Source organism: Bifidobacterium sp. UTCIF-39, from assembly GCF_006408715.1.
In the GTDB taxonomy this organism is placed as follows: domain Bacteria; phylum Actinomycetota; class Actinomycetes; order Actinomycetales; family Bifidobacteriaceae; genus Galliscardovia; species Galliscardovia tissieri.
Genome location: NZ_JEOG01000007.1, coordinates 115,343 through 162,687, shown reverse-complemented (window position 1 = coordinate 162,687; position 47,345 = coordinate 115,343). Strand labels below are relative to the sequence as shown.

General features: G+C 61.1%; 35 protein-coding genes, 1 tRNA gene and 2 pseudogenes (1 of these 38 cut by a window edge). 24 read left to right on the top strand and 14 right to left on the bottom strand.

Going from position 1 to position 47,345, the window contains the following annotated elements; translation table 11 throughout:
- Positions 1-283: 283 nt before the first annotated feature.
- Positions 284-360 (bottom strand) — tRNA-Pro (locus EP30_RS04925).
- A 241-nt stretch (positions 361-601) separates the two neighbouring features.
- Here EP30_RS04925 and EP30_RS04920 point away from each other — a divergent pair.
- Positions 602-1,765, top strand: a complete 1,164-nt coding sequence (locus EP30_RS04920) for an ABC transporter permease (RefSeq protein WP_140556644.1) — start codon at positions 602-604, stop codon at positions 1,763-1,765.
- A 136-nt stretch (positions 1,766-1,901) separates the two neighbouring features.
- Here the strand turns inward: EP30_RS04920 and glgX are convergent, their stop codons facing one another.
- The gene (gene glgX / locus EP30_RS04915) at positions 1,902-4,040 is read right to left on the bottom strand and encodes a glycogen debranching protein GlgX (RefSeq protein ID WP_140556642.1); all 2,139 of its coding nucleotides are present in this window, start codon (positions 4,038-4,040) and stop codon (positions 1,902-1,904) included.
- A 180-nt stretch (positions 4,041-4,220) separates the two neighbouring features.
- Here glgX and EP30_RS04910 point away from each other — a divergent pair, with 180 nt between their 5' ends.
- Together EP30_RS04910 and aroA are read left to right on the top strand one after the other, a co-directional pair.
- On the top strand, positions 4,221-5,960 hold the full coding sequence (locus tag EP30_RS04910) for a hypothetical protein (RefSeq protein WP_140556639.1): 1,740 nt from the start codon (positions 4,221-4,223) through the stop codon (positions 5,958-5,960).
- Positions 5,961-6,115: 155 nt separating this feature from the next.
- Complete coding sequence (aroA, locus tag EP30_RS04905) at positions 6,116-7,456, top strand: 3-phosphoshikimate 1-carboxyvinyltransferase (protein WP_375137737.1); 1,341 nt, start codon at positions 6,116-6,118, stop codon at positions 7,454-7,456.
- A gap of 137 nt (positions 7,457-7,593) precedes the next feature.
- Here the strand turns inward: aroA and EP30_RS11325 are convergent, their stop codons facing one another.
- The 5 genes and pseudogenes from EP30_RS11325 to guaA all read right to left on the bottom strand — a co-directional run bounded on the left by EP30_RS11325 (position 7,594) and on the right by guaA (position 12,648).
- Entirely contained in the window at positions 7,594-8,244 is a 651-nt protein-coding gene (locus tag EP30_RS11325) for a transposase (protein ID WP_258185370.1), read from the bottom strand.
- 508 nt (positions 8,245-8,752) lie between these two features.
- A pseudogene (locus tag EP30_RS11320) lies at positions 8,753-8,818 on the bottom strand (hypothetical protein); the annotation flags it as partial.
- Positions 8,811-9,392, bottom strand: coding sequence for an IS607 family transposase (locus tag EP30_RS04895; RefSeq protein ID WP_140556634.1), 582 nt, complete (start codon positions 9,390-9,392; stop codon positions 8,811-8,813). The pseudogene EP30_RS11320 and the gene EP30_RS04895, both read right to left, overlap by 8 nt.
- Before the next feature lie 169 nt (positions 9,393-9,561).
- Complete coding sequence (locus tag EP30_RS04890; protein WP_094665220.1) at positions 9,562-10,791, bottom strand: acetate/propionate family kinase; 1,230 nt, start codon at positions 10,789-10,791, stop codon at positions 9,562-9,564.
- Positions 10,792-11,085: 294 nt separating this feature from the next.
- Positions 11,086-12,648, bottom strand: a complete 1,563-nt coding sequence (guaA, locus tag EP30_RS04885; RefSeq protein ID WP_140556632.1) for a glutamine-hydrolyzing GMP synthase — start codon at positions 12,646-12,648, stop codon at positions 11,086-11,088.
- Between the two features lie 461 nt (positions 12,649-13,109).
- Here guaA and EP30_RS04880 point away from each other — a divergent pair, with 461 nt between their 5' ends.
- The 3 genes from EP30_RS04880 (at position 13,110) to EP30_RS04870 (ending at position 19,203) form a co-directional block, all read left to right on the top strand.
- Positions 13,110-15,587: a phosphoketolase gene (locus EP30_RS04880; RefSeq protein WP_094665224.1), complete on the top strand. Its 2,478-nt coding sequence runs from the start codon at positions 13,110-13,112 to the stop codon at positions 15,585-15,587.
- Between the two features lie 246 nt (positions 15,588-15,833).
- Positions 15,834-17,510, top strand: coding sequence for a phosphate acetyltransferase (gene pta, locus EP30_RS04875; RefSeq protein WP_181160794.1), 1,677 nt, complete (start codon positions 15,834-15,836; stop codon positions 17,508-17,510).
- Positions 17,511-17,721: 211 nt separating this feature from the next.
- Complete coding sequence (locus tag EP30_RS04870; RefSeq protein WP_140556630.1) at positions 17,722-19,203, top strand: DUF1846 domain-containing protein; 1,482 nt, start codon at positions 17,722-17,724, stop codon at positions 19,201-19,203.
- Positions 19,204-19,326: 123 nt separating this feature from the next.
- Here EP30_RS04870 and EP30_RS04865 read toward each other — a convergent pair whose 3' ends face one another.
- The 3 genes and pseudogenes from EP30_RS04865 to EP30_RS04855 all read right to left on the bottom strand — a co-directional run bounded on the left by EP30_RS04865 (position 19,327) and on the right by EP30_RS04855 (position 22,410).
- Positions 19,327-20,265, bottom strand: coding sequence for a 3-hydroxyacyl-CoA dehydrogenase (locus EP30_RS04865; protein WP_094665228.1), 939 nt, complete (start codon positions 20,263-20,265; stop codon positions 19,327-19,329).
- Positions 20,266-20,431: 166 nt separating this feature from the next.
- Positions 20,432-21,115 carry a response regulator transcription factor gene (locus EP30_RS04860; protein WP_094665377.1) on the bottom strand — a complete coding sequence of 228 codons (684 nt, stop codon included), beginning with the start codon at positions 21,113-21,115 and terminating at the stop codon, positions 20,432-20,434.
- A 48-nt stretch (positions 21,116-21,163) separates the two neighbouring features.
- A pseudogene (locus tag EP30_RS04855) lies at positions 21,164-22,410 on the bottom strand (sensor histidine kinase).
- 184 nt (positions 22,411-22,594) lie between these two features.
- Here EP30_RS04855 and EP30_RS04850 point away from each other — a divergent pair.
- From EP30_RS04850 to EP30_RS04840, 3 genes are read left to right on the top strand one after another with little or no spacing between them, the layout of a single operon-like run.
- On the top strand, positions 22,595-23,566 hold the full coding sequence (locus EP30_RS04850; protein ID WP_140556628.1) for an ABC transporter ATP-binding protein: 972 nt from the start codon (positions 22,595-22,597) through the stop codon (positions 23,564-23,566).
- A gap of 33 nt (positions 23,567-23,599) precedes the next feature.
- The gene (locus EP30_RS04845) at positions 23,600-24,823 is read left to right on the top strand and encodes an ABC transporter permease (RefSeq protein ID WP_140556626.1); all 1,224 of its coding nucleotides are present in this window, start codon (positions 23,600-23,602) and stop codon (positions 24,821-24,823) included.
- A complete protein-coding gene (locus tag EP30_RS04840; protein ID WP_140556624.1) occupies positions 24,810-26,144 on the top strand; it encodes an ABC transporter permease in 1,335 nt (444 codons plus the stop codon). The genes EP30_RS04845 and EP30_RS04840 overlap by 14 nt, the downstream gene beginning before the upstream one ends.
- A gap of 68 nt (positions 26,145-26,212) precedes the next feature.
- On the opposite strand, the gene EP30_RS04835 is transcribed toward EP30_RS04840, so the two are convergent.
- The 3 genes from EP30_RS04835 to EP30_RS04825 form a co-directional block, all read right to left on the bottom strand.
- Positions 26,213-27,694, bottom strand: a complete 1,482-nt coding sequence (locus tag EP30_RS04835) for an ATP-binding protein (RefSeq protein ID WP_140556622.1) — start codon at positions 27,692-27,694, stop codon at positions 26,213-26,215.
- Positions 27,695-27,957: 263 nt separating this feature from the next.
- Entirely contained in the window at positions 27,958-29,358 is a 1,401-nt protein-coding gene (locus tag EP30_RS04830) for a nucleobase:cation symporter-2 family protein (RefSeq protein WP_258185369.1), read from the bottom strand.
- Between the two features lie 125 nt (positions 29,359-29,483).
- Positions 29,484-30,062 (bottom strand): xanthine phosphoribosyltransferase, encoded by a 579-nt coding sequence (locus EP30_RS04825; protein ID WP_094665240.1) that lies wholly within the window; start codon positions 30,060-30,062, stop codon positions 29,484-29,486.
- Between the two features lie 177 nt (positions 30,063-30,239).
- Here EP30_RS04825 and EP30_RS04820 point away from each other — a divergent pair, with 177 nt between their 5' ends.
- The 8 genes from EP30_RS04820 (at position 30,240) to EP30_RS04785 (ending at position 40,319) form a co-directional block, all read left to right on the top strand.
- Entirely contained in the window at positions 30,240-31,607 is a 1,368-nt protein-coding gene (locus tag EP30_RS04820) for an MFS transporter (RefSeq protein ID WP_219846791.1), read from the top strand.
- Between the two features lie 202 nt (positions 31,608-31,809).
- Positions 31,810-33,414: a sodium/proline symporter PutP gene (putP, locus tag EP30_RS04815; protein ID WP_140556620.1), complete on the top strand. Its 1,605-nt coding sequence runs from the start codon at positions 31,810-31,812 to the stop codon at positions 33,412-33,414.
- Between the two features lie 115 nt (positions 33,415-33,529).
- On the top strand, positions 33,530-36,217 hold the full coding sequence (locus EP30_RS04810) for a UvrD-helicase domain-containing protein (RefSeq protein ID WP_140556666.1): 2,688 nt from the start codon (positions 33,530-33,532) through the stop codon (positions 36,215-36,217).
- 155 nt (positions 36,218-36,372) lie between these two features.
- Positions 36,373-36,771, top strand: coding sequence for a DUF4418 family protein (locus EP30_RS04805; RefSeq protein WP_140556618.1), 399 nt, complete (start codon positions 36,373-36,375; stop codon positions 36,769-36,771).
- Between the two features lie 37 nt (positions 36,772-36,808).
- On the top strand, positions 36,809-38,026 hold the full coding sequence (locus EP30_RS04800) for an ABC transporter permease (RefSeq protein WP_140556616.1): 1,218 nt from the start codon (positions 36,809-36,811) through the stop codon (positions 38,024-38,026).
- A gap of 1 nt (position 38,027) precedes the next feature.
- Positions 38,028-38,861 (top strand): ABC transporter ATP-binding protein, encoded by an 834-nt coding sequence (locus EP30_RS04795; protein WP_140556613.1) that lies wholly within the window; start codon positions 38,028-38,030, stop codon positions 38,859-38,861.
- A 216-nt stretch (positions 38,862-39,077) separates the two neighbouring features.
- Positions 39,078-39,704, top strand: coding sequence for a 30S ribosomal protein S4 (gene rpsD, locus EP30_RS04790; RefSeq protein ID WP_094665250.1), 627 nt, complete (start codon positions 39,078-39,080; stop codon positions 39,702-39,704).
- Between the two features lie 255 nt (positions 39,705-39,959).
- Positions 39,960-40,319, top strand: a complete 360-nt coding sequence (locus EP30_RS04785; protein WP_094665252.1) for a YccF domain-containing protein — start codon at positions 39,960-39,962, stop codon at positions 40,317-40,319.
- Between the two features lie 66 nt (positions 40,320-40,385).
- Here the strand turns inward: EP30_RS04785 and EP30_RS04780 are convergent, their stop codons facing one another.
- Positions 40,386-41,093: a response regulator transcription factor gene (locus EP30_RS04780; RefSeq protein ID WP_181160793.1), complete on the bottom strand. Its 708-nt coding sequence runs from the start codon at positions 41,091-41,093 to the stop codon at positions 40,386-40,388.
- Between the two features lie 193 nt (positions 41,094-41,286).
- On the opposite strand from EP30_RS04780, the gene EP30_RS04775 reads away from it, so the two are divergent.
- The 7 genes from EP30_RS04775 to mltG form a co-directional block, all read left to right on the top strand.
- The gene (locus EP30_RS04775; RefSeq protein WP_140556608.1) at positions 41,287-42,117 is read left to right on the top strand and encodes a histidine phosphatase family protein; all 831 of its coding nucleotides are present in this window, start codon (positions 41,287-41,289) and stop codon (positions 42,115-42,117) included.
- Positions 42,118-42,136: 19 nt separating this feature from the next.
- On the top strand, positions 42,137-42,814 hold the full coding sequence (locus EP30_RS04770) for a histidine phosphatase family protein (protein WP_140556606.1): 678 nt from the start codon (positions 42,137-42,139) through the stop codon (positions 42,812-42,814).
- A gap of 129 nt (positions 42,815-42,943) precedes the next feature.
- A complete protein-coding gene (locus EP30_RS04765; RefSeq protein ID WP_094665258.1) occupies positions 42,944-43,354 on the top strand; it encodes a DUF948 domain-containing protein in 411 nt (136 codons plus the stop codon).
- A gap of 4 nt (positions 43,355-43,358) precedes the next feature.
- Positions 43,359-43,604, top strand: coding sequence for a hypothetical protein (locus tag EP30_RS04760; RefSeq protein ID WP_094665260.1), 246 nt, complete (start codon positions 43,359-43,361; stop codon positions 43,602-43,604).
- 115 nt (positions 43,605-43,719) lie between these two features.
- Positions 43,720-46,401, top strand: a complete 2,682-nt coding sequence (gene alaS, locus EP30_RS04755; protein ID WP_094665262.1) for an alanine--tRNA ligase — start codon at positions 43,720-43,722, stop codon at positions 46,399-46,401.
- 17 nt (positions 46,402-46,418) lie between these two features.
- Positions 46,419-46,886, top strand: a complete 468-nt coding sequence (gene ruvX, locus EP30_RS04750; RefSeq protein ID WP_094665264.1) for a Holliday junction resolvase RuvX — start codon at positions 46,419-46,421, stop codon at positions 46,884-46,886.
- Positions 46,886-47,345: the 5' end (the start) of an endolytic transglycosylase MltG gene (mltG, locus tag EP30_RS04745; protein WP_140556604.1), read on the top strand. The gene runs 731 nt beyond the window's last position; 460 of the gene's 1,191 nt are visible here — the first part of the coding sequence; the start codon lies at positions 46,886-46,888; the stop codon falls past the right edge of the window. Before ruvX ends, mltG begins: the two co-directional genes overlap by 1 nt.

Sequence of the window (47,345 nt, the reverse complement as noted above, 5' to 3'; positions counted from 1 at the left end):
CATGGGATCCATCGGCCAATACCGACTCTACTTTGTCGCCGGCGCCATGTTCAACATCCTCATCAAGTGGCTCGAGGGAGGTGCCGTCGAATCTCCGCGCGCCATCGCCCAAGCCTGCGCCGACTGGCTAGCGCTCGGTGTCTCCGACAAACCGTTCTGACTGCATTCCGTAAGCCGAACGTCATAACCGGCGATGGTCTGTGGTCATTGTTATCCAGTGTTACCATCAGCCTGTTCGAGGAAATATGACAAAGCCCTACATCCCAAGCGGGAGTAGGGCTTTTGGTCGGGCTGACAGGATTTGAACCTGCGACATCCTGCTCCCAAAGCAGGCGCGCTACCAAACTGCGCTACAGCCCGATGCGTCCGTACAAGATCGAGACAATGCCGACCGTGCATGAACACGAATCACCAGTATAACCCATATAGACCCGCGTGTCGTCCTTGTGTCACCTCGAAGTTTTTACGACGGGCTGTTTTCCTTAGTGTCGAAAAACAGAAATCACCGAATGATCTTCCCGCCGAATGCTCTCCGCAACCGACACGACCTATAATCAACGGGAAGAAGCAATGGCGGAGAGAAACCAAGAAACGGGGGCCCATGGGCAGGCATCAGCAGGCGGAGACGCTTGGACTCATCGCATCCTTGGTCTGTACGCTCGCATCCGGTCTGATCATGGAGCTCTATCGCACGTTCGCGTCGGCCATCTGGATGATTTCAGGCCGACTCTTCGCCGTATGCGCAGGTGTGGTCGCCGCATGCGCCGTCATCGCATTCATCGTAGGATACACACGTCAGTCACGGTCGTGGAGTCTCAAGCGAGGATGGATCGTGCCGATTCGCCGCGCGTTCGAGACTTTATCCCTATCCGTGGTCTACGCGGCAACCGTGTTTCTCAGTGTCTACGCGATGATGGAGATCATCAACGGCACAATGGGCATCGCCATATTCTCCACGTACATTTCCACCGTCACCGCCATATTCTCAGGCATTGTCGGATACGTGGTATTCGTACAGGCCGATACGTTGAATTCGCGGACCATCGCATCATTGCTACCGCTGTTTGTCGTATCCGGCGTCAGCACCGCCGGACTGACCACCGATGACCCCAACTGGTGGAAGAACAACTTCTCCCAACTCGGCGACCGCACCACATTCGCCGCGCGCATGTTCAATTCGACGCTGATCCTGGCCGGCATCTGCGTGATCATCCTCAGCTACTTCGCCATCTCCGAACTCATCACCACGCAACGCATGCGACTTAAATGGCGGGCGGCGAACAACACCGAAGCCCCCAAGGTCGGTGACGAACCGGGGGCTGAATTCGACATTCCGCATTTCTGGGCACGAATCCTCTGCATGTCCATCCTGCTTACTCTGGCCGGCATCTGTTTCGCCGGAGTCGGATTCTTCCGATACACCCCGCATCCCATCCTGCACAACGTATTCGCGCGCGGACTGAGCCTGCCGATGAGCCTGCTCATGATCTTCCTGCCATGGCTTGCGCCGCAATTGTCCCGGGCCATATACGTGGTATCGGATCTCATCATTGTCGCCGTTGTGGTGGCAGGACTCAACTGGTTACAGGGCGGCACAACACTTACCAATGTGGAGGCGCTTGCCTGCATTCTGTTCATGGGCTGGTTCATCGTGTTCTCAAGACAGATCGCGGCAATTGAGGCGGACCGTGTGTATGCCCAGTTGACGGCGGATCGTCCGGTGAGTGTCGTGCCGCCCGAGTCGCGCATCTCCCCGCAGAACTGAGCGGAACTGAGAAATAACCAACCGGCGGTCCACACACCGTGTCGGTTGATCGACCGGTATGCAGACCGCCGGTTATATCAGGGAGGCGGTTCCGCTAGCGAACCATTGAACCTTGGCCTAATCCGGGCCAAGCATCTTAGTCCATGAGCTTGTGCGAGCGCTTGGCGCTCATCAGTACCAGGAAGCTACGCGGCTGAGCGGTGATCACAAAACCCGCCTCGTAGGTGAGCTCCGGTCCCTTCGGATTGAACGTGTCGGCAACCAGCGTCCACGTGGATCCGTACTTCTCCTCGGGCAGCTTGAACACGATCGGCTCATAGTGCGCGTTGAAGATCAGCAGGAAGCTGTTGTCGGTCATGGGGGAGCCGTACCAGTCGGTTTCGGGAATGTCCTTGCCGTTGAGGAACACCATCACCGACAGGGCGTGGGTGTTGCCCCAATCCTCGCGGTCCATGACCTCACCGGTATGATCGAACCATTCGGCCTGCGGGATACGATCCGAGGTATCGCCGGCGGCGCGTCCGGTGAAGAAACGCCTGCGGTGCAAAACCGGATGGTCAAGACGCAGATGGATGAACTTCTTGGTGAACTCGAGCAGGTCGCGACGGTCCTGATCAAGCTCCCAGTCGGTCCATGAGATCTCGTTGTCCTGGCAGTAGGCGTTGTTGTTGCCCTGCTGGGTGCGTCCCACCTCGTCGCCGCCGCAGATCATCGGAATGCCCTGACTGACCAGCAGCGTGGCGAGGAAGTTGCGACGCTGGCGATGACGCAGGCAGTTCACATCCTGAATGTCGGTGGGGCCTTCCACGCCGCAGTTCCAGGAACGGTTGTGGGATTCGCCGTCTCGGTTTCCCTCGCCGTTGGCCTCGTTGTGCTTGTCGTTGTACGTGACCATATCGTTGAGGGTGAAACCGTCATGCGCGGTGATGAAGTTCACCGAGGCGACGGGTCGACGTCCGTTGGCCTGATACAGGTCGGAGCTTCCCATGAGTCGGCTGGCGAATTCAGGAAGCGTGGACGGCTGCGAGCGCCAGAAGTCGCGCACGCAATCGCGGTAGCGGCCGTTCCATTCGGACCAGCTGGACGGGAAGCCGCCGACCTGGTAACCGCCGGATCCCAGATCCCACGGTTCGGCGATCAGCTTGATGTGGGAGAGCACCGGATCCTGTTCCACGATATCGAAGAACGCGGAGAGCTTGTCGACCTCCTGGAACTGACGGGCGAGTGTGGCGGCAAGATCGAATCGGAAGCCGTCCACGTGCATCTCTGTCACCCAGTACCGCAGGGAGTCGGTGATGAGCTGCAGCGCGTGCGGCGAGCGCATGAGCAGGGAGTTGCCGGTTCCGGTGGTGTCGAAGTAGTGGGCGTAATCGCCGTCCACCAGACGATAGTAGTTGCGGTTGTCGATACCGCGAAGGCTGAGTGTCGGGCCGCGGTGGTTGCCTTCGGCGGTGTGGTTGTACACCACGTCGAGGATGATCTCGATGCCGGCTTCGTGGTAGGCCTTCACCATGGATTTGAATTCGTTGACCTGCTCGCCGAATTCTCCGGAGCTGGAGTAGGCGTTGTGCGGAGCGAAGAATCCGATGGTGTTGTATCCCCAGTAGTTGCTCAGTCCCTTTTCGGTGAGGAAGGAGTCGTTGACGAACTGGTGGATCGGCATGAGCTCGAGCGCGGTGATGCCGAGTTCCTTGAGGTAGTTCACCACGGTGGGGTAGGCGAGACCGGCGTAGGTGCCGCGGATCTCGGCCGGGACGTCCTTGCGCAGGTTGGTCATGCCGCGAACGTGGGCCTCGTAGATCACCGAATCGTGGTAGGGGATGTTGGGGTGTTTGTCGTTGCCCCAGTCGAAGAACGGATTGACGACCACGGACTTCATGGTGTGGTGCGCCGAATCCATGGTGTTCATGTTGTATTCATTGTCAGGATCGCTGAAGTGGTAGGAGTACAGGCTTTCATCGTCGTCGATGTGTCCCTGGATGGCTCGGGCGTAGGGGTCGAGCAGGAGCTTGGAGGGGTTGCAACGATGGCCGTTGTTGGGGTCGTACGGACCGTAGACGCGGTAGCCATACCGTTGTCCCGGTTGGATGCCCGGCAGATAGTTGTGCCATACGTAGGAATTCTGTTCCGTCATTTCAATGCGGGTCTCGTTGTCGTCCGCGTCGAACAGACAGAGTTCCACTTTTTCGGCCGCTTCCGAGAACAGGGCAAAATTGACTCCTGCGCCATCGTAGCGAGCTCCCAATGGATACATTGAACCAGGTCTGATCTGCATACTTACAGTATCGCATTACCGTGTCACAAAGTCTCGTTCGCGAGTGAACCGGAGATGAATCGTATGTGATGTGTACTGGTTCTGTGAGATTCCCGGCGTTCCAATCCCCGAGTGTGAACGGTCACGTTGTTAAAATAGGGGTGCACCACTCAATAGCGAAGAGACGAAGGAGTTTTCGCCATGACAGATGGATACAAGCCGGTTGGGGACGGCGACTCGCAGTATGTGCCGCCGGACAGTGCGGCGACCGATGAAGGAGCTGGACAGCAGCCGTCGATGGGGGGTCCGTCGGTTTCGGGGGCGTCCGCATTTCCTCAGCAGCCTGATTCCGCCGTTTCTGGCACCTATCAGTCCGGAACGGGAACACCGCTGCCGCAAGCCACGCAGCCGTATCAGCCCTATTCGCCACAGCAGTCCTACGATCGGCAGCCGTTCAGCCAGCCTGCCTACGGCGGCTACGGTCAGGGTCAGGATTCTTCACAGTTCCAGTCCGGACAGCCTGATCAGCCCGGCGTGACGCAGCAGCCGTTTGGTCACTCGTTCGAGACTCCGGTTCCGGATTCGTCTCCGTTCCAGCCTCAGCAATCGGGAGCGCAGTCTGCTCAGCCGGCGGCGTTTGACGCCGGTGCCGGACACGACGCCAATGTGGCCGGATCCTCCGACCCATTTGGTGTCCCGCCATATACAACCGGCCCGGTCGCGCAGCCGCAGTCTCAGCCGACTGCACCGTTGCAGGTTCCCTCCGCTGAGCAGCCGACGTCAGCAGGAACGCAGCAACCGTTTGATGGAGCGGCGGCATCGCCTGCTACTGACGACTCCTCTTCGTTGGACGCGCCTGCTCAGCCCGCTCAGCCCGCTCAGCCCGTGTCCGACCCCTTTGCCGCGGGACCGGTTCCCCCGGTTTCGGCCGTGCCGTCCCAGCCGGCTGGCGGACCTCAGGTTCCCGGTGCTGGCCCGTCCGGCCCCGGCGTTCCCCCCGTCGGCGGCCAGCCGCCGTATGGCGGATTCCAGCAGTCCGGCCCCGGTCAGGTTCCGCAGGGTCAGCCGCCGTATGGTGCGCCCATGCCCCCGGCTCAGAAGAAGCCCAACAAGAAGCTGGTTCTGGGACTGAGCATCGGTGGTGGCATCGCCGCGCTCGTCGTCATCGTGCTGGTCGTGCTCGCCTTCCTTCCCAGTGGCAAGCCGACCGCGGACGACTACACCAATGCGTTGAACCAGACGTCGAAGATCAGCACGAAGTACTACAGCATCAGGACGAAGCTCAATGATGTGTACGCCGTGAGCTACGATCCGTCCAAGAACATCGAAGATAGCGACATCACGAGTCTCAAGGAGAAGGTGAAGGACTATCAGAGTGCGGTGTCCGAGCTGGGGAAGCAGGACAAGCTCCTCAAGGACGAGAACGTCAAGGGCAAGTATGACGCCTATGTGAAGGCATCCGACGCATACGCCTCCTACATCAACGGTCTCGCCGATTCCGCAATGCCCATGTCCAAGTCGGTGAAGGCCTGCGCCACGGCACCGACGGCAAGCCTGTACGACAGCGACTTCTACGATAAGTACAACCAGTACATCAACGACTGCTCCACAAGCCTTGAAGAGCTCAGCAAGGCAAAGGACAAGGACGTGGCGAAGTACGGTACCGATATGAAGGACTACATCGGCAAGCTGGGTGACCTCATCCACCAGATGCAGGCGCTTGGTGATCCGAATAACATCCGATACGGCACTGATGAGTACAACAAGATGGGCGAGCTGTCGGACCAGTTCTACGAGCTGAGCTCCGATGGTTACGACATTGATTCCGCCTTCTCCGAGGCGCTCAAGGAGACCGAGGACAAGACGAATCCTGAGGATGCGCTCAACGATCTCAATGATGTGCTGCAGGACGGATTCCATGATGCGCTGAGCAAGAAGTGACGGCGTGGTCGATGGTCGGCACCGGTGTGTGGTGTTTGCCGGTGCCGCATCGACGGCGTTGCAGTGAAATTCCGAAGCTCTGACGTTTCCGATGGGGCCCGCGTTTGTGGAATGCGAACGCGGGCCCCGTCATGTCTCACGCTAGTATGTCAGACATGACAGCTTCCACAGATCTTTGGCGCGCCCCCAAGGCGGCGGCGCCCCTCAATGCAACGGTAACCATTCCTGGCAGCAAGTCCCTGTCCAACCGGTATCTCATTCTTGCGGCCATGGGATCGCGGCCGGTCACCTTGATTGGTCTCCTGCGTTCGCGCGATACCGAACTCATGATGGGAGCCCTTGAATCCCTAGGCGTGGAATGTCGGATCGATGACCATGAGGAAACCACGGTCACCGTTGTCCCGCCGGCCGACGGGGTGTTCAAGGGGAATTCCTCGGTGTTCTGCGGGCTTGCCGGAACCGTGATGCGATTCGTGCCCGCGCTGGCCCTGTATGCCGATGGCCCAGTGCGGTTCGATGGAGACGCGCAGGCGTACCAGCGCCCGATGGCACCGTTGCTGGAGGGATTGGAACAGCTGGGTGCCCATATCGATTACGAGGGGGAGCGTGGTCGGTTGCCGTTCACGCTGACGCCGCCCGAGCATGTTGCCGGTGGGGCAGTGTCGATCGACTCGTCCGGCTCCAGCCAGTTCATCTCCGGACTGTTGCTGGCCGCCCCGAAGCTGGGAAACGGACTGACCCTGACCCATACCGGTGAACATCTGCCCAGCCTGCCACATATCCGCATGACCATGGCTGATCTTTCGGCCGCCGGTGTGAACGTGACCATGGATGATCACACGTGGACGGTACGTCACGGTGCCGTTCAGTTGCCGGAACGCGTGGTGGTGGAACCGGATCTGTCGAATGCGGCACCATTCCTTGGGGCGGCGTTGATCGCCGGAGGTACGGTTCGGGTTCCGAACTGGCCTGAGACGACCACGCAGCCTGGCGGCCTGCTGCCTGGTTATCTGGAACGTATGGGAGCCGATGTGTCCGTTGAGGTGTCGGCCGACGGGACGCGAACGTTGTCGGTCACATCCGATGGCACGATTCATGGACTTGGTGAGTTCGATCTTTCGGCGGCGGGGGAGATCGCGCCGTCTCTGGCCGCGATTCTGGTATTCGCCGACGCTCCGACATCACTGGTGGGCATCGGACATCTGCGTGGTCATGAAACGAACCGTCTGGAGGCGCTGGTCACGGAGATCGAGCGTGTGGGTGGCAGCGCCCATGAGTTGCCTGATGGTCTGCATATCGATGCCGTTCCCTCGGACGTGTTGCATGGTGCCGTGATGGAGACGTATGCGGATCATCGTATGGCTACGTTTGCTGCCATGCTGGGATTGCGCATCGACGGCATCGATGTCGTCAACGTGGCGACCACGCGTAAGACCATTCCGGACTTTGTCGGACTGTGGACGTCCATGCTGGGAAAGGACACTTCGACTAACTGACGTTTCCTCTTGCAGACACAATGATGGGGTGGCCGTCCACATCGGATGGCCACCGTTGCAAGCTAGTTTGTTTTGGCTTGCAGGACACTCTTGCGGGTGTCCGCTCCAAGTCTTATGCCATTGTCATGGCTGCTTGGTTAACGCTTCACCGCGGTTCGCCCGCCATCCCGGAGGGTGGTGGGTCTTACGTCCGCTCCATGCGCGTTTATGGTCTCCGGGGCACTCCCGGCGACCTTGATGTTGATCGCGGCGTTCAGGTCGCGGTCGATCACGAGTCCGCATCCGTCGCAATGGTAGACGCGCTCGGACAGGGAGAGCTTGGCTTTCACCCTCCCGCAGTTCGAGCATGTCCTGCTTGACGGATACCAGCGGTCGATGACGTGCAGTCGTGCGTCGGTTCGCATGGTCTTGTATTCCAGTTGGCGGCGTATCTCGAAGAAGGATGCGTCCGCGATCGCCTTGGCGAGCCGATGGTTTCCGACCATGCCATGCACGTTCAGGTCTTCGATCGAGATGTCCGAGTAGGTGGAGGCGAGTCGCGTGGTGAGCTTGTCCAGCAGGTCGCGCCGCTGGTTGGCGACGCGCGCGTGCAGACGCGCCACGCGTTCGCGCGCCCTGCGCCGACGGTTCGAGCCTTTCGTCTTGCGGGACAACGCCTTCTGCGCGCGTTTCAACCGACGCTCGCTCATCCCCAATGCATGTGGGTTGGCGATCATGGTGCCGTCCGACAATACGGCCAGCGTCTTGACACCGAGGTCGATGCCGACCGCACCGCCTTTCGGAGGCACCAATGGCGCATTGTCGGCCCGTTCCACGGTCAGCGCGGCGTGCCAGCGTCCCGCATGCCGCGCTGACGGTCATGCGCAGCACCCGACCATCGCCGACCCGCTTCGCCACGTTCTCCATGCAGTGCACGCGGCCGATCCGCGGCAGTCTCAACGCGTTCGCGTCCCCGTCGATCAGACCGTATGAGCCGGTCGTGTATGCGAACCGGGGTGTTGTCCGATCCTTCGCCCTGAACCGGGGGAAGCCAACGCGACGGCCCCTGCGTCGCCCCCTGCGGCTTTTCGACCAGTTCGACAAGGCGTTCGACAGGGCCTCCAGACCGCTGTTGTACGCCTCCTTGCTGTTCTCCCGCCACCACGGCACACCGCTCCCGTCCACGGCCAGCGTGTCCTTGTTGGCGTTCCACCAGCGGCGCAGCGCGTACAGCGACCACTCCGGCTTCCCGCGCACGTCGATCATTGACTTGACATGGGCGAGACCCGCGTTGAACGCGAACCGCGCCGCCCCCGCATGCGCGACCAACAGCCGCTCCTGCGTGGGGGTCGGGTCCAACGCGACCCTGACCGCCTCAAGCATCATGAGCCGCCCTCAACGCGGCCTCCGCCTTGCGCCTGGCGGCATGCCTGCCGTACAGGCGCGCGCAGAACGAGGTCAGCACCTCGGTCATGTCACATACGAGGTCATCATCCAGCTCCGAATCGTCCACGACGATCAGCCTGCGCCCCGCCGCCTTCAACGCGGACTCAACGAGTCCCGCGTCCATGCGCGCCAGCCGGTCGCGATGCTCCACGATGATGGTGCCCACCGTGGAGTCGGCGAGGATTCGGTTCAATCTGCGCCGCCTGTCGTTCATGCCACTGCCGGTCTCCGTGACCACCTCCGGGGATTCGACGCCCATATTGATGGCGAACGCCTTCAACCGGTCCGCCTGACGCTGCAGATCATCCTTCCGGTCGGATGAAGAGACCCGCGCATAGCAGACCGTACGCGAACCCACGGCGGGAACAGCGGGCTTCTCATACTTCGGGTCATGGATGAGCCACACGCTACCCGAACGCTCGAACGGGACCGGCATACGATTCTCACGACACCACTTCCACACCGTCTGCTCGTTCAACCCCTCACGAGCCGCCCATTCCTTCACACGCATGAATAAATCATAACATGTCAAAACAAGGAAAAACAAGTTAACACGGCATCATGCGACAGTCCCATCATCGTATGAGTAAGCATATGAAAAATCCGGTTGTCATTCATGCGCAGAACTGCATGAATGACAACCGGATTAGCGTCACTCAATCAATGATTGCCAGTGATGCTCACTTGGTGAACACGTTGCCGTAGGAGTCCTTGCCCTCGGCGGCGATGGCGGCGGACTTGCGGGCGATGGCAAGCTCCTCATTGGTCGGGTAGACGGCCACGATGACGGAGCTGTCGGGCGTGGAGATGATGCGCGGCTCGGAGGTGTGCACGTTGTTCTTCTCCTCGTCCAACTTCACGCCGAACGGAGCAAGGCGATCGATGACCATCTTGCGGATGGGGGAGGCGTTCTCGCCGACACCGGCGGTGAAGGTGATCACGTCCACGCCACCCATCTGGGCGGTGTAGTTGCCGATGTAGGCCACGATGCGGTGCACGTACACGTCGAGGGCCAGCTGGGCGTTCTCGTCGCCCTCATCGGCCAGACGCATGACCTCGCGCATGTCGCCGAAGCCGGTCATGCCGGTCAGACCGGACTTCTTGTTGAACAGGGAGTCCAGCTCATCCACGTTCATGTGGGCGTTGCGGATCAGGTGGAACACGACAGCCGGGTCGATGTCACCGGTACGGCCACCCATGACCAGACCCTCGAGCGGAGTGAGGCCCATGGAGGTGTCGATCGGCTTGCCGGAGATCTGGGCGGAGGCGGAGGCACCGTTACCGATGTGCAGCACGATCTGCTTGAGACCCTCGGCCGGCTTGCCGATGAGCTCGGGAACCACGGAGCCAACGAACTCGTGGGAGGTGCCGTGAGCGCCGTAACGGCGGATCTGGTAACGATCGGCGATCTCCTTGTTCAGGGCGTAGGTGCTGGCCTCCTTGGGCAGCTGGAAGAAGAAGGAGGAGTCGAAGACGAAGACCTGCGGCACGTCGGGCAGCAGGGTGCGCATGACTTCGGCGCCGGTGGCCTCAGGGCCGTTGTGCAGCGGAGCCAGCACGGCCAGATCCTTGACCTTGCCGATGGTCTTGTCGGTGACCAGAGCCGGACGCGGGAAGATGGAGCCGCCCTGCACCACACGATGGCCGACAGCCACGATGCCGGACTCGTTCAGATCCGGACCATACTCCTTGAAGAAGCCGAGCACGCGCTTGAGGCCTTCCTCGTGATCGTGGATCGGCTCGGTCAGCTTGTGCTTTTCGCCGTTGTATTCGTGCTTGTAGTTGCCGTCGATCGGTTCGCCGATCTTCTCAACCAGACCGGATGCGATACCTTCGCCGGTTTCGAGATCCACCAGCTGGTACTTGATCGAGCTGGAGCCGGAGTTGATGACAAGGACGGTTTTCGCCATTAGGGCTTCCTCCATGACTACTAGTGATTGGGGAGCATAATTGCTCCACTTCCTTGATCGAGGGTACTCGTTGGTGGCTACATTCCGGTAGTGATTTGCCTAGTTTTTTCATTGGGGAACCATTGACATCGCAAGGAATCGAAATGATTTGTGAGGAATGTCACACCTGACGCATTCGTGTCCGCGCATGCAAACTTACAAAAAGGACGCCCGGCCGAGACCATGGCGTCCTTTTGTGCTCTTTTTGCGATCTGTCAATCTATGACTGATTGACAGATCGGCAAGTCCCCTGCATCACTCCCATTCGATGGTTGCCGGCGGCTTGCTGGTGCAATCGAGGACGACTCGGTTGATCTGACGGCATTCATTGGTGATGCGCGTGGAGATCGCGGCGAGCACGTCGTAGGGCAGACGGGACCAGTCGGCGGTCATGGCATCCTCCGAGGACACCGGACGCAGGACGATGGGGGAGCCGTAGGTACGTTCGTCGCCCTGGACGCCCACGGAGTGCACGTCAGCGAGCAGCACGACCGGGCACTGCCAGATGTCGCGGTCGAGACCGGCCTTGGTGAGCTCCTCGCGGGCGATCGCGTCGGCTTCGCGCAGCAGATCGAGACGTTCCTTGGTGATCTCGCCGATGATACGGATGCCGAGGCCCGGGCCGGGGAACGGCTGACGCCAGACGATCTCGTCGGGCAGGCCGAGCTCGGTGCCGATGGCGCGCACCTCGTCCTTGAAGAGGGTGCGCAGCGGTTCGATAAGCTGGAACTTGATGTCCTTGGGCAGGCCGCCCACGTTGTGATGGCTCTTGATGTTGGCCGCACCGTCTCCGCCACCGGATTCGACGACGTCAGGGTAGAGGGTGCCCTGAACGAGGAACTTGACCTCCTTGCCGCGGGCACCAGCCTCTTCGAGCACCTGCAGCTGGGCCTTTTCGAAGGTGCGGATGAACTTCTCGCCGATGATCTTGCGCTTGCGCTCGGGTTCGGAGACACCCTTGAGCGCGGTGAGGAAGTCGTCGGCCGCATCGACGGTGATGAGGCGGATGCCGGTGGCCTCGACGAAGTCGTGCTTCACCTGCTCGACCTCGCCCTTGCGCAGCAGACCATGGTCCACGAACACGCAGGTGAGCTGGTCACCGATGGCCTTGTGCACGAGTGCCGCGGCGACGGCGGAGTCCACGCCGCCGGACAGGCCGCAGATGACCTCGGCGTCGCCGACCTGCTCGCGGATCTTGGCGACTTGATCGTCGATGATGCTGGATGCGGTCCAGTTGTCAGGCAGTCCGGCGCACTTGTGCAGGAAGTTTTCAATGAGATCCTGACCGAGCGGGGTGTGCTTGACCTCGGGGTGCCACTGCACGCCGTAGAGCTTGCGGGATTCGTCGGCCATGGCGGCGACGGGGGCGCCCTCGGTGTGCGCGAGCACCTTGAATCCCTCGGGGGCCTTGTTGACGGCCACGCCGTGGCTCATCCAGGTGCTCTGGTCGGTGGGGGAGCCGGCGAGGATGCCCTCGGCATCGGTGATGACGGCGGGGGTCTTGCCGTATTCGCCGAGCGCGGCCTTGTCGACGTCGCCGCCGAGTTCATGCGCCATCACCTGGAAGCCGTAGCAGATGCCGAGCACGGGGACGCCGGCGTCGAAGATCTTTGTATCGATGCTGGGGGCGCCGGGTTCGAATACCGAGGCGGGGCCACCGGAAAGAATGATTGCCTGCGGGTCCTTGGCTAGGATCTCATCCACGGGCATGGAGTGCGGCACCAGTTCGGAATAGATGTGCGCTTCGCGCACGCGGCGTGCGATCAACTGCGCGTACTGAGCGCCGAAGTCGACGACGAGAACCGGTCCTTTGGCCATACGAGCCTCCCTTGGGGTTCAGAAGATATGTAGAGAAAACAGTGTGTCGATTATCACCGGAGATTACGACATAAGGTGTTCGTCCGGGTTCGCATGCGCATGCTGTTCGTTCGGATACCGGCGACACGCCCTTCGGATGCAACAGCGCTTGCGCATCTTCCCGTGATCGGTTTCTTCACATCATGGCAAACTCAGGCAACCGAAAACCCAAGAGTTATCGGCCTGACGGGGCTTTTCGGCGAACGAAGAAAGCGCACAAGTTTCGATCCTCTATGACAACTTTTCGAACATTTCTTAACAAAAGTCCGTCGGTCGATTATGCAAAAGTCCGCGAGTTCCTTTACCATTAAGGACGATTAGGAAATGCAGTTCATTGCACGTTCCAATCCAAGGAACTCAAGGGATTGCAATCCTGAGAAAATAACCGATCGCACATCAAGTGCAGAAGTACAGGAGTACACATGACGAGTCCTGTTATTGGCACCCCTTGGAAGAAGCTGAACGCTCCGATCTCCGACGAGACCCTCGAGGCCGTCGACAAGTACTGGCGCGTGACCAACTACCTTTCCATCGGTCAGATCTACCTCCGCAGCAACCCGCTGATGAAGGAGCCCTTCACCCGTGAGGACGTGAAGCACCGCCTGGTCGGACACTGGGGCACCACCCCTGGCCTGAACTTCCTCATCGGCCACATCAACCGTCTTATCGCTGATCATCAGCAGAACACCGTGATCATCATGGGACCGGGCCACGGTGGCCCCGCTGGTACCTCCCAGTCCTACGTCGACGGTACCTACACCGAGTACTTCCCGAACATCACCAAGGACGAGGCTGGCCTGCAGAAGTTCTTCCGTCAGTTCTCCTACCCGGGCGGCATCCCGTCCCACTACGCTCCGGAGACCCCGGGTTCCATCCACGAGGGTGGCGAGCTGGGTTACGCTCTGTCCCACGCCTACGGCGCCGTGATGAACAACCCGAGCCTGTTCGTGCCGGCCATCGTCGGCGACGGTGAGGCCGAGACCGGCCCGCTGGCCACCGGCTGGCAGTCCAACAAGCTCGTGAACCCGCGCACCGACGGTATCGTCCTGCCGATCCTGCACCTCAACGGCTACAAGATCGCCAACCCGACCATCCTGTCCCGCATCTCCGACGAAGAGCTCCACGAGTTCTTCCATGGCATGGGTTACGAGCCCTACGAGTTCGTCGCTGGCTTCGACGATGAGGATCACCTGTCGATCCACCGTCGCTTCGCCGAGCTGTTCGAGACCGTCTTCGACGAGATCTGCGACATCAAGGCCGCCGCTCAGACCGACGACAAGCACCGTCCGTTCTACCCGATGATCATCTTCCGCACCCCGAAGGGCTGGACCTGCCCGAAGTTCATCGACGGCAAGAAGACCGAGGGTTCCTGGCGTTCCCACCAGGTGCCGCTGGCTTCCGCCCGCGATACCGAGGAGCACTTCAACGTCCTCAAGCACTGGCTCGAGTCCTACAAGCCGGAGGAGCTGTTCGACGAGAACGGCGCCATCCGTCCCGAGGTCACCAAGTTCATGCCGCAGGGCGAGCTGCGCATCGGCCAGAACCCGAACGCCAACGGTGGTCGCATCCGTGAGGACCTGAAGCTCCCGAAGCTCGAGGACTACGAGGTCAAGGAAGTCAAGGAGTTCGGCCACGGCTGGGGCCAGCTCGAGGCCACCCGTCGCCTCGGTGTGTACACCCGCGACGTCATCAAGCTGAACCCGGATTCCTTCCGCATCTTCGGACCTGACGAGACCGCTTCCAACCGTCTGCAGGCCTCCTACGAGGTCACCAACAAGCAGTGGGATGCCGGCTACCTGTCCGATCTGGTCGACGAGCACATGAACGTCACCGGTCAGGTTGTGGAGCAGCTGTCCGAGCATCAGATGGAAGGTATGCTCGAGGCCTACCTGCTCACCGGTCGTCACGGCATCTGGAGCTCCTACGAGTCCTTCGTGCACGTGATCGACTCCATGCTGAACCAGCACGCCAAGTGGCTCGAGGCCACCGTGCGTGAGATCCCGTGGCGCAAGCCGATCTCCTCCCTGAACCTGCTCGTCACCTCCCACGTGTGGCGTCAGGATCACAATGGCTTCTCCCACCAGGATCCTGGTGTGACCTCCGTGCTGCTGAACAAGTGCTACAACAACGACCACGTGATCGGCATCTACTTCGCTGCCGATGCCAACATGCTGCTGGCCGTTGGTGAGAAGGTCTACAAGTCCACCAACATGATCAACGCGATCATCGCCGGTAAGCAGCCGGCCGCCACCTGGCAGACCCTGGACGAGGCTCGTGCCGAGCTCGAGAAGGGTGCCGCCGAGTGGGAGTGGGCTTCCAACGTTCACTCCAACGACGAGGTCGAGGTTGTGCTCGCCTCCGCCGGTGATGTTCCGACCCAGGAGCTCATGGCCGCCGCCGACAAGCTGAACAAGCTCGGTGTGAAGTTCAAGGTCGTCAACGTGGTGGATCTGCTCGCTCTGCAGTCCGCCAAGGACAACGATCAGGCCCTGTCCGACGAGGACTTCGCCGACCTCTTCACCGCCGACAAGCCGGTCCTGTTCGCCTACCACTCCTACGCCCACGACGTGCGTGGTCTGATCTACGATCGCCCGAACCACGACAACTTCAACGTCCACGGCTACGAGGAGCAGGGCTCCACCACCACGCCGTTCGACATGGTGCGCGTGAACAACATCGACCGTTACGAGCTGACCGCTGAGGCTCTGCGCATGGTCGACGCCGACAAGTACGCCGACGAGATCAAGAAGCTCGAGGACTTCCGCCTCGAGGCCTTCCAGTTCGCCGTCGACAACGGCTACGATCACCCGGATTACACCGACTGGGTGTGGCCGGGCGTCAAGACCGAGCTGCCGGGTGCCGTCTCCGCCACCGCCGCCACCGCTGGCGACAACGAGTGAGATTCGTCACATTACCGGTAACGGTCTGATTCGTTAGCGAATCGGGAAAACCCCTACAGCCTAAATGGTTGTAGGGGTTTTCCATATTCGTGAATTTGCCGATCGGTTAACGGCCGATGCAAACCACGACAACATACGACAACAATCGTCCGTGAGAAGCGCTCACACACTTACAATAGTGAAGGTTGCAATGCAGTGTTGCCGCACCTCAGTTCAGTAATGAACTGACCATTCGCGAAGGAGTGTATGACCGTGAGTCTCACCAGTGTGTATATCGCCAGCCCGGAAGCCGCCAATGGCCGCAATGTAGTCGCCTATGGCGTTGTGTCCGCCCTCGCCGGACAGTACAAGACGGGCGTGTTCCGCCCGGCCGCCTGCAAGAAGGAGACCTTCACCGACGTGCTGCTGGGAGCTGCCAATGCCGGACAGACCCGCGAACAGGCCGTCGGCGTGTGCCCCTGTGCCGCCCGCGAGGACAAGGAAGGCGCCCGCGGCGATATCGTGCGTGCGTACTCCGCCGCCGTGACCGCCGTTGAGCCGGAAGCTGTCGTTGTTGTCGGTACCGACAAGAGCAGCATCTTCGATCCCGGTGCATTCGACTTCAACGCCGCCGTGGCCGCCGACCTCAAGGCTCCCGTGTTCCTTGCCGTGTGCGCTCTGCAGCGCGACGCCAAGCAGGCCAAGGCCACCGTCGAGGCCTGCGCCAAGAGCGTCAAGGACGCCGGCCAGACCGTCGCCGGCGTGTTTCTGACCGGTTGCGATGACGAGAAGGCCCTGTCTGTCAAGGAGGCGCTCTCCGACTTCGCCGCCCCGGTGTGGACCGTGCCCGCCCACGATTGCGGCACCGAAGAGGAAGCCAAGGCCGCCCTCGCCGACTTCGAGGCCCACGTTCCGGCCGCGCAGATCCTGGCAGCCCTGAATCAGGACTTCGCCCAGCCCACCACGCCGTACGCCTTCCAGTCCGACCTGCTGAACAAGGCCAAGGCCGCCAAGAAGACCATCGTCCTGCCGGAAGGCGAAGAGGACCGTATCATCAAGGCCGCCGACTACCTGCTCGAGCGCGACATCGTCAACCTGATCATCGTTGGTGAGAAGGATCAGATCCTGGCCCGTGGCAAGGAGCTCGGACTGAACTCCCTGGAAAAGGCGACCTTCCAGTCCATGAACGATGAGGAAGTGCTTGCCCCGATGGTGGAGAAGCTGTGCGAGCTTCGTGCTAAGAAGGGCATGACCCCGGAGCAGGCCCGCAAGCAGCTGACCGACGCCAGCTACTTCGGCACCATGCTGGTGGTGCTCGGCAAGGCCGATGGTCTGGTCTCCGGCTCCATCAACTCCACCGCCAACACCGTGCGTCCGGCACTGCAGGTCATCAAGACCAAGCCCGGCCAGAAGTTGGTCTCCGGCGCGTTCCTCATGTGCTTCAAGGATCACGTGGCGGTGTTCGCCGACTGCGCCATCAACCTCAACCCGAGCGCCGAGCAGCTTGCCGAGATCGCCCTGCAGTCCGCTGAGACCGCCAAGGCCTTCGGCATCGACCCCAAGGTTGGCATGCTGTCCTACTCCACCCTCGGCTCCGGCAAGGGCCCGGACGTGGATCTGGTCGAAGAGGCCACCTCGCTCGTCAAGCAGAAGAATCCAGAACTGCCCGTGGTCGGTTCCATTCAGTTCGACGCCGCATGGTCGCCGGTCGTGGCCGCCACCAAGGCCAAGGGCAATGACGTTGCCGGACACGTCAACGTGTTCGTGTTCCCCGACCTGTGCGCGGGCAACATCGGCTACAAGGCCGTGCAGCGCTCCTCCGGCGCTCTGGCCATCGGTCCGGTCCTGCAGGGTCTGAACAAGCCGGTGAACGATCTGTCCCGTGGCGCCAACGTCGAGGACATCATCAACACCGTGGCGCTGACCGCCGTCACCGCCCAGTGATGATGTTCCGTCAATGACATTCCGTCACTGAACCGTTCATAGTTTATAGGGGTCATGGCTTCATGCCATGGCCCCTTTTCGTTGCTGCGCCGACCATGCCGCGGATCGCATCGCGAGCCATGATCGGCGTGTCGAAACACCTGCCCGCAGTTCCGGCCTTTCCCTATAATGCTTTCATTTGCACCGCCGTTCGAGAAGGGATGCCGATTTCATGCGACAGGGTTTTGACAACGACAAGTACATCGAATTGCAGGCCGCCAACATTCGGAAGCGCATCGCGCAATTCGGTGGCAAGCTCTACCTGGAATTCGGTGGCAAGCTGTTCGACGATTACCATGCATCACGCGTATTGCCCGGTTTCGAACCGGACACCAAGTTCCGTATGCTGCAGAGTCTGTCCGATGACGTGGAGATCGTCATCGCCGTCAACGCCAACCACATCGAAAAGGCCAAGGTTCGTGGGGATCTTGGCATCACCTACGACGAGGACGTGCTTCGTCTGATCGACGTATTCCGAGCCCATGGTTTTCTCGTCGGTTCGGTCGTGCTCACCCAGTATGCCGGTCAGCCCGCCGCCGACGCCTATCGCCATCGTCTGGAACGGCTGGGCATCACCTGCTATCTGCATTATCCGATCGCCGGATACCCGCATGACATCGAGCATATCGTTTCCGATCAGGGCTACGGTCGCAACGACTACATCAAGACCAGCCGTCCGCTTGTCGTGGTCACGGCTCCCGGCCCCGGATCCGGCAAACTCGCCACCTGCCTGTCGCAGCTCTACCATGAGCATCGCCGTGGTATCGCAGCCGGCTACGCCAAGTACGAGACGTTCCCCATCTGGAACCTTCCGCTCAACCATCCCGTGAACATCGCCTACGAGGCCGCGACGGTCGATCTTGACGACGCCAACATCATCGACCCGTTCCATCTGGAGGCGTACGGCAAGACCACGGTCAACTACAACCGCGACGTTGAGGCGTTCCCCGTGCTCAAGGCCATGATGGAGCGGATCATGGGGGAGAGCCCGTATCAGAGTCCTACGGACATGGGCGTGAACATGGCCGGGTTCGCCATCAGCGACGATGAGGCGTGTCGTGAGGCGGCCGATATGGAGATCGTGCGTCGCTACTTCACCGCCGTGGTCAACGAGAAGCGCACCGGTTTTGGCGAGGAGCAGGTGGAACGACTGCGTTCCATCATGAAGAAGGCCGGCGTGGACGAGAATCTGTCGCCGGCGCGCTCCGCCGCGCTGAACCGGGAACGGGAGACCGGTGCGCCGGCCGGAGCCATGGTGCTGCCGGACGGACGTGTGGTCACCGGTAGGACCGGAGACCTGCTGGGTGCCGCCAGCGCGCTGCTGATGAATGCGCTGAAGACCGTGACCGGCGTGGACCAGTCCGCGCTCGTGATCGACGAGGCGGCCATCGAGCCCATCTGCCAGTTGAAGACCAGCCATTTGCACAGCGTGAATCGCCGTTTGCATTCCGATGAGACCCTGATCGCACTGTCCATTACGAGTGCGACCAGTCCGACCGCCGCCAAGGTGATTGACGGACTGAAACTGCTGCGTGGATGCGATGCGTTCTTCTCCGTCATCATCTCCGCCACCGACGAGGCGTTGTACCGCAAGCTTGGCATCAACGTGTGCTGCGAGCCGAAGTACGAACGGGTGAGCCTCTACCATAAGTAGCCGGCACGAATGCCGATAAGCCGTGGCGTGGGATGAATCATGGGACGGGCTGTTCCCCCGGTGTCCTTGAGACCATCACACGCCACGGCTGTTCGCAGGCTCCTTGGGCTTCTTCAGTACTGGCTACTTGTACGTGTAGAATCCCTCACCGGCGTTGATGCCGGTCTTGCCCTCGTCGATGTATCGCTTGAGCATGGCCGCGATCTTCCCCTGAACGGTGTTCGGATCCTTGGCGCGCGGATCCAAGGCACCGATGTTGTAGGCGGTGGTCAATCCTACGATGTCGAGGATACGGAACGGGCCGAGCGGCGCTCCGGTGGCCAGCATCCACGTCTTGTCGATCGTTTCCACGTCGGCAACATCGGTGGCGAGCAAGGCCTCTGCGGCGCTCAGGAATGGAACGAGCATGCTGTTGAGAATGTAGCCGGGCTGCTCCTTCTTGAGCTTGAGGGGAATCATGCCGATCTCCTCGGCGAATTCGACCACGGTATCGTAGGCCGCGGGATCGGTTCCGGGATGACCCATGATCTCGGCCGTGTTGTTCCGCCAGATCTCATTGGCGAAATGCAGCGCAAGGTACTGCCCGGGACGTCCCGTGTATTCCGCGAACGTGCTGGGCAGCATGGTGGAGGAGTTGGTGACCACGATCGTCCGCTCCGGAAGATGCTTGGCGAGCTCCGTGTAGAACGCGATCTTGTCCTGCGGATTCTCGGCGATCGATTCGATCACAAGGTCGGCGTCCTTCGCCGCCTCCTCATAGGAGGTCGTGTATTCGATGCCATTGAATGCCTGCTCGACCTGGGCCTTGAGCTCGTCGATCTGATCGGCGGTCAGATCGGGGGAGGGGGCGAGTCCGCGGCAGTAGGCGGCCGGATTGGTCTTCATCGCTTCGAGTGTGGACAGATAGATGCCCTTGAGTCGTTCGAACTTCGGCCTCGCACGGTCGATGGAAGCCTCGCTACGCAACCATACCGTCATGTGGAATCCCTTATAGGCGATCTGGAAGGCGATCTGACTACCCAGCACACCGCCACCGGCGACAACGACATTGCTGATCTTCATATGTGATCCTTTCACCATTGATTGCGGATCGGGCCTCGTTCGACATCGAACACCGAAACGGCAATGAGACCGCGTGCGGACAAGAGTCCACATATCCGTATCATATGCATGATCCACAGGATACGCGGCATTTGTTGCCGCATCATGCCTTGGAGTTCCCGGCTCGTCAACGGTGTGCGTTGATCCACGCGATGGCCAGCTGGGTGCGATTCATCAGACCGAGTTTGTCGAGCATGGCGCTGATCCGGTTGCGTACCGTTCCCTCGCTGAGAAACAGGCTCGCCGCGATCTGACGATTGTCGTAGCCTTCGGCGACCAGTGCGGCCACGTCCCGTTCCCGATCGCTGAGCACGTCCAGATCCCGTATGCCTATCGCCGTGGACCGACGAGTATGGTTTCCCGATGCCATCTGCGGGGTTGTCGAAGCCGTTGACGTCGGGGATACGGACAGTTTGTTCAGCACGTCCGCTCCCAATACGATCTGCCCCGCCATCACGGCCTGCATCGCCGGGCCGACCGCCGAGACATCCTGTTTGATGAGATATCCCTTTGCCCCGAGTCCGATCGCCTGGGCGATATAGTCCTGATCCGAGAAGGTGGTGAGGAACAGGATCCTGGCCGACGGATCCCGGTGCAGGATCTCCCGAGCCGTTGTCAGACCGTCCTTGCCGGGCATCTGGATATCGATCAGCAGCACATCTGGATGACTGGCAGGAGAGGAGAAGTACCGGGTGACGGCGTCATCGCCGCCGCACGCCGTCCACAGCACATCGGCGGCATGCGTGGCGGTGAGTATGGTCTCCAATGACTGGCATACGATCGGATCGTCGTCCACGATTGCCGTCTTCATCATGCCTCCTATCGATGTCCCCATGTCGAATCATAGCGATGGCACGCCCTAGCGCATGGCATCGGATGGATGCTGAGACCAGCGTGTTTTGGGCAGGGACACGAATACCCGCCATCCGCCCTGATACGGGCCGCACAGTGACGTTCCGCCAAGCGCTCGCACACGGGTCTCGATATCCGATAGACCCATGCCGCGCAGGCCTTCGATGTCATCGTCCGTTCCCGCTGTGGACGAATTGATCCGACCCGTGCCGCCATCCGCCGGACCATCATGCCGAGACGGGCCCTCGTCCTGCACGACCAGTTGCCAGAATGCGGGGAAGTCACGAAGGGTGACGGTGGCCTGCCTGGCCTGGCTGTGCCGCACCACGTTCGACAACGATTCGCGAATAACCGTGGCAAGACAACGGGCCACCGGCGCGGGAGCCGCATCGATGCCATTGAGCACTCGCACGGAAAAACCCGACGACACACCGCTGAACGAATGCACGGCATCCGCTATCTGAGCGGTGAAATCAGTGCCGTCATCCTCGAGATCGTGCACGGAACGACGGATCATGGTCATGGCGTCGTTCAGCGTATCGCCGAGTGCGGCATACCCCTGTGACGCATGGGGGCACCGGTGGCATCGGCGATCGCCTTGCCTGCCTGCGCCTGCATGATCGCCCGGGTGAGCAGATGGCCCACATTGTCATGGATTTCGCGCGCGATGCGGGTACGCTCACCGAGCGTCGCCATACGGACGGCCCGTGCGCGCTCCTCGTCGATGTCGCTCAATCGGATTCGCATGATACGGGAATCGTGCCGTGCACGGTCTTGCGTCCGCTGCAACGTCCGTCGCAGTGTGTGCGCTTCGACGCGTGCGGAACCCAGACCATTGCCAAGCAGCGTGACAGCCGTGACTATCACTGGCACTGACGGGCCAAAACCGTCCACAGCACCATCCCGCATGAGCAGAACGACCAATGGAACCAGCCATATGAGCCCAATGCCGCGGTCGATGATCCGTCGCCATCGACGCGCATCGAAGAACGCCGGGGACCTTGCGCAGTCATAGGCGATCAACGGCAGAAACGCGCACCATTGAGGAAACAGAACGGCGGCGACGGCATATCCTGCTCCCGCGTAACCGAGCCACCGTCCATGTTCAGGGGCAAGTCCCTCGACAAGCCCGGCATACGCCACCGATACAAGGAACCCCGCAACCGTCAACGGCATCGTCGCCGCCGACGGATTCGCAAGCGCCAGTGTCAGACCGGCCGCGATCAGCAATGCCTGTTCCCCGATCGCACGCATGGTCCCTCCTCGATGTTTCGTCTATGACATGACACTATCGCAGTGGACCACCATCGCTTCTGCATGACATGACAAATGTCATGCATGTCGGAGGAATTCGTGACGTTTGGCGGTGGCGTCGACCATGCGATGGCGGGAAGATGAAATCAGCGAGACGGGCACGACAGGTAAGGATGGTCCTATCATGACGACACCGACGGGGATGGATACGAATACGGATACGCCGGCCGTGAATGTCAGCCATCTGGTCAAGCGGTATGGCGACATGGTGGCGCTCGACTATTTTGATCTTGACGTGAAGGCGGGGGAGATCTTCGGTCTGCTCGGTCCGAACGGATCGGGCAAGACCACCGCCATCAACTGCATTCTTGCATTGCTCACCTATGATTCGGGAACGATACGCGTATTCGGTGAGCCGATCACCCCCAGCTCGTATGCGCTGAAACGCCGTATCGGCATCGTGCCGCAGAATGTGGCGGTGTTCAACGAACTGACGGTGATCGAGAACATCGACTATTTCTGCTCGTTGTATGTGCCCAGACGTGCCGAGCGCGAGCCGCTGGTCGAGGAGGCCATCGACTTCGTCGGCCTTGGTGAATTCCGAAAATACCGTCCGGGCAAACTGTCCGGAGGTCTCCTGCGACGACTCAACATCGCCTGCGGCATTGCGCACAAGCCCGATCTGATCTTCTTCGACGAACCCACCGTGGCCGTGGACCCGCAGAGTCGCAACGCGATCCTCGAAGGCATCCAGCGGCTGAACCGCAGCGGAGCGACGGTGATCTACACCAGCCATTACATGGAGGAGGTCGAACAGATCTGCGACCGCATCCTCATCATGGACCATGGCAGGCATCTCGCCCTCGGCACCGCCGAAGAGCTCAAGGGCATGATCGACACCGGCGAGCGCATCAGCGTGGAGACGCTGGACCTTTCCGACGAGACGCTGCATCGGATCCAGCAACTCGGCTTCGTGATCGACGCCGTGTACGACGGGCGAGAACTCGCCGTGCGCTGCCGTCATGGCGACCATAACCTCGTCGATCTGCTGGGAATCCTGCGCGAGTCGGGAGCCGGCATCGGCCATCTGACCAGTCGACCGCCAACCCTCAACGACGTGTTCCTCGAACTGACCGGCACGGCGCTGCGCGACTGACCTGCCAATGCTTCGAACAGGAAAGGAGGGGCCATGTGGACCACGTTTCTCATCACGCTGAAAACGAACCTGCGGCAGAGAGCGGCACTGTTCTGGATGTTCGTCTTCCCGATCGTGTTGGCGACCATGTTCAACGGCATGTTCGGCAATCTCGCCGACGCCTACCGGATCACCGCAGTTACCGTGGCCGTGGTCGAAGACGAGAATTGGGACAAGGCGGATGGTGCCGCCCAGTTCGTCGACGCGCTCGCAGGACGGTCCAACAACGTCGCCGACCTTGACACACGGCTCATCGAAACCACACCCGTGCCCTCATTGGCTGAGGCGAAACGGCTCATTACCGACGATACGACGATCGGATACCTGACCGTCAATGCCGACGGCATGCTGTCCCTGACGCTTTCGACCGATACGGTGGAAACCGCCAAGGACGCCAGTGGAAACACCTCCGTCAGTCCGGTCACGATAGCTGCCCTGCATAATGCAATCGCGCTCTACAACCGCACGGACGCCGTCACTCGGCGTACGATCATCGACCATCCGCAGGCGGTTGTCAGCCAACGGTTCTGGGAGTCGGTGGGATCCGTGTCCGCCATGACGAAGGAGACATCACTCACCAATTTCAAGCCCAATGCCACGGCCCGATACTATTACGCGCTGCTGGGCATGGTGTGTCTGATGGCGATGTCGTACGCGATCTCGGCTGTCACGATGGCGCAGGCGAACCTTTCCGCATTGGGAATCCGCCGCACGGTCGCACCCCTGAGCCGCGCAGCCCAATTGGCCGCCGGATTCCTTGCCAGTTGGCTGTGTTCATTCCTGAGTCTGATCGTCGCACTCGCTTATATCCGATACGTATGCGGCATCGCGTTGGGAGGACGGGAACCGGCCGCCGTGCTCGCGGTTGCGGTGGCCTCGTTCATGTCCTGTGCATTCGGCACGATGATCGGCGCGATCCCTGGATTGACACATGCCACGAAGATCGGCCTGACCAGCGCGATCCCGTGCACCCTGTCGTTGTTCACCGGATTGTATGGGCAGTTCGCCATGAACCTGAGCGATTGGATCACCCGCAATGCACCGGCGCTCGCCATCATCAACCCGGCTCAGCAGGTGACCAACCTGTTCTACGACATTCTCTACTACGACAGCTATCGTCCGTTCGGGACGACCTGCGGCATACTGCTCGCCATGAGCGCCGTGTTCCTTGCCGTGGGCGTCGTCATGCTCAGGAGGCAGCGCTATGAACACCTGTAAGGCCACGTTGCGAGTACTGGCCGCGCATCGACTCTACGTGATCATCTATCTGGTGTTCATCGGCATTATGATGTTCGCCATCAGCTGGTCGGCGCTCACGTCGAATACGGATGTGGGGGACTCATATGAACCGAGGAAACCGGTTGTGGCGGTTGTCGACCGGGATCGGGGAAGGGGCGATATCGCCACCGCCATGCAGGACTATCTGCGTACCGACAACGAGATCATCACGGTGGAGGACGATCCGGAGGCGTTGCAGCAGGCGGTCGCGTCGAACTATGTGGATCTCATCGTCATCGTTCCCCACGGGTATGCCGATGCAGTGATCGCGTCGGCAGGGCATGGGGAGCCGCCGGCCGTGGAGACGATCACCAGCTATACTTCCGGTGCCGGAGCGATGGCGTCGATGGGCGTGAACGGGTTCCTGTCGCTCACCCGCACCACGCTGATCGGTGAAAGCGCCGAGGCCACTGCGGGCGTAACGGAGGATGCGACGTCCACGGCCGTTCCCACAGTGGATCAGCTCGCCGAAGCCGCGAAATCCGTGGCCGACGTGGTCGACGATCCGTCCGTGAACCCCGCCATCGCCGTGGACCACGCCGACAGGACCGCGGAGGATACCAGTTCGACCAACCTCGCTGCCATGGGATTCGGCACCACCATGAAGACGGCACTGTATCCGCTGCTCCTTGCCATGGTGGTCTGCACGGCGCTCGTGACCGGCGTATTCAACGCGGGGGAGACCAAGCGTCGCCTCGACGCGTCCCCTCAGCGGTCCTCATCTCTGGGTATGCAGCGTATGGCCACCATGGGGGCGTTCTCGCTCGTTGTGGCCATCGGATACCTGATCATCGCGTTCGCTCTGATGCTCGCGGCGGGACACGACCCCTTACTGCTCCCACCGGCCGGCGTGGCAATGACGGCCTGCACAACCGGCGTGTATGCGCTTATGGCCGTGGCCTGCGGATTCCTGCTCGGCGAATGCGGGGTCTCGGAGACCATGGCCAACGGAATCGCCAATGTGTTCGGACTGCTGACGCTGTTCACCTCCGGCACCATGCTCCCGCTGAGCATGATGCCATCGGTCATGATCACGGTGGGCAAGTTCCTGCCTGGATCGTGGTATTGCCAGGCCATAGACCACGCGCTCGGCATCGGCACGGCCGCTGTCGGCGTCAGCGTGGGGGACTGGGCCTCATGTCTGGGACTCGTGGCGCTGTTCGGCGTGGCATTCATATGCCTGGGCCTTGGTGTGGGACGGTTCCGTCGATCACGGCCGGCAACCGGAGGTGCTGCCGTCACCCATCTCGCCGAATCGTAAGTGGATCATAAGGGGACACGGAGGTCATGCCGCTGTGACGGGATGACCTGACTGCGCTCAGGGCCCGTTCAGCTGGTCTTCAGCCGATACCGCTGGGTCGGATCATCCTGCAATCGCACCGTCGCGACGCGTCCCTCCTTCACAAGCTCCCGCAGCCCCGACGTGGCCGCCAATGGGGTGAGACTCAGCTCGCGGATGATCTCCTTGACACTCATCGCCGAATGCCGTTCCAGCAACGTCATGATCTCCTTCGACACATCGCTCGGAGAACCATGCTTGATCGTGCGATGCTTGGTGATCGTCATCGTGAACGTGTTGATGTCATTGCGCGTGGTTGCCGGTTCGATGCCGTTCTCACGCAACGCCGCGGCGATACGCTGATAGCCGTCGCCACCCTCCGGGTTCACGAATCCGCCATCCGGATAGGGCGTGGACTCCAGCAGCGTGAACAGGAACTGATTACGCGTGGACGAGAACGCCGTGCCGGCCACAGGATTCGACCCGGCCAGCACATCATGCGTCACCGTGCCGTACAGGCCACCAGGATTGCTGATCTCGATTCGATCGGTGAACACGCTCACATGCACCTGCGTGCCACGCGCATCGGGTGAATAGTCGCGATGCGTCAGCGCGTTGGCGATCGCCTCGCGCAACGCGGCAGGCGGGTAGTCGGGTTTGCGGGCGCCGATCCAACGCATCAGCGACGTCACCGTATCATCGATCATCACCGGAATCGAACCGACCACCGTCTGCGAGGCGATGAGCCGTTCGTCACCGCGGAACACGTCGTTGCGATTCGTGCCGGGGAACACGGCGATCGACACGTTGAGTCGGGGAAAGAACTTCTGCGGATACCGTCCGAGAGCCAGCAGCCCCGCAAGCGTCGGACGCAGCACACTGCCGGCACGTCCGTAATCCGAATCATCATGCCGCAGCACCTGCAAATCCAGCAGCGTATCCGTATCACTGCGATCGGCGAACACATGGGGATGCTGACTGCGCACCCGCTCCAGCAAACCGGCTGTCAGCGTCGGGTCAAGATCGGCGATCGTGGCATCCGCGACGATGTCCAGATCATAGGTGGGTTGCAGATGCTCCTCGATAAGCCGGTCCACCTCATACGCGGTCATGCGACGGTCGCCGTCGCCGGTACGAATATACGAGCCGCCATGCGCTCCAATGGAGGAGACGAAACACGGCTTGTCCCTCGGCAACATCTCATCCACACGGGCGAACACCAGATTCGACCCCTCAAACGGACAGGTCACGATCACCGGACGCACCACGGGCGTCATCTTCTCACAGGCCTGACTGAGCGACTCCTGCATGGAACGGGCGTTGAAATCCGGCACCGGAGTGAAGCCGTTCTTCTCCGAAAGGCCCAGAATGATCCAGCCGCCGGCCCCATTCGAGAACGCGGAAAGCGTGTCCGTGATGGTCGACGAAATCTTGCGCTTGCATTCCTTGACCTCGCACTGCTGTGTGTCATTGCCGATCAGACGCATCAGCTCGATCAACTCGGTCATCTTCGCGGTGTAGTCGTCAACCATGGCGGGCCTCCTTGGATTCCATTGTCTCGCACCAGTCCGCCGTTCGGCCGCCGCCCTGCGTCGTTGGCCTGCAATTCATCAAGAATTCATAATCGACCGATTCCGGCCCTTCTCCCGGACCGATTTCCCCTCCGTATGCATCCTGTACGCTCGTATATGACGGCGAGAGCCTCGGTGACTGATGTGGTCACCGAGGCTCTCGGATATGTGCTGCCGGTCGCGTATCGCGCCGATTTCACTGATTGCGCTGATGCGCGGAATGCCTACTCGGCGTCGGCGGGGGCCTCCTTCGGCGCGGACAGGAAGTGGTCCTCGCTGGGAAGCACGAGGTTGAGGATCACGGCCACGACGAACGCGACGGCGATGCAGTTCGAGGCGAAGATCTGCTGGAACAGTGCCGGGAAGTGCACGAAGATGTCGCTCACCTGCGTGAATCCGATGCCGATGGTCAGGCTCAGCGCCGCGATGGTGATGTTGCGCTGCGAGTAGCCGGCCTCGGAGATCATCTGGAAGCCGGAGAGGATGATGTTGCCGAACATCATGATCGTGCAGCCGCCGAGCACCGCCTGCGGCAGCGAGTTGAACACCTCGGCGATGGCCGGGACGAAACTGGCGAGGATCAGGATCACGCCTCCGGAGAGGATCACCTTGCGGTTGACCACCTTGGTCATGGCCACCAGACCGATGTTCTGGGCGAATGAGGTGAGTGGCAGACATCCGAACAGGCCGGAGACCGAGGAGATCAGACCATCGCCCGCGATGGCTCCCGCGGTCTCGCGTTCGGTGGGCAGACGATTGAGGCCCACTTTGGTCAGCGCGGCGGTGTCGCCGAGAACCTCGACCGAGGAGACGACATACAGCAGACCGAGCGAGATGATCGCACCCCAGTCGAATTCGGGCTTGAACGGCATGAACTGCGGTACGGATACGATCGACAGGTGCTGGAATCCGGAGAAGTCGACCTTACCCATGGCGATGGCCACCACGTATCCCACGACCAGGCCGAACAGCACCGACAGTTGCTTGGCGGTGCCCTTCATGAGCAGCTGGAACGCCAGGCAGGCGACCAGTGAGATCAGACCGAGCGTAAGGTTCTGCCAACTGCCGAAATCGGCGGCGCCGGATCCTCCGCCGAAGCTGGTGGCACCCACGGTGAGCAGGGAGAAGCCGATCGAGGTGACCACAATGGCGGAGACGATCGGCGGCACGAATCGGCGCCAGTACCGGGCGGTCAGGCCGAGCACCAGCTCCAGCAGTCCTCCGACCATGACCGCTCCCACCACGGCACCGTATCCCTTGTCGGCGCAGATCGCCACGGCGGCGGCAACGTAGGTGAATGAGATGCCGGTGACCATCGGCAGCTTCGAGCCGATGCGCCAGGCTCCATACAGCTGCAGGCAGGTGCCCAGACCTGCCACCAGCAGACCGGCCTGAATGACCGTCGCCGACTGCTCGGGGGTCATCTTCGCCGCGGAAGCCACGATGAAGATCGGTGCCAGATTCGCCACGAACATGGCCATCACATGCTGCAGGCCGAAGGGGATGCCCTTCCAGAAGGAGACCGGAGCGTCAAGGCTGCTCAACGCCTCGAACGAAATGCCGGAAGGGTGGCGGTCCTCCTTGGTGTCCGGAGTGTGTTCCGGCTCCGTTGTCTTGTCACTCATGCGTACTCCTCTCATGATTCTCTTGATTCTCTGTTTTAGGATCCCGCGAAAGTGTCGTGGAATCCCAAATCCCATAGGAAAGGGAGGGCCATTGTGGGTGCCCTCCCTTGGGAATGAAATGATGATCAGGCGAATTCGATGTCGCCGGTCTCGGGGTTCATGGACTTGACGATCGCCAACGAATCTAAATCATATCCGGCTTTGCGCAGCTGCTCGCCTCCATTCTGGAAGCCCTTCTCCACGGCGATGCCGATGCCTTCCACGACGGCGCCGGCATGGTTGCAGATCTCGATCAGACCCTGCAGCGCCTTGCCGTTGGCGAGGAAATCGTCGATCAGCAGCACATGGTCGCCGGGGGAGAGGAACTTCTTCGCCACGATCACCGGGAATTCACGCTGCTTGGTGAAGGAGTAGATGGTGGTCACGTACTGGTCGCCGTCGAGGTTGATGGACTGCGCCTTCTTAGCGAACACCACGGGAACGTTGCCGAAATGGCGGGAGGCACAGCAGGCGATGCCGATGCCGGAGGCCTCGATGGTGAGAATCTTGTTGATGGTCTTTCCGCGGAAATGCTCGGCCCAGGCCGCGCCCATGTGGTCGAACAGTTCCACATCGCACTGATGGTTGAGGAAAGCGTCTACCTTGAGTACATTGCCGGGCTTGACGGTGCCCTCCCTGCGGATTCGCTCCTCGAGTTCCTTCATGCATACCCCTTTGGTTGATGGCCGTTCGGCACGTTGCCGTTCATGGTCTGTTTACTTCGCGGACAGCAATGGTCCACGTATGTCTAGCAGACTACTCTGGGCATGGGATGACGGCGCGGCTGGCGGTGATGGGTTGCAGCGGCCGCGCAGACCATCGGAATCGAATGGGGATGAGACATGGCGGATGCACAGATTGTCGGGGGAATGCCGGCGCGGTCGGCGAGCGCATACGAACAGATTGACTCACGGCCGTTGACCGGCCATCAGAAAAGCATCATCGGACTGGTCATTGCCGGGAACATCGCCGAGTTCTTCGATATGTTCCTCATCGGATTCGTGGTGGCGCTGTTGTCCGACGCATGGCGGCTGACCGGCATCGAAGCCGGGGTGATCCTCGCGTGTTCGGGTCTCGGCACGGTGGTCGGGGCCATCATGTGGGGGCGTCTGGCCGACGCCTACGGTCGTAAGCGCGCCTTCCTCTGGTGTGTGGTCTGCTTCGTGCTGTTCACCATGCTGTCGGTGGTTCTGCCGGACCGGGCCTGGGTGCTGCTGGCGATTCTTCGTGTCGGTGTCGGCATTGGCGTGGGTGGCCTCAACATCACCTCCATCCCCTATGTTCAGGAGTTCGTGCCCACCCGGCATCGTGGTCTGCTCGCGGGGCTGGCGTCCGTGTTCATCCCGCTCGGCCTGCTGCTGGGCTCCATCGGTCAGAGCGTGGTCGGCAACCATTGGCGTGTCCTGCTCGCCCTCGGTGCCATTCCGGTGCTGTTGCTGTTGTGGCTGCGCCAGGTACCTGAATCTCCCCGGTACTACCAATCCCAGGGCCGTGACGACAAGGCGAGGGAATCCCTTGCCTGGGCCATGGAGATCCCCGTTGCCCAGGTCGGGGCATTGCCTCACGTGGACATGGAGACCCGATCCCATTACTCCGTGCTGTTCGCACGGCATCTTGGCTCCCTGATCATCGTGGCGCTCGGAACGTTCTGTTTCGTTCTCGGCGGGGCGGCCATCCAATCATGGGGACAGACGTTGCTCAAGGATGCGTTCGGCTTCCCCACGAGGACGGTCGCCTACCTGTTTATGGGAATATCCGTCGCCGACTGCATCGGACGATTCGGATCCGCATGGCTCGCCGATCATGTCGGACGCCGTCTGACCATGTTCGGTTTCGGCATCATTGGCGCGGCGGCCTGTTTTGCCGCGGCCTTCTACCATCCCACGGGAATCGTGTTCGCCATCGAGGTGACGCTCATCATGACCTTCGCGGACGGCGTGTTCGGCATCATCAACGCCTTCGGTGCCGAACAGTTCCCCAATGCGGTGCGGTCCACCGGCATCGGACTGGGATACGGCATCGGAGCCACGGCGAAGATCATCAGTCCGTTCCTCATGGGTCTGCTGGTCGGCGGGGACGCGATCTCCCAGAACATCGACATCAGTGTGATCACCACGGCATTCGTGTTCTTCGGCATCTGTCTGATCGTAGGATCCGTGACCTATCTGTTCGCCAGGGAGACCAGGGGCAAGGGGCTGGAAAGTCTCTAAAATCGTCACAACAACCTGAAAACGTGGCGTGACTGTACCGTGGTACAAACCGGGGTTTGGACTTTACCATGTGAGACGCGTTAGGGCCATGACGGCCTGAACGCTATAGTAAGGTCACCGTGCCGGCATACGTCGGTAGTGGGGATACGGCATCCGGACGCGAATACGCGGACGATGCGGGAGAACAATGAAGGAGCGGTTCATGCAGATCAGCGATATCTGGGTGTTCTTGGCCATGGTCCTGTATTTCGTGGCCATGCTGTCGGTTGGATTCTTCTATTCACGACGATCCAACTCCTCGGCATCCCAGTACTTCGCCGGTGGCCGTGGCGTGGGACCGTGGCTGACCGCGTTGTCCGCGGAGGCATCCGACATGTCCGGCTGGCTGTTGATGGGACTTCCCGGCCTTGCCTACTTCACCGGCGTGGCCGATGCCGGATGGACCGCCGCCGGACTGGCCATCGGCACCTATCTCAACTGGAAGATCGTGGCCAAGCGTCTGCGTCGCTATTCCGTCGCCGCAGGTAACGCCATCACCATTCCGGACTTCTTCTCGAAGCGCTTTGCCGACACGAAGAGGATCCTGTCGACCATCGCCGCGCTCATCATCATCGTGTTCTTCGCCGTATACGTCGGCAGCTGCTTCGTCACCGTCGGCAAACTGTTCGACACCCTGTTCGGTCTCGACTACCACCTCATGATGGTGCTTGGCGCCATCGTCGTCTTCCTTTACACCGTGATCGGCGGATACCTGTCCGTGGTCCTCACCGACTTCATCCAGGGCATGCTCATGTTCTTCGCGCTCGCCGTGGTGTGCAGCGGAACCGTGATCAGCGCGGGCGGCATCGATCATGTCGCAGCGTTCCTGTCCGATATTCCCGGTTACCTCAGCGCTAACCACACCGCCACACCGACCGTCGATCCGGCCACGGGAGCCCAGCTGGCACAGGGAGGACAGCCGCTGTTCGGCGCGCCTGCCGAATTCGACGTGATCACCATCGTCTCCCTGCTCGCCTGGGGTCTCGGATACTTCGGCATGCCGCAGGTGCTTGTCCGCTTCCTGTCGGTCCGTGACGCCGAGGAGATCAAACAGTCCCGTATCATCGCCACCGTATGGGTCGTCATCTCGCTTGGCTGCGCCATCGCCATCGGCCTGTTCGGACGTGCGCTCCTGCCGGTGCAGTTCGCCACCCAGTCGGCCGCGGAAAGCGTGTTCATCGTGCTCAGTCAGATGCTGCTGCCCAGCTTCATCTGCGGCGTGGTGGTGTCCGGCATCTTCGCCGCATCCATGAGCTCCTCGTCAAGCTACATGATCATCGCAGGATCCGCCGTGGCCGAGAACATCTACCGTGGCATCTTCAAACGCAACGCGAGCGACCGACAGGTCATGTGGGTGGCCCGCATCACCATCCTCGTCGTGTTCGTATTCGGCTGCATAATCGCATCCGACCAGAACTCATCCATCTTCCAGGTCGTCTCCTACGCGTGGGCCGGTCTCGGCGCATCCTTCGGCCCGCTCATGCTGTTCAGCCTCTACTGGCGTCGCACCAACAAGTACGGTGCCATCGCCGGCATGCTCTCCGGCGCGATCACCGTATTCGTGTGGAATCTGGCCATCAAACCGCTCGGCGGCATCTTCGGCATCTACGAACTGCTGCCCGCATTCATCGTCTCCGCCGTGGCCATCGTCGTGGTGTCTTTGCTGACCCGTGCCCCGGACAAGGAGATCACCGACGTATTCGACCACTACATGGATGATGACACCAACGTGGGAGAACTGCTCGAAGAGCATGCCGTCAAGGCCTAGCCTCCGTACGGTCCATCATCACGCGCTTGACCGCGCCCGATGGTAGATTCATGTACTCGGTTTTACCGTGATGAACGACGACACGAATCGACATCGGGACAGGGGATTGCGAATGATGGTATATGACGAACCGGAGGTCATCGCCCGCAGCGCGGAGGAACTGCTGGGCGGCCTCAACGATCAGCAGGCCGAAGCCGTGCAGTATCACGGGCCGGCCCTGCTGATCGCCGCCGGCGCCGGATCCGGCAAGACTCGGGTGCTCACCCGACGCATCGCATGGCTGCTCAGTCAGGTGGGTGCCTGGCCCAGCCAGATCCTCGCCATCACCTTCACCAACAAGGCCGCCGCCGAAATGAAGGAACGGCTCACCACGCTGATCGGCCCGGTGGCCCAGCGCATGTGGGTCTCCACCTTCCACTCCGCATGCGTGCGCATCCTGCGCCGCGACGGCGAGAAGATCGGCCTCAAATCCGGATTCTCCATCTACGACACCGCCGACTCGCAGCGCCTGGTCAAGATCATCTGCACCGAACTCAACATCGACGTCAAACGGTACACGCCCAGATCCATCCTCGCCCGCATCTCCGACTACAAGAACGGACTTGTCGGATGGCAGGAACGACTCAAGGAATACGCCCCGCAATTCAAACCCGGCGTCCGCGGATCCCAGATCGGCAGCTTCGGCGACATCGAAGTACTGTATGCCTGCGTGTACGCGGAATACCAGTACCGACTCGCCGCGGCCAACGCCGTGGACTTCGACGATCTGATCATGCGCACCGTCGAGTTGCTGCGTGCCGATCCCATGGTCGCCGACTACTACCGACGCAAGTTCCGGTACATTCTCGTCGACGAGTACCAGGACACCAACCACGCCCAGTATGTGCTCGTGCGTGAGCTCGGCGGCGTGGATGCCGGGCAGTCCCGTGAACCCAATGCGCGTGGCGCCGGTAAGACCGGGCCGGCATGGATCACCGTGGTCGGCGACTCCGACCAGTCCATCTACGCGTTCCGAGGCGCCGATATCCGCAACATCCAGGAGTTCGAAAAGGACTTCCCGAACGCCAAGACCATCATGCTGGAACAGAACTACCGTTCCACGCAGACCATCCTCAACGCCGCCAACGCGGTGATCGCACTGAATCCCGGCCGCAAGCCCAAGAAACTGTGGACGGCTCTCGGAGAAGGCAGCAAGATCATCGGCTACGCGGCCGACAACGCCCAGCAGGAGGGCGCGTGGATCGCCACCGAGATCGCCCGCCTGGCCGGTGAGGAAGGATTCCGATACTCCGATATCGCGATCATGTATCGCGCCAATGCACAGTCACGCTCCCTCGAAGAGGGGCTCATCAACGCGGGAATCCCCTATCAGATCGTTGGCGGAACCAAGTTCTACGAACGCAAGGAGGTCAAGGACGCCATGGCCTACCTGCAGACGATCGCCAACCCCGCCGACGACGTGAACCTCCGACGCATCCTCAATGTACCCAAGCGTGGACTCGGCGCACGCGCCGAAGCCGTGCTCACCATGTACGCCGCCGATCATCAGACCAGCGCATGGGGGGCACTGGAAGCTCTCGACACCATCGAAGGCGTGCCTACCCGCACCGCCAACCTGCTCACACAGTTCCGCGACCTCATGCGTTCGCTGCGGGAGTTCGCCGCGGCCAACGACTCCAAGCCGAGCGAGATCGTGGCCGAGGTGCTCGACAAGTCGGGTCTGCTGGCCGAACTGCGCAAGTCCACCGACCCGCAGGACATGACACGCGTGGACAATCTTTCGCAGCTGCAATCCGTGGCCGCCGAGTACGAACAGAACACGCCCGACGCCACGCTCAACGGATTTCTGGAGACCACGGCGCTGGTGGCCGACAGCGACCAGCTGCCCGGCGAGGGCGAGGACAGCGGCACCGTCACGCTCATGACCCTGCATACCGCCAAGGGACTGGAATATCCCGTGGTGTTCCTTACCGGGATGGAACAGGGGACCTTCCCGCATTCCCGCGCCATGGAGGATGAAAGCGAGCTGGAGGAGGAACGGCGACTCGCCTACGTTGGCATCACCCGCGCCCGTCAGATCCTGTATGTCACCCGCGCCGCGGTGCGAGCGCAATGGGGCCAGGCGGCGGAGATGCTGCCCAGTCAGTTCCTCGACGATATTCCCGAGGACCTGATCGAATGGAAGCGCAGGGAGACCTCATCCGAACGCATGCGCGGCGGCTGGGGGAGCGGTTTCGACGACGATGACGAGTTCGGCGGTTTTGAATCCGGCTCGTCCGATTCCGGGTACGGATCGTTCGGTTCATCGCGTCGGTGGGGATCCGCGTCCGGGCGTTCCTCCGGCGGTTCGTATGGTTCCGGTTCCTACGGTTCGGGCTATGGTTCCGGATCGTCGAGTTCGTCGTCCCGTTTCGGATCACGGTATGGTTCCGGATCGTCACGCTCCTATGGCGGGGCCTCCGGCGGCTCGTCCTATGGGTCCCGTTCCGGCTCCTCGCCGTCCCGCTCCGGCACGTCGTCCCGATTGGGCAAGGTGACCACCAGGCGCATGCAGCGCGATCTGTTCGGCTCGCTGTCGAAGGCCAAGGCCGCCGCCGAACGCAAGACGTCCGGGAACGATCATGATTCCGTCCCCAACGTCGCCGATTTCCATGCCGGGGACAAGGTCACCCACGACCAGTACGGTCTGGGAACCGTGGTCGCCGTGGAGGACAAGGGCCGTAATTCCGTGGTGACCGTGGACTTCGGCTCCGACGGCGTCAAGCGGCTGCTGCTGCGGGTGGCACCCATCGAAAAACTGTAGTTTGCATGGCGAGTAGCATCCTTTTCGGGAAAGTCAAGACTTGATTTTCCCGGACAGGATGATCACAATCGCTCGAATCCATATGTTGACGGCATTCGCCATGGATGTCGCTGGAACATATCGGCTGAAATATGCAGAAGTAACAGGAGAAGATTGTGAAGAACAAGCTGTTCGTGTCCATTCCATCCATCGTTTTCGGCGTGCTCATCGCCGTCGCTCCGCAGACGTTCGCCTATGTCTGCAAAGTGGGGGAGATGCCCATGGCGTGCCATTGGACGGCACAGGCTGAGATCGGTGTCGGTTCGCTCATCGCTTTGCTGGGTGTCATCGCCCTGTTCGTCTCCCCGCAGATCCGCATTGGCCTGAACATCGGTGTGGTGCTGGGCGCGGTGCTCGCCATCGCCATCCCCACGGTGCTCATCGGCGTGTGCCCCGGAGCCATGATGCATTGCCACATGGTTGCCAGGCCAACGCTGATCGTGCTCGGCGTGCTGTCCATCGTTTTCGCCGCCATCGGCATGTGGCTGGACTCACGTCCGGCCAAGCGCTCCTGATCGAAGCGTCTGACACGTCGGAAGCGCATCGGGAATCATGTCAGTACGCATCTCACTCGCTCGCCTGCCATTGGAGAATCTCCGGCGCAGGCCCTTCCGCACCGCATCGCTGATCACGGTGGTGGCTATCCTCTCCGTCGCGTTCTTCGGAGGATCCATGCTGGCCATGAACCTCAATAAGGGGTTGACGAGCATGGAGGAACGTCTCGGAGCCGATCTTATGGTCGTGCCCCAGGCCACCGAATCCAAGGCTGAGGCCCTGCTGACCGACGGCACGCCGAACACCTTCTATTTCACCAACGATATCGAATCGAAGGTCGCCAAGGCCGATGGGATCGCGCAGATCACCTCACAGACCTATATCTCGTCGCTCGCTGCGGCATGCTGCGCCGAAAAGCTGCAGATCATCGGCTTCGATCCGAAGACCGACTTCGTGATCGAGCCGTGGGTCGCGTCCCAATACGACGGAACGCTGGCCGACGGCGAGATGGTGGCCGGTGCCAATGTGAACGTATCCACTGATGGCACCATCGAACTGTATGGCCGCTCCTGGCCTGTTGTCGCGCAGTTGGCCAGCACTGGTACCAGTCTCGACAACTCCGTGTTCGTCAATAAGGCCACAGTGCCGCAGATGGTCGCCGCCTCGGCGAAGGTTGCCAGGCAGGTCATGCCGCAGGAATATGCGTCCAAGGCCGTCTCGTCCGTGCTGATCAAGGTCCAGGACGGCTATGACGCGCATACGGTGGCGAATAACATCGCTCGCATCGATCCGCAGCTGTCGTCGGTCGGATTCGTGTATCCGGGAGGCGTCACAGCGTCCACCAAAACATCATTGAACACCATGTTGTCTTATATGCTGGTGTTCGTCGCCGTGCTGTGGGTGATGGGGCTGATCGTCATGCTCGCCGTGTTCGCATCCTCGGTCAACGAGCGCAAGAAGGAGTTCGCGTCCCTGCGTATCATGGGTGCCACTCGCGGCATGCTCACCTCCATTGTCATCCGCGAATCGCTGGTCACCGGTCTTGCCGGAGGTCTTATCGGCGTGGCGATCGCATCGTTGATCGTTTTTCCCTTCAGCGGATACATCGGCAAGCAGATGCAGCTCCCATACCTGCAGATAGGCATTGGCATGAGTCTATGTCTGGCGCTGGTCGCCTTGGCATTCGCCGTGATCACCGCGGTTCTGGCATCGCTGTTCGTCGTCATCCGCATCGGTCGCCCGGAGACGTATCTGACGCTGAGGGAGGGAGAGTGACATGCTGCTGGAGATCAAGGACCTCACCCGGGAATTCGTGCGCAGGGGAGTGCCGTTCGCCGCAGTCGATCATGTGAATTTGTCCATGGATGACGGCGAATTCATCGCGATAGTCGGCCGTTCGGGCAACGGCAAGAGCACGTTGCTCAATATGGTGTCCGGGTTGCTCCGCCCCACCTCGGGCACTGTGACGGTCGAAGGGAAAACAGTCGCCGAACTCGATGACAGAGCGTTGTCACGTCTGCGCAATCGCATCATCGGCTTCGTCACGCAGAGCCAGACGTTATTGCCTAATCTGACCGTGATCGACAATGTGATCCTGCCGGCTGTGCTCTTCCCGGATGATCCCGTCACCCATGATCGGGATCACGCCGCCGAAGAGGCAACCGCGCCGGATGTGCCGAAGCAGACCATTTCGGAGCAGGAGCCCTCCGTCGACCAGAGTGATCCGGACATGCCCGACGTCATCGCTCCGGCCGCGGCCCCATCACCGAGCGACGAGCAAACCGATGCGTTGACCATGCGAGCCCATGCACTGCTGGCCGATCTGCAAGTCGATGATCTTGCCCATAGCTATCCCCGTGAACTGTCCGGCGGCGAGATGCGTCGCGTTTCCATCGCGCGTGCGCTGATGAACCAGCCCAAGCTGCTGATCGCCGATGAGCCGACGGGAGATCTGGACGCGGAAAGCACCCTTATCGTCATGCGTTTGCTGCGATCCCTGGTCGATCGGGGGACATCGGTGCTCATGGTCACCCATGACGCCGATGCGCTTCCCTACGCGGATAGGATACTGACATTGGATGCCGGGCGACTCGCCGAAAAGACGGCATGATGACAAAGTCCCGTCTTTGCCGTACACTTTTTCTCTTGGTGTCCGCTTTCAGGTGGAAACCTATCTGGAGCCTTAGCCCGTCAATGGGTCGGTGGTTGCGGCAACGATCGCAACCATTCGTGCCACGGCACGGTGAAGCATTGGAGAGGCCGGCTCAGCGCATGGCATTGTCATGCGTTCCGTTCAGATAACGACAGAAACAAAGGATGAACATTCATGACTAACGTTCAGCGCTCCCGCCGTCAGGTGCGTCTTTCCCGCGCCCTCGGCATCGCTCTGACCCCCAAGGCCCAGCGCATCTTCGAGAAGCGTCCGTACGCTCCCGGTGAGCACGGCCGCACCCGTCGTCGCACCGAGTCCGATTACGCCGTTCGTCTGCGCGAGAAGCAGCGTCTGCGCGCCCAGTACGGCATCTCCGAGAAGCAGCTGCGTGCCGCTTACGAGAAGGGCACCCACGAGGCTGGCCAGACCGGTCTCGCCATGCTGCAGCACCTCGAGTCCCGCCTCGACGCCCTCGTGCTGCGTGCCGGCTTCGCCCGCACCACCGCTCAGGCCCGTCAGTTCGTCGTGCACGGCCACATCATGGTCGACGGCAACAAGGTGGATCGTCCGAGCTACAAGGTCCGCCCCGGCCAGACCATTCAGGTCCGTCCGAAGAGCCAGACCATGGAGCCCTTCCAGGCTGCCGCCGAAGGCGTGCACCGTGACGTGCTGCCGGCCGTCCCGGGCTACCTGGATGTCGATCTGGCCTCGCTGAAGGCCACCCTGACCCGCAAGCCCCTCGCCGAGGAGATCCCGGTTCAGGTGAACATCCAGTACGTGGTCGAGTTCTACGCTCGCTGATTCTGGTTTCAGCTTTTCGCCCTGCGCGCCGCTACGGCCGCAGGGCTTTTTCGTATCCGTCCCCGATATCATTGCCGTCTTTTCCGTCAATCCGTCATTGCCGATCTTCTCCATTGAAGACCTCGGAGGAGGCCGGGTATCGGGGAGGAATCCGGGAACAATCAGGGCAAACCCGGATGCCGGTCCACCGTCATTGCAGCCATAATGAAGACAGGACAATCATTTCATTACCGCACAACAGAGGGGAATACATTCATGAGACTTCTTGGCAACATTCTGTGGCTGATCCTTGGTGGCTTGTTCCTCGCATTGGGCTGGGCCGTGATCGGCATCGTCCTTTGCATCACCATCATCGGCATACCGCTGGGACTCCAGGCGTTCAAGATGGCGCAGCTGACGCTGACCCCATTTGGCAAGCAGGTGGATTACGCCGGTGGATTCGGCTCCCTGCTACTCAACATCATCTGGATCGTGGTCGCCGGACTGTGGATGGCGATCGGCTATGTACTCGCCGGGTTGGCCAACTGCATCACCATCATCGGCATTCCGTTCGGCATCCAGTCCTTTAAAATGGCCAAGCTCGCGCTTATGCCGTTCGGCGCGGTCATTCGCTGACCAATCATGACCGCGGGCCGTCACATGCGTCCGTTGCATGATCGCAAGCGGTCAGACATGCGTCCGTCAGCCGATGCGGTAGCGGTCTCCACGCTGTGTCATGAACAGACCCGCCTGGTGCAGTTTCCGCTCAAGCGACCGCATGACGGTCATCATGACGTCACGCTGTTCAAAAAACCCGTTACCGCACACTCCCTCGAGCAATTCTTCGAATGACAGATAATCACCGTCGGCGCGGACCATCATCTCCAAAGCTGCATATTCCCGAGGGGACAGGGGAAGCGGGCGGTCCAGCCTACCGTAGAACGCCCGTCTGGCGTCAACGTCCAGCGTCAGATCGCCACGAGTCAGGATCGATGAGCCAGATGATACTCCGGTACGTGACAGCATCCGGACGTGGGCCAGCAGCTCCGAGTCGGAGAACGGTTTGCGCAGTTCGTCGTCGATCTGCGACAGCATCCCCGCATCGGTGGCGGCGTCAGAGGAATCGGTGGTACCGTTCCGGGGGTCGTCATTCGCTGCGTCCAGATTGGTGGAACGCAGATACAGCAGTTTGGCGTTCATCATCTGCGTCACGATCAGATCCAGGTCATGACGATCCGCATGCTGCGGGAACGTGTCGTCCATGATGACCAATTCTGCGGTGAACGGCTCATTCTCCTCGGATTCGTCATCATTTGCAGGGATCGTCCTGACGATGTGTCCAGCCGACTCGAGCGTCGCACGCGCCGCATTGCACAACGCCACGTTGAGTGTCGCCAACAGAATCCTCATCGAACCTCCCATGATGTGCGTCCCATTGCCTGTGTTCAGCATAAGGTGCATGGAGGAAAAACGACGGAATTCCGATTCATCGACAGAGCTGGCGACAACGTGCGTGCCCCGCGCTCCCCACCATGTGACACCATGTGATGGGACCAATGCGACGACCGTCGTCGCGTACACGGTACGGAATGGATGGAACGCGATGATTACCGAAGTGGTGATGGTGCGACACGGGCGCACCTGCTTCAACCTCGAACGCAGACTCCAAGGACAGATCGACGTCCCCCTCGACATCATTGGGCAATGGCAGGCGGACCAGACCGGGTTTGAACTCGCCCGCCGATACTACTGGGCTAAGGTCAGTCGCATCGCGGAACGGCCGGGAACCCTTCCCCAGCCGGGTCCCGGAGCCGCTCGACAAAGCGATGTCGAGGAATATCGCAAGGCCTCTGCCTCTCGCAGAACCCTGCGTGTGGTGGCGTCGGATCTGTTTCGAGCCCAGCAGACCGCCCATGCGTTCGCCGATATTCTCGGTCTCCCGGTTGAACTCGACGAACGGATGAGGGAACGTTCATTCGGACGATGGGAAGGTCTCACCCGCCCGGAAATGCGCGCAATGGACGCCGAAGCCTATGCGTCATGGAAGGCCCATACCGGGGGAGAGACCAAATACGGCGTGGAAACGCGGACCCATGTCGGACGGCGTGGCGCGGATGCGGTGGTGGACCTCATCGAACGCGCCCGCGGCGAGGAACGCGAGACCACGCTGGTCATCGTGGGACATGGATCCTGGATCGTCGCCACCATCGAGACGCTGCTTGGCATGGACCCCGACAATCTGAGCAATCTCGGTTCCATGCGCAATGCCTTCTGGTCGAGGCTCACCCCCGTGTATACCGGTGACGGCGCGCTGCGATGGACGCTCGATGAATTCGACACCGGTCCCGCCATCGCCGGGTCGATGGACTGGGAGAACGGTCCCGAGGACCTGCGCAACGACGATATGCCGCGATGGAAGCCCATTCCGGCCTGAGAGTGGGATAATCAGAGATATGACGTTTCATCTGCATCTGGTCCGTCACGGACAGACCTATTTCAACCGATACAACCGTCTGCAGGGCTGGTCGAATTCCCCGCTGACCGAATCCGGCATCGCTGACGCCGAGAAGGCCGGGCACAAGCTGGAGGACGTCGATTTCGCGGCGGCCTACTGCTCCGACACCACGCGCGCCGAACTGACCGCACGATCCATCCTCGACATCAACGAAAAAGCCGGACACCAGCGTCCGGAACTGACCGTCGACATGCATTTCCGTGAGCAGTTCTACGGCTACTATGAAGGCCTCGACATGGCCATGGCGTGGTATGCCGCCGGTGCTCCGCACGGGGTCAAGACCTATAACGCCATCGTGGAGAAATTCGGTCTGGCCGCCACCAAGGACTTTCTCAAGGAAGCCGATCCGTTCCATGACGCCGAAAGCGAAACCGAATACTGGACGCGTGTGGAGGGCGGATTCGACCTCATCGCCGGCAATGAACGGCTTTCCGACGGCGACGATGTACTGGTGATCTCACACGGCAACACACTGCTCAGCCTGATGCACCGATTCGCCCCCGCGGGATACGATCTGAGCGAACGTCCTGCGAACGGCAGCGTCACCGTGCTTGATTTCGATCCGACCAAGCCGTTGGACGACGGCGGCATCACCATCATCTCCTATAATCAGTGAGTTCCATCGGCGAACGGTGATGCGATTCAGACGCCACTGTTCGCCGTAGGTGATAGCCTTTGGATTTGTATTTGCGTCCGGGACTGCTGCAATGTCCGGGAAGTCGTCAAGGAAACGAGGTATTCGGCAATGGATATCGGTCAGATCGCCGGCCTGATCGCGGCCATCGCGTTCGCCATTCTGGCGGGCTTCATGATCTACCCGCTGATTCGTTTGGGAAAGCTGTTCGACCAGATCGCCCAGACGGTCAAGGACACCGGAGACCATGCGCTTCCCGCCCTTGACGAGGGCGTGACCACCGTGCAGAAGGTCAATCGTTCCCTCGAGGATGTCAACACCATCTCCGATGCCGCCCAGCGCTCCGCCTCGAACGTGGGCGCGCTCACTGATCTGTACGGATCATTCCTCGGCAAGCCGGTGATCAAGGCCGCATCCACCGTGTGGGCGCTCAAGGCCACCGCACAGGACTTCCTGAATCGACGCGCATCCGGTCGCCATGCCGAGCCGTCGCCGCTGTCGGACGACGCCAAGGGGGAGTAGACGAATGTTCAAACGCATCTTCTGGATTTCGCTCGGCGTGGGCATCGGCGTGATGGCCGTGACCAAGGCTCAGGCCTATGTGAAGGCCCACACGCCGGAGCCGGCCAGACAGTTCGTGTTCGGCCCCGACGAGGAGCAGCCTCCCATCACCCTGCAGACGGTGCAGGCTCTGTTCGACGACTTCCAGCAGCATCGTCGTGCCCGCGAGGAGCAGCTCAACCGCGAGTTCATCGAACGCAGCGCCCGCTAATCCGATAACCCATCATGCAATCATCGCGGATGGTTCTCCGCGAGTCATGACCAGTAATTTTTCGCGGGCCGATCGCCGCGCTCGCAAGCCAATTAATTAAAGGAGTCGCACGTCCATGCGCACATCGGAAATCGCCAAGCGATATCTGGATTACTTCTCGAAGCATGACCATCTGGTCGTCCCTTCGGCATCCCTGATCTCGCCGAACCCGACCACGCTGTTCACTATCGCCGGCATGGTGCCGTTCATCCCCTACCTGCTCGGCGAGCAGACGCCGCCCCGCAAGCGTATGGCCAGCAACCAGAAGTGCGTCCGTACGCTTGATATCGACGAGGTCGGCAAGACCACCCGTCACGGCACGTTCTTCCAGATGCTCGGCAACTTCTCCTTCGGCGACTACTTCAAGGAGGAGGCCATCCACTTCGCCTGGGAGCTGCTGACCACCCCGCAGAGCGAGGGCGGCTATGGCTTCGACCCGGAGAAGCTGTGGGTCACCACGTACACCGACGATGAGGAAGCCCGTTCCATTTGGAAGAACGAGGGCTTCGACCCCGAGCACATGCAGATCTTCGGCATGGAGGACAACTTCTGGACCACCGGCGGCCCCGGCCCCGGCGGCCCCTGCTCCGAGATCTACGTCGATCGTGGTCCCCAGTACGGTAAGGACGGTGGCCCCGCCGCCGATGAGACCCGCTTCATCGAGATCTGGGACCTCGTGTTCGAGAACTACGAGGTCGACAACGTCAAGTCCAAGACCGACCTGCACATCGTGGGCGAGCTCGAGAACAAGAACATCGATACCGGTGCCGGCCTCGAGCGTCTTGCCTACCTCATGCAGGGCAAGGAGAACATCTACGAGACCGACGAGGTCTACCCGGTCATCGAGGAGGCCGAGCGTCTCTCCGGCCTGAAGTACGGCGAGAACGCCGATGCCGATGTGCGTTTCCGCGTGGTGGCCGATCATGTGCGTTCCGCACTGATGATCATGAGCGACGGCGTGCGCCCGAGCAACGTCGGTCGCGGCTACGTGCTGCGCCGTCTGCTGCGCCGCACCGTGCGTTCCATGCGTATGCTGGGTGTCACCGAGGAGGTCATGCCGCACCTGCTGCCGGTCTCCAAGAACGCCATGGCCCCCAGCTACCCGGAACTTGAGACCACGTTCCATGAGGTCTCCGAATCCGCATACGCCGAGGAGGACGCGTTCCGCCGTACGCTCGACAACGGCACGTCCATTCTCGACGTGGCGGTCAAGAAGGCCAAGTCCGAAGGCTCCGATCCGGTGGTGTCCGGCAAGGACGCCTTCACCCTGCACGACACCTACGGTTTCCCGATCGAGCTGACGCTCGAGATGGCGGCCGAGCAGGGTGTGAAGGTGGACGAGGCCAAGTTCCGTGAGCTCATGAACGAGCAGAAGTCCCGTGCCCGCGCCGACGCGCTCAAGAAGCGCCACAATGTGGACCTGTCCGTGTACGACGACTTCAAGAAGACGCTTGAGGCCCCGCTCGAATTCCTCGGCTACACCGAGTTCTCCAGCCGTTCCAACGTGCTGGGCATCATTCAGGAGGGCAAGGGCTCCGTAGCGGCCGTCAGCGCTCCCGCCACCATCGAGGTCATCCTCGATCGCACCCCGTTCTACGCGGAGGCCGGCGGTCAGCTCGCCGATCAGGGTGAGATCCTCACCGACGACGGTGCCGTGCTCGAAGTGGACGACGTGCAGCACCCGATCAAGGGACTGACCGTGCATCAGTGCCGCCTGACCGAAGGCACGCTGGTTCGTGGAGCCAAGGTCACCGCCACCATCGATCAGGATCGTCGTGGCGCCATCGCCCGCTCCCACACCGCCACGCACATGGTGCACAAGGCGCTGCGCGAGGAGCTCGGCCCGCAGGCTACCCAGCGCGGCTCCGAGGATGCCCCGAACCGTCTGCGCTTCGACTTCCAGTGGGGCAAGGCGCCGAGCAAGGACGTGATGAACGCGGTTGAGGCCCGTGTGAACGATCGTCTGCGCGACAACCTCGCCGTGACCACGCAGGAGATGAAGTTCGACGACGCCATCGCCCTCGGTGCCATGCACCTGTTCGGCGAAAAGTACGGCGACATCGTGCGCGTCGTCTCCATCGGCGAGGATGGCTGGAGCCGCGAACTGTGCGGCGGCACCCACGTCGACCATGTCGGCAAGATCGGTGCCGTGTCCATCATGTCCGAGGCCTCCGTCGGCACCGGCGTCCGCCGTGTCGACGCCGTGGTTGGTCAGGGAGCCTACGACTTCCACGCCCGCGAGCACGCGCTGGTGTCCCAGCTGTCCGACAAGCTCAACGCCCGTCCGGACGAGCTGGCCGATCGCGTCAATGCCCTGCTGGCCAAGCTCAAGGAATCCGATCGACGTCTGGCGGCCATGTACGAGAGCAACCTCGCCGCTCAGGTGCCGCAGATCCTCGAAACCGCCAAGGATTCCGCCGACGATGTGGCCGTGGCCGTGAAGAACGTCGGTCACTTCGGATCCGTCGACGCCCTGCGCAAGTCCGTTATGGATATCCGCGGTCGCTTCGGCGAATCCAAGCCGCTCGTGGTGGCGCTTGCCGGCGAGGGCGAGAACGGCAACCCCGTGATCATCGTGGCCACCAATGAGGCGGCACGCGGCGCTGGCATCAAGGCCGGCGATCTTGTTCGCACCGCATCCAAGACCCTTGGCGGTGGCGGTGGCGGCAAGCCCGACTTCGCCCAGGGCGGTGGCCAGGATGCCGGCAAGATCGACGAGGCCCTCTCGTCCCTGAAGGCCCAGGTGCTGCAGCACTGAACGGGACGGAACATTCCATGTCATGTTGGTTAGGCGTGGATCTCGGTAATGCTCGGGTCGGACTCGCGAAGTCCGACCCGGAGCTTACCTTTGCGCACCCCATCGGCAATGTGCAGGTATGGGGAAATGACTATTTTCATGTGCTCGATGATGTGCTCGATGTGATCGAGGATGAGGACATCACCCACGTAGTGGTAGGGCACCCTTTGCAATTGAACGGCGCGGAAGGGAAAAGCGCCAAGAAGGCACGGCGATGGGCCGGCGCGTTGGAACGGCGCATCGCGGAGGAAGGCATTGCCGTCACGGTAGAATTGCTGGATGAGCGGTTGACGACGGTTGATGCGCATCGTCAGCTTCGTGAAGCTGGACTGAGTACGCGTGAGCACCGGCCGAGTATAGATCAGCAGTCAGCCGTGGTGCTGTTGCAGGAGGCTTTGGACAGGAACGCGCGAGAACGCGCCGGAACAGCGGTTATGGAGGTTTGATGGCCGACGACGATATGCAGGACTTTTTCGCTGAGCAGGCCGAATGGGTCGGCGAGGACGGTAAGTCGGAGCCCGACGCATCTGTTCCTCCGCGACCTCCTCGTTCCCGCAAGGAGATGCAACAGTATCGGCGCAAGCAGCAGCGGGCCCGGCAGGTCAAGGTCATCATCGCAGTGGTGTTCGTTCTGTTGCTGCTCGTATGCGGATGGCTGGTCTTCTCCAAGATCGGCGGCGCCCGTGACGCCCTGCAGGTCACTCGTACCGAGGCCGCAGACTATCCGGGGCCGGGATCGGGCGATGTCGAATTCACCGTGGAGACCGGTCAGAACAGTGTGCAGATCGGTGACAATCTCGAGAAGGCGGGCATTGTCAAATCCAGTGCCGCATTCCAGCAGGCGGTCAAGAATGCCGGACTCGAAAACCATCTGCAGCCAGGCGTGTTCCAACTGCAGTACCGTA

What these genes read in the sequence shown, in the direction of transcription:
- alaS (WP_094665262.1), top strand. Translation starts at nt 43,720, where the DNA reads ATGCGCACATCGGAAATCGCCAAGCGATATCTGGATTACTTCTCGAAG.
- EP30_RS04775 (WP_140556608.1), top strand. Translation starts at nt 41,287, where the DNA reads ATGATTACCGAAGTGGTGATGGTGCGACACGGGCGCACCTGCTTCAAC.
- EP30_RS04810 (WP_140556666.1), top strand. Translation starts at nt 33,530, where the DNA reads ATGGTATATGACGAACCGGAGGTCATCGCCCGCAGCGCGGAGGAACTG.
- EP30_RS04890 (WP_094665220.1), bottom strand. Translation starts at nt 10,791, where the DNA reads ATGGCGAAAACCGTCCTTGTCATCAACTCCGGCTCCAGCTCGATCAAG.
- aroA (WP_375137737.1), top strand. Translation starts at nt 6,116, where the DNA reads ATGACAGCTTCCACAGATCTTTGGCGCGCCCCCAAGGCGGCGGCGCCC.
- EP30_RS04895 (WP_140556634.1), bottom strand. Translation starts at nt 9,392, where the DNA reads ATGCGTGTGAAGGAATGGGCGGCTCGTGAGGGGTTGAACGAGCAGACG.
- glgX (WP_140556642.1), bottom strand. Translation starts at nt 4,040, where the DNA reads ATGCAGATCAGACCTGGTTCAATGTATCCATTGGGAGCTCGCTACGAT.
- EP30_RS04880 (WP_094665224.1), top strand. Translation starts at nt 13,110, where the DNA reads ATGACGAGTCCTGTTATTGGCACCCCTTGGAAGAAGCTGAACGCTCCG.
- putP (WP_140556620.1), top strand. Translation starts at nt 31,810, where the DNA reads ATGCAGATCAGCGATATCTGGGTGTTCTTGGCCATGGTCCTGTATTTC.
- guaA (WP_140556632.1), bottom strand. Translation starts at nt 12,648, where the DNA reads ATGGCCAAAGGACCGGTTCTCGTCGTCGACTTCGGCGCTCAGTACGCG.
- EP30_RS04850 (WP_140556628.1), top strand. Translation starts at nt 22,595, where the DNA reads ATGACGACACCGACGGGGATGGATACGAATACGGATACGCCGGCCGTG.
- EP30_RS04770 (WP_140556606.1), top strand. Translation starts at nt 42,137, where the DNA reads ATGACGTTTCATCTGCATCTGGTCCGTCACGGACAGACCTATTTCAAC.
- EP30_RS04910 (WP_140556639.1), top strand. Translation starts at nt 4,221, where the DNA reads ATGACAGATGGATACAAGCCGGTTGGGGACGGCGACTCGCAGTATGTG.
- pta (WP_181160794.1), top strand. Translation starts at nt 15,834, where the DNA reads ATGACCGTGAGTCTCACCAGTGTGTATATCGCCAGCCCGGAAGCCGCC.
- ruvX (WP_094665264.1), top strand. Translation starts at nt 46,419, where the DNA reads ATGTCATGTTGGTTAGGCGTGGATCTCGGTAATGCTCGGGTCGGACTC.
- EP30_RS04840 (WP_140556624.1), top strand. Translation starts at nt 24,810, where the DNA reads ATGAACACCTGTAAGGCCACGTTGCGAGTACTGGCCGCGCATCGACTC.
- EP30_RS04920 (WP_140556644.1), top strand. Translation starts at nt 602, where the DNA reads ATGGGCAGGCATCAGCAGGCGGAGACGCTTGGACTCATCGCATCCTTG.
- EP30_RS04800 (WP_140556616.1), top strand. Translation starts at nt 36,809, where the DNA reads ATGTCAGTACGCATCTCACTCGCTCGCCTGCCATTGGAGAATCTCCGG.
- rpsD (WP_094665250.1), top strand. Translation starts at nt 39,078, where the DNA reads ATGACTAACGTTCAGCGCTCCCGCCGTCAGGTGCGTCTTTCCCGCGCC.
- EP30_RS04845 (WP_140556626.1), top strand. Translation starts at nt 23,600, where the DNA reads ATGTGGACCACGTTTCTCATCACGCTGAAAACGAACCTGCGGCAGAGA.
- EP30_RS04830 (WP_258185369.1), bottom strand. Translation starts at nt 29,358, where the DNA reads ATGAGTGACAAGACAACGGAGCCGGAACACACTCCGGACACCAAGGAG.
- EP30_RS04865 (WP_094665228.1), bottom strand. Translation starts at nt 20,265, where the DNA reads ATGAAGATCAGCAATGTCGTTGTCGCCGGTGGCGGTGTGCTGGGTAGT.
- EP30_RS04780 (WP_181160793.1), bottom strand. Translation starts at nt 41,093, where the DNA reads ATGAGGATTCTGTTGGCGACACTCAACGTGGCGTTGTGCAATGCGGCG.
- EP30_RS04870 (WP_140556630.1), top strand. Translation starts at nt 17,722, where the DNA reads ATGCGACAGGGTTTTGACAACGACAAGTACATCGAATTGCAGGCCGCC.
- EP30_RS04795 (WP_140556613.1), top strand. Translation starts at nt 38,028, where the DNA reads ATGCTGCTGGAGATCAAGGACCTCACCCGGGAATTCGTGCGCAGGGGA.
- EP30_RS04765 (WP_094665258.1), top strand. Translation starts at nt 42,944, where the DNA reads ATGGATATCGGTCAGATCGCCGGCCTGATCGCGGCCATCGCGTTCGCC.
- EP30_RS04785 (WP_094665252.1), top strand. Translation starts at nt 39,960, where the DNA reads ATGAGACTTCTTGGCAACATTCTGTGGCTGATCCTTGGTGGCTTGTTC.
- EP30_RS04760 (WP_094665260.1), top strand. Translation starts at nt 43,359, where the DNA reads ATGTTCAAACGCATCTTCTGGATTTCGCTCGGCGTGGGCATCGGCGTG.
- EP30_RS04860 (WP_094665377.1), bottom strand. Translation starts at nt 21,115, where the DNA reads ATGAAGACGGCAATCGTGGACGACGATCCGATCGTATGCCAGTCATTG.
- EP30_RS04835 (WP_140556622.1), bottom strand. Translation starts at nt 27,694, where the DNA reads ATGGTTGACGACTACACCGCGAAGATGACCGAGTTGATCGAGCTGATG.
- EP30_RS04820 (WP_219846791.1), top strand. Translation starts at nt 30,240, where the DNA reads ATGGCGGATGCACAGATTGTCGGGGGAATGCCGGCGCGGTCGGCGAGC.
- EP30_RS04825 (WP_094665240.1), bottom strand. Translation starts at nt 30,062, where the DNA reads ATGAAGGAACTCGAGGAGCGAATCCGCAGGGAGGGCACCGTCAAGCCC.